55 protein-coding genes, 2 tRNA genes and 1 pseudogene (2 of these 58 only partly in view) are annotated in these 56,328 nt (G+C 63.7%); 39 read left to right on the forward strand and 19 right to left on the reverse strand.

Annotation, left to right across the window (positions count from 1 at the left end):
• The 6 genes from htpG to DYST_RS22210 all read left to right on the forward strand — a co-directional run.
• On the forward strand, positions 1–571 hold the end of the coding sequence (gene htpG, locus DYST_RS22185; protein ID WP_239948478.1) for a molecular chaperone HtpG. The gene continues 1,301 nt to the left of window position 1, outside the view; only the last 571 of its 1,872 coding nucleotides appear in the window; its start codon lies off the left edge, out of view; the stop codon is at positions 569–571.
• Positions 572–719: 148 nt separating this feature from the next.
• Positions 720–1,622: an AEC family transporter gene (locus DYST_RS22190; RefSeq protein WP_239948480.1), complete on the forward strand. Its 903-nt coding sequence runs from the start codon at positions 720–722 to the stop codon at positions 1,620–1,622.
• 10 nt (positions 1,623–1,632) lie between these two features.
• A complete protein-coding gene (locus DYST_RS22195) occupies positions 1,633–1,992 on the forward strand; it encodes a DUF4440 domain-containing protein (protein ID WP_239948482.1) in 360 nt (119 codons plus the stop codon).
• Positions 1,993–2,020: 28 nt separating this feature from the next.
• Positions 2,021–2,419, forward strand: coding sequence for an RNA-binding S4 domain-containing protein (locus DYST_RS22200; protein WP_239948483.1), 399 nt, complete (start codon positions 2,021–2,023; stop codon positions 2,417–2,419).
• A 101-nt stretch (positions 2,420–2,520) separates the two neighbouring features.
• Positions 2,521–3,105, forward strand: coding sequence for a response regulator (locus DYST_RS22205; protein ID WP_102303997.1), 585 nt, complete (start codon positions 2,521–2,523; stop codon positions 3,103–3,105).
• Positions 3,106–3,369: 264 nt separating this feature from the next.
• A complete protein-coding gene (locus DYST_RS22210; RefSeq protein ID WP_102303998.1) occupies positions 3,370–3,621 on the forward strand; it encodes a hypothetical protein in 252 nt (83 codons plus the stop codon).
• A 67-nt stretch (positions 3,622–3,688) separates the two neighbouring features.
• Here the strand turns inward: DYST_RS22210 and mutS are convergent, their stop codons facing one another.
• The gene (gene mutS / locus DYST_RS22215) at positions 3,689–6,265 is read right to left on the reverse strand and encodes a DNA mismatch repair protein MutS (protein WP_239948491.1); all 2,577 of its coding nucleotides are present in this window, start codon (positions 6,263–6,265) and stop codon (positions 3,689–3,691) included.
• A gap of 281 nt (positions 6,266–6,546) precedes the next feature.
• Here mutS and DYST_RS22220 point away from each other — a divergent pair, with 281 nt between their 5' ends.
• From DYST_RS22220 to DYST_RS22275, 12 genes are all read left to right on the forward strand, one after another.
• A complete protein-coding gene (locus tag DYST_RS22220; RefSeq protein ID WP_239948494.1) occupies positions 6,547–7,944 on the forward strand; it encodes an amidohydrolase family protein in 1,398 nt (465 codons plus the stop codon).
• Positions 7,931–9,073 carry a dipeptidase gene (locus DYST_RS22225; RefSeq protein ID WP_239948496.1) on the forward strand — a complete coding sequence of 381 codons (1,143 nt, stop codon included), beginning with the start codon at positions 7,931–7,933 and terminating at the stop codon, positions 9,071–9,073. Before DYST_RS22220 ends, DYST_RS22225 begins: the two co-directional genes overlap by 14 nt.
• A gap of 85 nt (positions 9,074–9,158) precedes the next feature.
• Positions 9,159–9,665 (forward strand): CinA family protein, encoded by a 507-nt coding sequence (locus tag DYST_RS22230; protein ID WP_102304001.1) that lies wholly within the window; start codon positions 9,159–9,161, stop codon positions 9,663–9,665.
• Between the two features lie 123 nt (positions 9,666–9,788).
• The gene (gene recA, locus DYST_RS22235) at positions 9,789–10,820 is read left to right on the forward strand and encodes a recombinase RecA (RefSeq protein WP_102304002.1); all 1,032 of its coding nucleotides are present in this window, start codon (positions 9,789–9,791) and stop codon (positions 10,818–10,820) included.
• Positions 10,821–10,953: 133 nt separating this feature from the next.
• Positions 10,954–11,397 (forward strand): beta-lactamase hydrolase domain-containing protein, encoded by a 444-nt coding sequence (locus DYST_RS22240; protein ID WP_239948504.1) that lies wholly within the window; start codon positions 10,954–10,956, stop codon positions 11,395–11,397.
• Between the two features lie 7 nt (positions 11,398–11,404).
• Positions 11,405–11,560 (forward strand): hypothetical protein, encoded by a 156-nt coding sequence (locus tag DYST_RS22245; RefSeq protein ID WP_239948506.1) that lies wholly within the window; start codon positions 11,405–11,407, stop codon positions 11,558–11,560.
• Between the two features lie 4 nt (positions 11,561–11,564).
• Positions 11,565–12,056, forward strand: a complete 492-nt coding sequence (locus DYST_RS22250; RefSeq protein WP_239948507.1) for a regulatory protein RecX — start codon at positions 11,565–11,567, stop codon at positions 12,054–12,056.
• A gap of 84 nt (positions 12,057–12,140) precedes the next feature.
• Entirely contained in the window at positions 12,141–14,777 is a 2,637-nt protein-coding gene (gene alaS / locus DYST_RS22255) for an alanine--tRNA ligase (RefSeq protein WP_239948509.1), read from the forward strand.
• Positions 14,778–15,038: 261 nt separating this feature from the next.
• Positions 15,039–15,245 (forward strand): carbon storage regulator CsrA, encoded by a 207-nt coding sequence (csrA, locus tag DYST_RS22260; protein ID WP_102304005.1) that lies wholly within the window; start codon positions 15,039–15,041, stop codon positions 15,243–15,245.
• A 75-nt stretch (positions 15,246–15,320) separates the two neighbouring features.
• Positions 15,321–15,413 (forward strand) — tRNA-Ser (locus tag DYST_RS22265).
• Between the two features lie 705 nt (positions 15,414–16,118).
• Positions 16,119–17,282, forward strand: a complete 1,164-nt coding sequence (locus tag DYST_RS22270) for a YXWGXW repeat-containing protein (RefSeq protein ID WP_239948518.1) — start codon at positions 16,119–16,121, stop codon at positions 17,280–17,282.
• Positions 17,283–17,453: 171 nt separating this feature from the next.
• A complete protein-coding gene (locus DYST_RS22275) occupies positions 17,454–18,041 on the forward strand; it encodes a YajG family lipoprotein (protein WP_102303497.1) in 588 nt (195 codons plus the stop codon).
• A gap of 48 nt (positions 18,042–18,089) precedes the next feature.
• Here the strand turns inward: DYST_RS22275 and DYST_RS22280 are convergent, their stop codons facing one another.
• The 7 genes from DYST_RS22280 to DYST_RS22310 all read right to left on the reverse strand — a co-directional run bounded on the left by DYST_RS22280 (position 18,090) and on the right by DYST_RS22310 (position 27,514).
• Positions 18,090–18,818 carry a UDP-2,3-diacylglucosamine diphosphatase gene (locus tag DYST_RS22280; protein WP_239948520.1) on the reverse strand — a complete coding sequence of 243 codons (729 nt, stop codon included), beginning with the start codon at positions 18,816–18,818 and terminating at the stop codon, positions 18,090–18,092.
• A 6-nt stretch (positions 18,819–18,824) separates the two neighbouring features.
• The gene (locus DYST_RS22285; RefSeq protein WP_239948522.1) at positions 18,825–19,517 is read right to left on the reverse strand and encodes a peptidylprolyl isomerase; all 693 of its coding nucleotides are present in this window, start codon (positions 19,515–19,517) and stop codon (positions 18,825–18,827) included.
• A gap of 88 nt (positions 19,518–19,605) precedes the next feature.
• Positions 19,606–21,123: a Ppx/GppA phosphatase family protein gene (locus DYST_RS22290; RefSeq protein WP_102303500.1), complete on the reverse strand. Its 1,518-nt coding sequence runs from the start codon at positions 21,121–21,123 to the stop codon at positions 19,606–19,608.
• A 66-nt stretch (positions 21,124–21,189) separates the two neighbouring features.
• A complete protein-coding gene (gene ppk1 / locus DYST_RS22295; protein WP_239948523.1) occupies positions 21,190–23,292 on the reverse strand; it encodes a polyphosphate kinase 1 in 2,103 nt (700 codons plus the stop codon).
• A 110-nt stretch (positions 23,293–23,402) separates the two neighbouring features.
• Entirely contained in the window at positions 23,403–24,671 is a 1,269-nt protein-coding gene (gene phoR, locus DYST_RS22300; RefSeq protein WP_428993936.1) for a phosphate regulon sensor histidine kinase PhoR, read from the reverse strand.
• Positions 24,672–25,013: 342 nt separating this feature from the next.
• Positions 25,014–25,703 (reverse strand): phosphate regulon transcriptional regulator PhoB, encoded by a 690-nt coding sequence (gene phoB, locus DYST_RS22305; protein ID WP_019465465.1) that lies wholly within the window; start codon positions 25,701–25,703, stop codon positions 25,014–25,016.
• Positions 25,704–25,825: 122 nt separating this feature from the next.
• Positions 25,826–27,514 carry a M48 family metalloprotease gene (locus DYST_RS22310; RefSeq protein WP_239948525.1) on the reverse strand — a complete coding sequence of 563 codons (1,689 nt, stop codon included), beginning with the start codon at positions 27,512–27,514 and terminating at the stop codon, positions 25,826–25,828.
• A 234-nt stretch (positions 27,515–27,748) separates the two neighbouring features.
• Between DYST_RS22310 and grxC the strand changes: the two genes are divergently transcribed.
• From grxC to DYST_RS22330, 4 genes are all read left to right on the forward strand, one after another.
• Positions 27,749–28,012: a glutaredoxin 3 gene (gene grxC, locus DYST_RS22315; RefSeq protein ID WP_102303503.1), complete on the forward strand. Its 264-nt coding sequence runs from the start codon at positions 27,749–27,751 to the stop codon at positions 28,010–28,012.
• The gene (locus tag DYST_RS22320) at positions 28,009–28,413 is read left to right on the forward strand and encodes a carboxymuconolactone decarboxylase family protein (RefSeq protein ID WP_102303504.1); all 405 of its coding nucleotides are present in this window, start codon (positions 28,009–28,011) and stop codon (positions 28,411–28,413) included. Before grxC ends, DYST_RS22320 begins: the two co-directional genes overlap by 4 nt.
• A 198-nt stretch (positions 28,414–28,611) precedes the next feature.
• Positions 28,612–29,625, forward strand: a complete 1,014-nt coding sequence (locus tag DYST_RS22325) for an isocitrate dehydrogenase (protein ID WP_102303505.1) — start codon at positions 28,612–28,614, stop codon at positions 29,623–29,625.
• A 154-nt stretch (positions 29,626–29,779) separates the two neighbouring features.
• Positions 29,780–30,874: a sterol desaturase family protein gene (locus tag DYST_RS22330; protein WP_239948539.1), complete on the forward strand. Its 1,095-nt coding sequence runs from the start codon at positions 29,780–29,782 to the stop codon at positions 30,872–30,874.
• 8 nt (positions 30,875–30,882) lie between these two features.
• Here the strand turns inward: DYST_RS22330 and DYST_RS22335 are convergent, their stop codons facing one another.
• The 7 genes from DYST_RS22335 to DYST_RS22365 form a co-directional block, all read right to left on the reverse strand.
• The gene (locus DYST_RS22335) at positions 30,883–31,347 is read right to left on the reverse strand and encodes a carboxymuconolactone decarboxylase family protein (RefSeq protein WP_239948541.1); all 465 of its coding nucleotides are present in this window, start codon (positions 31,345–31,347) and stop codon (positions 30,883–30,885) included.
• A gap of 34 nt (positions 31,348–31,381) precedes the next feature.
• Positions 31,382–32,281 carry an RNA polymerase sigma factor SigJ gene (gene sigJ, locus DYST_RS22340; RefSeq protein ID WP_239948543.1) on the reverse strand — a complete coding sequence of 300 codons (900 nt, stop codon included), beginning with the start codon at positions 32,279–32,281 and terminating at the stop codon, positions 31,382–31,384.
• A gap of 57 nt (positions 32,282–32,338) precedes the next feature.
• The gene (locus DYST_RS22345; protein ID WP_102303509.1) at positions 32,339–33,283 is read right to left on the reverse strand and encodes an aspartyl/asparaginyl beta-hydroxylase domain-containing protein; all 945 of its coding nucleotides are present in this window, start codon (positions 33,281–33,283) and stop codon (positions 32,339–32,341) included.
• Positions 33,284–33,377: 94 nt separating this feature from the next.
• Positions 33,378–34,163 carry a bifunctional hydroxymethylpyrimidine kinase/phosphomethylpyrimidine kinase gene (gene thiD / locus DYST_RS22350; protein ID WP_239948544.1) on the reverse strand — a complete coding sequence of 262 codons (786 nt, stop codon included), beginning with the start codon at positions 34,161–34,163 and terminating at the stop codon, positions 33,378–33,380.
• Positions 34,164–34,274: 111 nt separating this feature from the next.
• Complete coding sequence (locus DYST_RS22355) at positions 34,275–35,654, reverse strand: PhoH family protein (RefSeq protein ID WP_239948546.1); 1,380 nt, start codon at positions 35,652–35,654, stop codon at positions 34,275–34,277.
• Positions 35,655–35,805: 151 nt separating this feature from the next.
• Positions 35,806–36,267 carry a peroxiredoxin gene (locus tag DYST_RS22360; protein WP_239948548.1) on the reverse strand — a complete coding sequence of 154 codons (462 nt, stop codon included), beginning with the start codon at positions 36,265–36,267 and terminating at the stop codon, positions 35,806–35,808.
• A gap of 279 nt (positions 36,268–36,546) precedes the next feature.
• On the reverse strand, positions 36,547–37,149 hold the full coding sequence (locus tag DYST_RS22365; RefSeq protein WP_428993937.1) for a glycine cleavage system protein R: 603 nt from the start codon (positions 37,147–37,149) through the stop codon (positions 36,547–36,549).
• 232 nt (positions 37,150–37,381) lie between these two features.
• On the opposite strand from DYST_RS22365, the gene dapA reads away from it, so the two are divergent.
• Positions 37,382–38,275, forward strand: a complete 894-nt coding sequence (gene dapA / locus DYST_RS22370; protein WP_239948550.1) for a 4-hydroxy-tetrahydrodipicolinate synthase — start codon at positions 37,382–37,384, stop codon at positions 38,273–38,275.
• Positions 38,276–38,313: 38 nt separating this feature from the next.
• Positions 38,314–38,907 (forward strand): hypothetical protein, encoded by a 594-nt coding sequence (locus DYST_RS22375; protein WP_102303516.1) that lies wholly within the window; start codon positions 38,314–38,316, stop codon positions 38,905–38,907.
• A gap of 101 nt (positions 38,908–39,008) precedes the next feature.
• Here the strand turns inward: DYST_RS22375 and fdxA are convergent, their stop codons facing one another.
• Both fdxA and DYST_RS22385 read right to left on the reverse strand, forming a co-directional pair.
• Entirely contained in the window at positions 39,009–39,332 is a 324-nt protein-coding gene (gene fdxA, locus DYST_RS22380) for a ferredoxin FdxA (RefSeq protein WP_102303517.1), read from the reverse strand.
• A 50-nt stretch (positions 39,333–39,382) separates the two neighbouring features.
• A tRNA-Glu gene (locus DYST_RS22385) sits at positions 39,383–39,458 on the reverse strand.
• Between the two features lie 192 nt (positions 39,459–39,650).
• On the opposite strand from DYST_RS22385, the gene pcnB reads away from it, so the two are divergent.
• From pcnB to pgi, 6 genes are all read left to right on the forward strand, one after another.
• The gene (pcnB, locus tag DYST_RS22390; protein ID WP_239948551.1) at positions 39,651–41,012 is read left to right on the forward strand and encodes a polynucleotide adenylyltransferase PcnB; all 1,362 of its coding nucleotides are present in this window, start codon (positions 39,651–39,653) and stop codon (positions 41,010–41,012) included.
• The gene (gene folK, locus DYST_RS22395; protein WP_239948553.1) at positions 41,009–41,491 is read left to right on the forward strand and encodes a 2-amino-4-hydroxy-6-hydroxymethyldihydropteridine diphosphokinase; all 483 of its coding nucleotides are present in this window, start codon (positions 41,009–41,011) and stop codon (positions 41,489–41,491) included. The genes pcnB and folK overlap by 4 nt, the downstream gene beginning before the upstream one ends.
• Before the next feature lie 56 nt (positions 41,492–41,547).
• Positions 41,548–42,378 (forward strand): 3-methyl-2-oxobutanoate hydroxymethyltransferase, encoded by an 831-nt coding sequence (panB, locus tag DYST_RS22400; protein ID WP_275666890.1) that lies wholly within the window; start codon positions 41,548–41,550, stop codon positions 42,376–42,378.
• A 25-nt stretch (positions 42,379–42,403) separates the two neighbouring features.
• Positions 42,404–43,249: a pantoate--beta-alanine ligase gene (gene panC, locus DYST_RS22405; RefSeq protein ID WP_239948555.1), complete on the forward strand. Its 846-nt coding sequence runs from the start codon at positions 42,404–42,406 to the stop codon at positions 43,247–43,249.
• A gap of 100 nt (positions 43,250–43,349) precedes the next feature.
• Complete coding sequence (panD, locus tag DYST_RS22410; RefSeq protein ID WP_239948557.1) at positions 43,350–43,736, forward strand: aspartate 1-decarboxylase; 387 nt, start codon at positions 43,350–43,352, stop codon at positions 43,734–43,736.
• 112 nt (positions 43,737–43,848) lie between these two features.
• Positions 43,849–45,492, forward strand: coding sequence for a glucose-6-phosphate isomerase (gene pgi, locus DYST_RS22415; RefSeq protein WP_239948559.1), 1,644 nt, complete (start codon positions 43,849–43,851; stop codon positions 45,490–45,492).
• A gap of 41 nt (positions 45,493–45,533) precedes the next feature.
• Here pgi and queG read toward each other — a convergent pair whose 3' ends face one another.
• Positions 45,534–46,604: a tRNA epoxyqueuosine(34) reductase QueG gene (gene queG, locus DYST_RS22420; RefSeq protein ID WP_239948561.1), complete on the reverse strand. Its 1,071-nt coding sequence runs from the start codon at positions 46,602–46,604 to the stop codon at positions 45,534–45,536.
• A gap of 60 nt (positions 46,605–46,664) precedes the next feature.
• On the opposite strand from queG, the pseudogene DYST_RS22425 reads away from it, so the two are divergent.
• From DYST_RS22425 to DYST_RS22445, 5 genes and pseudogenes are all read left to right on the forward strand, one after another.
• A pseudogene (locus tag DYST_RS22425) lies at positions 46,665–48,150 on the forward strand (NAD(P)H-hydrate dehydratase).
• Positions 48,147–48,605 (forward strand): tRNA (adenosine(37)-N6)-threonylcarbamoyltransferase complex ATPase subunit type 1 TsaE, encoded by a 459-nt coding sequence (tsaE, locus tag DYST_RS22430; RefSeq protein ID WP_102303525.1) that lies wholly within the window; start codon positions 48,147–48,149, stop codon positions 48,603–48,605. The pseudogene DYST_RS22425 and the gene tsaE overlap by 4 nt, the downstream one beginning before the upstream one ends.
• Before the next feature lie 199 nt (positions 48,606–48,804).
• Positions 48,805–50,433, forward strand: coding sequence for an N-acetylmuramoyl-L-alanine amidase (locus DYST_RS22435; protein WP_239948563.1), 1,629 nt, complete (start codon positions 48,805–48,807; stop codon positions 50,431–50,433).
• A gap of 88 nt (positions 50,434–50,521) precedes the next feature.
• Positions 50,522–52,360: a DNA mismatch repair endonuclease MutL gene (mutL, locus tag DYST_RS22440; protein ID WP_239948570.1), complete on the forward strand. Its 1,839-nt coding sequence runs from the start codon at positions 50,522–50,524 to the stop codon at positions 52,358–52,360.
• Between the two features lie 80 nt (positions 52,361–52,440).
• Positions 52,441–53,352: a DUF1684 domain-containing protein gene (locus DYST_RS22445; RefSeq protein WP_239948572.1), complete on the forward strand. Its 912-nt coding sequence runs from the start codon at positions 52,441–52,443 to the stop codon at positions 53,350–53,352.
• A 61-nt stretch (positions 53,353–53,413) separates the two neighbouring features.
• Here the strand turns inward: DYST_RS22445 and DYST_RS22450 are convergent, their stop codons facing one another.
• Positions 53,414–54,196: an enoyl-CoA hydratase/isomerase family protein gene (locus tag DYST_RS22450; protein WP_239948574.1), complete on the reverse strand. Its 783-nt coding sequence runs from the start codon at positions 54,194–54,196 to the stop codon at positions 53,414–53,416.
• Positions 54,197–54,349: 153 nt separating this feature from the next.
• On the opposite strand from DYST_RS22450, the gene DYST_RS22455 reads away from it, so the two are divergent.
• The 4 genes from DYST_RS22455 to DYST_RS22470 form a co-directional block, all read left to right on the forward strand.
• Positions 54,350–55,066, forward strand: coding sequence for an FKBP-type peptidyl-prolyl cis-trans isomerase (locus DYST_RS22455; RefSeq protein WP_233202467.1), 717 nt, complete (start codon positions 54,350–54,352; stop codon positions 55,064–55,066).
• Positions 55,067–55,185: 119 nt separating this feature from the next.
• Positions 55,186–55,383: a DUF1289 domain-containing protein gene (locus tag DYST_RS22460; protein WP_102303531.1), complete on the forward strand. Its 198-nt coding sequence runs from the start codon at positions 55,186–55,188 to the stop codon at positions 55,381–55,383.
• Positions 55,380–55,985: a CoA pyrophosphatase gene (locus tag DYST_RS22465; RefSeq protein WP_233202469.1), complete on the forward strand. Its 606-nt coding sequence runs from the start codon at positions 55,380–55,382 to the stop codon at positions 55,983–55,985. The genes DYST_RS22460 and DYST_RS22465 overlap by 4 nt, the downstream gene beginning before the upstream one ends.
• On the forward strand, positions 55,982–56,328 hold the 5' portion of the coding sequence (locus DYST_RS22470; RefSeq protein ID WP_239948576.1) for a sulfurtransferase. Its footprint extends 535 nt past the window's final position; 347 of the gene's 882 nt are visible here — the first part of the coding sequence; its start codon is at positions 55,982–55,984; its stop codon lies off the right edge, out of view. The genes DYST_RS22465 and DYST_RS22470 overlap by 4 nt, the downstream gene beginning before the upstream one ends.

Consider the following 56,328-nt stretch of genomic DNA (forward strand, 5'->3'; position numbering starts at 1 on the left):
CATCACCGCCGACAGCTATGCAGCCGCAGCAGGCAGCCCGCAATTGGAAGCATTCAGGGCCAAGGACATCGAAGTACTGCTGATGTTCGACCGCATCGATGAGTGGATGCTCAATAGCCTTCACGAGTACGGTGGGAAGAAGCTGCGCAACGTCGCCAAGGGCGAACTGCCACTGGACGACGCCGGCAAGAAGCATCAGGAAGAAGTCAGTAAGGCGGCTGAGCCGCTCGTCCACAAGCTCAAGGAACTGCTGGGCGAACGCGTGGGCGACGTGCGCGTATCGGCGCGACTCACCGACTCCCCGTCGTGTCTGGCCCTGTCGGATCACGAGATGGCACCGCACCTTGCACGTCTGCTGCGCGAGGCCGGCCATGAGGTTCCCGACGCCAAGCCGACGCTGGAAGTGAACCCGCAGCATCCGCTGTTGAAGCGCGTGGAGAGCGAGGCCGATACCACCAAGGCCACCGATCTCGCCAATTTGCTGTTGGATCAAGCAGAGATCGCTGCGGGGGCGCAGTTGCCGGATCCGGCGGCGTTCGTCCAGCGCTTGAACCGTTTGATTGTGGGGTAACGCAGTCGTAGCCGGACTCCTCCACGCACATCATGGAGACACGGGCTGGAATGATGCTGGATGGGTGCCCGAAGCTAGCTAAGAGCGCTCACCCAGGTCACCCGGAAACGGCCGCTATACTGCGGCCGTTTCTTTCTCCGGGAAGCCGATGAGCGCGCTGTTGCTGCTATTCACCTGTCTGGTACTTGGTGCGCTCGTGGCACGCTTTGCGAAGCCGCCGGCCGGCATCGTCCACGGCATCAACTGGTGGGTGATCAATGTCGCGCTGCCTGCGTTGGTGCTCGCGCTCGTGCCCAAGGTGAAGGTGGATTCGCAGCTGTGGTTTCCCGTGGCGGCGATGTGGGTGGTGTTCTTCGGTGCGTGGCTGTTGTTCGCGACCCTGGGCAAAGTGTTGGGTTGGTCGCGCGAACGTATCGGTGCGCTGACGCTGGTGTGTGGGTTGGGCAATACATCGTTCATGGGGTATCCCATGATGCAGGCGCTGCACGGCAAGGAAGGGCTGGCACTGGCTGTGGTGGCCGACCAGTTGGGCTGCTTTCCTTTGTTGGCCTCCGCCGGCGTGGTTGTGGCGTCGTTGTATGCCGGACGCACGCCGCAACCGGCCGTGATCGTACGCCGCGTGCTTACTTTTCCCGCTTTTCTCTCGCTTGTGGTGGGCATGGTCGTGGGAGCGCTGGGTGGTTGGCCGGCGGCCTTGGATGACGTGTTCACACCCATCGGTGCCACGCTTACGCCGTTGGCGCTGTTTTCGGTGGGTCTGCAGTTCAAGTTCCACCTGGGTGAGCGGCAACTGCCTGCGTTGATGTTCGGGTTGGGTTGGAAGCTTGCGCTTGCGCCGCTTGCCGTGTGGCTGCTGGGCATCGCCGCTGGTGTGGGTGGCCTTACGCTTACGGTTGGGGTGTTGCAGGCGGCGATGGCGCCGATGATTTCCGCGGCGATCCTGGCCGATGAGTACAAGCTCGAGCCAGCCTTGGCGAATACGGTGTTGGGCGCCGGTATTGTGCTGTCGCTGATCACGATTCCACTAGGCAATCTGCTGCTAGGCGCTTGAGGAAAGGACAATGGATCTCGCCGCACATCTGTTTGATCTGGAAACCCGCCTGCACCGGCAGGATGTGCGCGCCGACGAGGCCGCACTGCGGGAGCTGATTGCCGAGGACTTTTTCGAGTTCGGCGTGTCGGGCGCGGTATGGACGCGCGAGGCCGTGATCGAGGCCCTGCGCGATGAATCGTTCTCGCTGCGCGAAGTCACCGACTTTCGCCTGACCTTGCTGGCCGATGACGTGGCGCTGGTGACGTACCGTGGCCATCGTTTCGCGACGTCGCAGCGTCCTGCTTCGGATTCGCTGCGTAGTTCCATCTGGCGGCAGCGGGACGGTCATTGGCAGATGAAGTTCCACCAAGGCACGCTGCTGTCGTAGCAGGGCGGTATTGCGCGAAAATAGGCCTATGGCCTCTCCCGAAACCGCTTCATCGACACCCGTGCGGGCCGACGTTTGGCTCTGGGCCGCGCGCTTCTTCAAAACCCGTGGCCTGGCCAAGCAGGCTATCGACGGCGGCAAGATCGACCTCAACGACGGCTCCTGCAAGCCCGCCAAGGCGGTGCATGTCGGTGACGTGTTCCGTATTGGTCGGGGCGCGGAACGCCTCGAAGTCGAGGTGCTGGCGGTGTCCGACAAACGTGGCCCGGCCAGCGTTGCGCAGGCGCTTTACCGCGAAAGCGAGGCCAGCATCGCGGCGCGTGATGCTGCGAAAGCCCAGCGCAAGCTTGTGGGCGCGATGGCGCCGCCGAAGCGTCCGGACAAGCAGGCACGTCGAGAATTGCGACGGCTTAAGGATTCCATGTGAGTCACCCATCTCAGAACGCATAGACGATCTGGGTAAGCATGTTCTCCACGGAAAGCCGCGCGGGCGCGTGGTTTTCCAGGGTCTAGCAGTGGGAGGACACAATGGCGAGCATGGGATTCCTGAAGCGGTTGCTTGGGGGTACGACGCCGGCGCGGGCGGATCAGACGTGGCGCAAGACCACGCAAGGGGCACGGATACTGGTGGTGGACGATTCAGCGACCATCCGCGCCGTGTTGGGCCGCATGCTGGAAGTGGACGGCTACGAAGTGGTGCGCGCCGTCGACGGCGAGAGCGCCCTGGAGATGGCCCGTGCCGAGCCGCCGGCGATGATCTTCCTGGACATCGTGCTGCCCGGCATGAACGGTTTTGCCGTATTGCGCGCGCTGCGCCACGATTCGGCGACGCAGCATGTGCCCATCGTGATGATCAGCGGTAATCAGCAGGCCACCGAGCAGTTCTACGTGCAGCGTTTCGGTGCCGATGATTTCATCAGCAAGCCCTTCGGACAGGCAGAAGTGGCACGGAGTATCGATCGCCTGGTCGGCTTCGGCCGGCTTTCTGTACGCGAGACCGCCAAGGTGGTGTCGTTGCCAGTGTCCGTCCCGGTCGAGACCATCCCGGCGATGCTGGCCAATGCGTCGAGCGATGAGCCGCCCGCTGTGGTGGTTCCTGTACTGGCTGCCTGACAGCTCCTACGCCCGAAGCAAAGGGCGGCGCTCCTGCGAGGCGCCGCCCTCCGTTTCGCCTAATCGGCCTGGCTGGCGATGGCTGGCTTGAAGTGAATCTAGTCCAGCTCCGCCATGGGGTGAATTCGATTGTTTCGATGCGTTTTATAGTTTTGGTCTATCGCGCAGCATCGTATCGGGCCTGAACGCACGGCCGGGGCTTTCACACACGCGCGACCAAACTTAGCCCAGCATGCCGTCTCTCTTATTCATCGGAGCGGCGTCGTGGCAGAGCGCATCGAAGAAGGCGACCTGGTCTTCGTGGTCGACGGCGAGGATGGCATTGGTTCCGTGCGGCGGATTCTTTCCGACGGAGAGACGCTCGTCGTCTATATCGAGAATGGCGGCGACTTCGAGATACCGGTGGGGGCCGTACGTGCTGTCCATTCCGGCAAGGTGGTACTCAACCTCGATCACCTGCCCACGCCCGTGCTGGAAGCCATCGGCAATGCGCGCAAGTCTGAATACCCGCATTGACCGCGACGGCATCCCCTCTCGCTGAAAGCACGCCCCGCCCGAAAGGCGGGGCGTTTGTATTTAGGGTTCAGCCCAGCGACTTGAGGCGATAAAGCGCTTCCAGCGCCTCGCGCGGGGTCATGGCATCGGGGTCGATGTCTTCCAGTGCGCGTTCCACCACCGAAGGCGCGGCGGCGAACAACCCCATCTGCGGTGACTCTTGCGCGGGCGCGTGGGAGCTTGCCGTCGAGGCGTGCTGGTACATGCCGCGTTCCAGTTCGGCCAGCGTGCGCCGCGCATCGGCAATCACCGACTTGGGCAAGCCAGCCAATGCGGCCACCTGCAGGCCAAAGCTGCGGTTGGCGGGGCCTTCCTTCACGGCGTGCATGAACACCAGTTGCTCGCCGTACTCGACGGCATCGAGGTGCACGTTGGCGATGGGCGGGTATTCGTTGGCCAGCTCGGTGAGTTCGAAGTAGTGCGTGGCGAACAACGTGTACGAGCGGCTGCTCGCCGCTAGATGCACGGCCGCAGCGCGTGCAAGTGCCAGGCCGTCGTAGGTGCTGGTGCCGCGTCCGACTTCGTCCATCAGCACCAGGCTGTGTTCGGTGGCGTTGTGCAGGATGTTGGCCGTTTCACTCATCTCCACCATGAAGGTGGACTGGCCGCGCGACAGGTCATCGCCTGCGCCAATGCGGGTGAATACGCGATCGATCGGGCCCATGACCGCACGCGATGCCGGCACGTAACTGCCGATGTGGGCGAGCAGTACGATCAACGCGTTCTGGCGCATGTAGGTGGATTTACCACCCATGTTCGGGCCGGTGATGACGAGCATGCGGCGGCTATCGTCCAGCGCTAGGTCGTTCGGTTCGAACGGCTCCTCGCGCACCTTTTCGACTACCGGATGGCGACCACGCTCGATAGCGATGCCGGGTTCGTCGGTGAGCTCGGGTGCGCTCCAGTCCAGCGTCACGGCCCTTTCGGTAAGGGTGGCCACCACGTCCAGCTCAGCCATCGCGGCAGCGGCGTTCTTCAGCGGTTCGAGCTGCTCAGTGAGCGTGTCGAGCAGAGCCTCGTACAGGGCGCGCTCGCGCATGAGCGAGCGTTCCTTGGCCGAAAGCACTTTGTCTTCGAAGGTTTTCAGTTCTTCGGTGATGTAGCGCTCGGCATTCTTGGTGGTCTGGCGGCGCGTGTAGTGCGTGGGTGCCTTGTCGGCTTGGCCCTTGCTGATCTCGATGTAGTAGCCGTGTACACGGTTGTAGCCGACCTTGAGCGTAGAGATGCCGCTGGCCGCTTTCTCGCGCTCTTCCAGTTCGACCAGATACTGATCCGCGTGGGTGGATAGGCGGCGCAGTTCATCGAGCTCGGCGTCGTAGCCGTCGGCGATGACGCCACCGTCGCGCTGCAGTACTGGCGGTTGCACGACCACGGCGCGGGCGAGCAGGGTCGCGGTGTCGGCGTGGTCGCCGATGCGTTCCACCAGCGCATGCAGCAACGGGCTGTCGAGCGAGGCGATCAGGGCGCGCAACAACGGCGCCGCAGCCAAGCCATCCCGCAGTGTGGACAGGTCGCGCGGGCGTGCGGAACGCAAAGCGACGCGCGCGAGGATACGTTCCAGATCGCCAATGCCCCGCAGCTGTTCGCGTAGCGGTTCGTACTGGCGGCTGTCGATCAAGGTGCCGATGGCCTGATGACGCGCACGCAGCAGATCGCGCGAGCGCAGCGGGCGGTTGAGCCAACGGCGCATGAGTCGTGCGCCCATCGGCGTGACGGTTTCGTCCAGCACACCGAGCAACGTGTGTTCGGTGCGTCCGCTGGGGTGCGTGTCCAGTTCCAGGTTACGGCGGGTGGCGGCATCGAGCGCGATGGTGTCGCCCGCGCTTTCGACGGCCATGCCGGACATGTGCGGCAGCGCGCTCTTCTGGGTTTCTTCCACATAGCCCAGGAGGCAGCCGGCTGCAGCGGTGGCGAGCGGCAGACGGTCGATGCCGAAGCCGCCGAGATCGCGCGTGCCGAAGAAGCGGTTGAGTTCGCGTTTTGCTGCGTCGCCGTCGAAATGCCACGGCGGGCGACGACGCAGGCCGGGTAGGGTGCTGACAAACTTGGGCCAAACCACGTCTTCACCCACCAGCGTCTCTGCGGGTTGCAGGCGCGCCAGTTCGGAGGCCAGCGCTTCGGCGCTGGGCACTTCGCTGAGCAGGAAGCGGCCACTGGCCAGATCTACCCATGCCAAGCCGTAGGCGCCGTGCGCGCCGGCGGCGATCGACATCAGCAGGTTGTCGCGGCGTTCTTCCAGCAGCGCGGCATCGGTCACCGTGCCGGGGGTGACGATGCGCACCACCTTGCGTTCCACCGGGCCCTTGGAGGTGGCCGGGTCGCCGATCTGCTCGCAGATGGCCACCGACTCACCCAGCCGCACCAGACGCGCCAGATAGTTTTCGGCGGCGTGATAGGGCACGCCGGCCATGGGGATCGGCTGGCCCGCCGACTGGCCGCGCTGGGTCAGGGTGATGTCGAGCAGGCGCGCGGCTTTGCGCGCGTCGTCATAGAACAGCTCGTAGAAGTCGCCCATGCGGAAGAACAGCAGCACGTCCGGGTGCTCGGCCTTGGCGCCAAGGTACTGGCGCATGAATGGGGTGTGTTCGGTGCTGTTGTCGGCCATTCCCGTACGGTGTCCTGATGCATGACGTCGGCGCTGTGTGCGCCGGTCAAAGACGCTCACTTTAACGGCTTGCTCTTGTCTTGTTGAGCGCGAAGCGCGGAGTTACCTGTCGTTGCGCCCCCCGAGCGCCCGGCGCCTTGGTTTGGGAGCTTTGCGTAAGCCGGCGTTTTGCGGGGACTCATGGCCTGTAGTCATGGACCTAAGCCGGCTCGCCGGTGCCTGGCATCCCAACCTCCGGCACGCTTGTGACGCCGCGAATCCGCTGTGTAGGATCGTTGGACATGCATACCTCCCGAATGGCTTCCCGCCTCGCGGCAGCGCTAGTCTTTGCGCTGGCTGCACCCGTCGCCGCTTCTGCTGGGAGTGAGGTATCCAAGACACCCGAAGGGGAGAGCGCGACGCTCTATGCCGGGGTGACGGTCATCGATGGCACGGGCGCCGCGCCGCGTGCCGATCAGGACATTCTGGTGCGCGGCGAACGCATCGAGGCCGTGGGGCCGCACGGCACGCTGGCCGGCGCGCAAGGTTCCGACGTGCGTACGGTCGACCTGCATGGCAGCTACGTGATCCCGGGTCTGATCGACAGCCATGTCCACATGGCTACGCCACCCAATGCCAAACGTGCGCAAGCCGTTCTCCGGCGCAACCTCTACGCCGGTGTTACGGCCGTGCGCGACATGGCGGACGACCTGCGTTCGGTCGGTGAGCTGGCACGAGAGGCGCGGGCGGGGGAAATCCCCGCACCCGATATCTACTACGCCGCCTTGATGGCCGGCCCTGAATTCTTCCGCGATCCGCGTGTGGCGGCGGCCAGCTATGGCGTGACGCCGGGGAAGAGCCCGTGGATGCAGGCGATCGACGAGAACACCGACCTACGCGAGGCGGTGACGCTGGCACGCGGTACTTCTGCAACGGCCCTCAAGGTCTATGCAGACCTGCCGCCCGACCTGGTGGCCAAGATCACCGCCGAGGCCCATCGGCAGCACATCCTGGTGTGGGCCCACAGTGCGGTGTTTCCGACACGGCCGGCCGATGTGATTGCGGCAGGCGTGGATGTGGTCAGCCATGCCTGCTACCTGGCCTATCAGCTGGAACCGGTGATGCTGACCTCCTACGAGGACCACACGCCGTTCCACGATGCCTTACTGGCACCCACGGGCGATGATCCGGTCATTGCAGGCCTTTACCGCGCCATGCTTCAGCACGGCACCATCCTCGACGCCACCGGCAGCCTGTTCGTGCGCTACGACGCCGAGCGCAAGGCGCATTCGGAGCGCAAGCCGCTGCGTTGCACCGGGCCGACCACCATCCGGCTGGTTCGCCAGGCATGGCAGGCGGGCGTGCCGATCTCCACCGGCACCGACAACGATGGCGGCGTGGACCAAGCGTGGCCCACCGTCTACGACGAGATCTTCTTCCTCGCGCATGACGTGGGTCTGCCGTCGTTGCAGGTGATCCGTTCGGCCACACTGATTGGCGCGCAGGCCGCCGGTCAGGCCAATGACATGGGGTCGATCGAAGCGGGCAAGCTGGCCAATTTCGCTGTGCTGTCCGCTGATCCAGTGAAGGACATCGGCAACCTGCGCAGCATTCGCATGACGGTGAAGCGCGGGCACGTGTATCCGCGCGCTGACTATCGACCAGTGACGAAACAGGAGATGGGCGATGACGACGATTGATCGGCGAACCTTCCTCACCGGCATGGCCTGGGCTGCGGCGGCGTCCGCGTTGCCATGGGATGTGTCTGGCGCATCGCCTGCCGTTGCCGGCGCGGCCGACACGGGCATCATCATCAACGCGTTGGGCGGTCTGAGCGACCCCAACCGTGATTCCGATACGTTGGTGCCCAACGTCACGCCGCGAGTGTTGGCCGAAGCCCGTGCATCCGGCCTGACGGCGGTGAACATCACCTTGGGCTACGTGTCTGGCGCGGACGATCCGTTCGAAGCCAGCGTGCGCGACATCGCCGCCACCGACGTGCTGGTGCGCGAGCACGCAGGTGATCTGGTGAAAGTGCTGACGGTTGCCGACATCCGCCGCGCCAAGGCCGATAACAAGATCGGCCTGATCTACGGTTTCCAGAACGGCGTCATGATGGGCAAAGACGCCAAACGCGTGGATATCTTCGCCGACCTCGGCGTGCGCGTGTTCCAGCTCACCTACAACCCCGCCAACTCGTTGGGCGACGGTTCCATGGCGCCGGAAAATCGCGGGTTGACACCGTTCGGTCGCGAGGTGGTCGCGCGACTCAACGAGCGTCGCGTGATGGTCGATCTTTCGCACAGTGGTGAGCGGACGTGCCTGGAGGCCGCGCGCATTTCAAAGGCGCCCATCTCGATCAACCATACCGGTTGCCGCGCTTTGACCGACTTGCCGCGCAACAAGACCGATGCTGAGCTCAAGCTGGTGGCAGAGCGTGGTGGTTTCGTCGGCATCTATTTCATGCCGTTCCTCAGTACGTCGGGCCATGCACATGCCGACGACGTGGTGGCTCATATCGACCATGCGGTCAATGTCTGCGGTGAGGATCACGTAGGCATCGGCACCGATGGTCCGGTGACGCAGATCGATGACATACGTGCCGCCCAGGCCATGCTAGCCAAGGAAATCGAAGAGCGCCGGGCGGCAGGCATCAGTGCCGCGGGCGAGCGGCCGGATACCTACCCGTTCGTGGTGGATTTGCGTGGCCCGCAGCAGTTCCACAAGCTGGCGCAACTGCTCGCGCAGAAGGGGTACTCCAGCGCACGGATCGACAAGGTCCTGGGACTGAACTTCCTGCGTTTCGCCGAAACGGTGTGGGGCGGCTGACCGGTCAGGTGGCGGTCGCCTCTTGGCGGAAGGGGACGGGCGAGGTAGAAGGGACGCCTTCCGCCCATTCCCCAGGGATATCCCCATGACGTTGTCCGTTCCCACCGACGCGGAGCTCAAGTCGCTGGCCGAGCAGGTGGCTGTCGCCACTCAACAGCGGCGCCTGATGATGGTGACCGCCGAGTCGTGTACCGGCGGCTGGATCGCCAAGGCATTGACTGACCTGCCAGGCAGCTCGGCCTGGTTCGATGCTGGCGTGGTGACCTACAGCTACGAAGCCAAGGAAGCGCTGTTAGGCGTCAATCCGCGAACGCTGGAGCGCACCGGCGCGGTCAGCGAGGAAACGGTGCTGGAAATGGTATCCGGCGCGTTGTCGCGGTTTGGCGCTGGCGTGGCTGTGGCCGTCACCGGCATCGCCGGGCCTAGCGGTGGCACGCCGGACAAGCCCGTCGGCACGGTCTGGATCGGTTGGAAGCGACGCGGCGGCTATGCCCATGCCCGGCTGTTCCACTTCGACGGTGACCGCGAGGCGGTGCGCCGGCAGACCGTGGCGGCCGCGCTCAGCGGCGTCATCAAGGCGTTGACGGACTGAGTCCTGCTCGTCCGCTGGCCGGCTTGACCGCTGTGGGATACTGGTCAGCCACAGATCGCAGTCCGTGAGATCAGCCACGGGCATGATGCCTCCCTATTCACTGCCACTCCGGGATTCAAGACGATGGATGACAACAAGCGCAAGGCGCTCACCTCCGCCCTCGGCCAGATCGAGAAGCAATTCGGCAAGGGCGCCGTCATGCGCCTGGGCGACCGTGCCGACGACGCCATCGAGACCGTGTCCACCGGTTCGTTGGGCCTGGATATCGCACTGGGCATCGGTGGTTTGCCGCGTGGCCGCGTCGTTGAGATCTACGGTCCGGAATCCTCGGGCAAGACCACGCTGACCCTGCAGGTCATCGCCAACTGCCAGAAGAACGGCGGCACCGCAGCCTTCGTCGACGCCGAGCACGCGCTCGATCCCACCTATGCCGCCAAGTTGGGCGTCAACGTGGACGACCTGCTGGTCTCCCAGCCCGACACCGGCGAACAGGCGCTGGAAATCGCCGACATGCTGGTGCGCTCGGGCGCCGTGGACGTGGTGGTGGTCGACTCCGTCGCCGCACTCACGCCCAAGGCCGAAATCGAAGGCGAAATGGGTGATTCCCACGTCGGCCTGCACGCTCGCTTGATGAGCCAGGCTCTGCGCAAACTCACCGCCAACATCAAGAAGTCGAACTGCCTGGTGGTCTTCATCAACCAGATCCGCATGAAGATCGGCGTGATGTTCGGCAGCCCGGAAACCACCACCGGCGGTAACGCGCTGAAGTTTTACGCCTCGGTGCGTCTGGACATCCGCCGCATCGGCGCGGTGAAGAAGGGCGAGGAAGTCATCGGCTCGGAAACCCGCGTCAAGGTGGTCAAGAACAAGGTGGCGCCGCCGTTCCGCCAGGCCGAGTTCGAGATCCTCTACGGCGAAGGCACCTCGCGCGAAGGCGAAATCATCGAGCTGGGTGTAGCGCAGAACTTGATCGACAAGTCCGGCGCCTGGTACAGCTACAAGGGTGACCGCATCGGCCAGGGCAAGGAGAACGTCCGCCAGTTCCTGCGCGACAACCCGGCCATCGCCAATGAAGTGGACACCGAGCTGCGCAAGCGCCTGCTGGTGAGCAACGGCACCTCGCCGCTGCCGGCAGTGGAAGCCGAAGAGGCCTGATCGACGCAACGGAGGCGCCATGCCAGGACTGAAGGGAAGCTTTTTCATCGCAGTTCTGGCGGGCGCCGCTGCCGTCATGGGGTGGGCGGCGTATGTGCGCTTTGCCCACCCGCCACTTCCCAGGGCTGTTTCGATGAAGCCGTTGGTTGAAGGGGTATGGGTTTCCCAGCAGATCGAGCCGGCACAGCTTGATCTGTTGCAACAGGACCATTTCAGCACCCTGGTGGACCTGCGTCCGGATGGCGAAGTAGCAGGGCAGCCTTCGTCCACCGAAATGTCAGATGCCGCCGCCCGGGCCGGCTTGGCCTTCATCTACGATCCCGTGCCGCACGGTGCGATTCCCGACGAAGCGGTGAGTGCTTTGCAGAAAGCGCTGGCGTCGCAGCGCAAGCCGGTGCTGCTCTATTGCCGCAGTGGCCGACGCGCCGCCCGCACCTGGGCCTTGGCGGAGGCCTCGCGCCCCGGTGGTCTGGATGCCCAAGCGATCAAGCAGATCGTGCAGGCCGTCGGTCAACCGGTGGATGATCTGGACCGTGACATCCAGGCCCGTATCACGGCCCGCCCAACTTCAGGTTGAAACCCTCATGGACCTTCACACCGCCGAAGCACAGCCGTCTTCTCAAGGATCGGGCTGGAAGATTGCGCTGAAGGTGATCGTTATTGCCGTGGGGCTCGTGCTGGGCGCCATCCTCGGCCTGTTTGGCGCGTTTTACTTCGGCTTGATCGACATTCGCTGTTAGGCACATGGCGCGAGACCGGGACGACAAGACAGACAAACCTAGCGCTTACAACAAAGCGCTGGGCCTGCTCGCGCGGCGTGAACATTCCCGCCGCGAGCTGCGGCTCAAGCTTCGGCAGAAGGGGTACGAGGGCGAGGAGGCTGGCGAAGCGCTCGACCGCCTCGGCGAGCAGCACTATCAGGACGACGACCGCTTCGCTGAGATGCTGGTGCGCAGCCGGGTTTCTCAAGGTTACGGCCCCATGCGCGTGCGGGCCGAATTGAAGAGCCATGGCCTTTCCGAAGCCCGCATCCGGGCCGTACTGGATGCGGCCGAGGTGGATTGGGATGCCAGCGCTCTGGCTCAGCTCAGGCGGCGTTTTGGCAGCGGATCGGCGTCAGATCGCGACGAAAAGGCCCGCCGGGCGCAATTTCTCTTGCGTCGGGGCTTTCCCGCCGCCACAGTACGGAGTGTTACCCACGCCGACGTGGACGACGCAGCCGACGACGACACCTGACCTCCCCGCTGTTGGGGCGGGTGGGCGTTGTTTCGGCAGTGCTCCCAGGGCGTGGCCTCATTCCGCCAGGTCCTCCCCAGCCGCATGAAAACCGCAGAAATCCGCTCGACCTTCCTCGACTATTTCCGCTCGAAAGGGCACACCATCGTGCCGTCCAGCTCGCTGGTACCGGCCAGTGACCCGACACTGTTGTTCACCAACTCGGGCATGGTGCAGTTCAAGAACGTGTTCCTGGGCAGCGAAAAGCTGTCGTACGTGCGTGCGGCCGATGTGCAGCGCTGCCTGCGTGCCGGCGGCAAGCACAACGACCTGGATTCGGTGGGCTACACCGCGCGTCATCACACCTTCTTCGAGATGCTCGGCAACTGGTCGTTCGGCGACTACTTCAAGCGTGACGCCATTGCCTTCGCATGGGAGCTGCTGACCGGCGTCTTCAAGCTGCCGAAGGACAAGCTCTGGGTCACCGTCTATCACACCGATGACGAAGCCTTCGACATCTGGAACAAGGAAGTGGGCGTGCCGGCCGAGCGCATCGTGCGCATCGGCGACAACAAGGGCGCACCCTACGCGTCGGACAACTTCTGGCAGATGGCCGATACCGGTCCATGCGGTCCGTGTACGGAAATCTTCTTTGACCACGGTGAAGATATTGCCGGTGGCCCGCCGGGTTCGCCCGATGAGGACGGCGATCGCTACATCGAAATCTGGAACCTCGTCTTCATGCAGTTCGACCGCGCGCCCGACGGCACCCTGTCGCCGCTACCGGCACCGTGCGTGGATACGGGCATGGGCCTGGAGCGCTTGGCGGCCGTGCTTCAGCACGTGCATTCCAACTACGAGATCGACCTGTTCCAGCACCTGATCCAGGTCGCCGCGGAACTGACCAGCACCAAGGATCTCGCCAACAAGTCGCTGCGCGTGATCGCCGACCATATCCGTGCGTGCTCCTTCCTCATCGTCGACGGCGTGTTGCCGTCCAATGAAGGCCGTGGCTATGTGCTTCGCCGCATCATCCGTCGAGCGTTGCGCCACGGCTGGATGCTCGGCGTGCGTGGCGATTTCTTCTGGAAGATGGTCAAGCCGCTGGTGGAAGAGATGGGCGAAGCCTATCCGGAGCTGGCGCAGAAGCAGTCGTTTGTCGAAGACGCGTTGAGTACGGAAGAGCGCCGTTTCGGCGAAACGCTGGAGAACGGTATGCGCCTGTTCGATGCCGTCGCGGCCAACGCGAGTGGCAGCATTCCCGGTGCCGATGCGTTCCGCTTGTACGACACCTACGGCTTCCCGATCGACCTGACCGCCGATATCGCGCGCGAGCGCGGCCTGACGGTGGACATGGATGGCTTCGAGCAGGCCATGGAAGAGCAGCAGGATCGCAGCCGCAAAGGAGGCAAGTTCGAGGCCAAGGGCCTGATGCCGGCGGAACTCGCCAGCCAGCTGCAGCCAACCGCGTTCCTCGGCTACGACGCATTGACCAGCCAGGGCAGCAAAGTGGTCGGCATCGTGCATGCGGGCAAGCAGCTCGATCAGTTGAGTGATGGCGACGAAGGTCTTGTCATCCTTGATCGCACGCCGTTCTACGCCGAATCCGGTGGACAGGTCGGCGATACCGGTGTGTTGGTGAGCGCCGCGGGCGCATTCGCTGTCGCCGACACGCTGAAAATGGGCGGCGTGTTCTTCGGACACGCGGGCCGCTGGCAGGGTAAGCAGGCCCTGCGCGTGGGCGACGTGGTCGAGGCCAACGTCGATGGTTCACGCCGTCAGGCCATCGTGCTCAATCACTCGGCCACGCACTTGTTGCATGCCGCGTTGCGCAAGGTGCTTGGCGAGCATGTGACACAGAAGGGCTCGCTGGTAGCACCGGAACGCCTGCGCTTCGACTTCTCTCATTTCAAGCCGATGAGTGCGGGCGAACTGCATGAGATTGAAGCCCTGGTGAACGCCGAGGTGCGCCGCAACGAGGCCGCCGAAGTGCATCACATGGGTTACAACGACGCGATCGAATTTGGCGCTATGGCGCTGTTCGGCGAGAAGTACGGCGACGAAGTGCGCGTGCTCAAGATGGGCGGGTTCTCCACCGAACTCTGTGGTGGCACCCACGTGGGCCGCACGGGTGATATCGGCTTGTTCAAGATCGTCAGCGAAGCCGGCGTGGCTTCGGGTGTGCGACGCATTGAGGCAGTGACCGGCGCTGGCGCGCTGGCTTATGTGGCCGATGAGGAACGTCGTCTGAGCGAATTCGCCCAGCTTCTGTCATCCAATGGTGACGAAGCTGTAGAGAAGCTTCGCCAGTTGTTCGACAAGCAGAAGAAGTTGGAGCGCGAGCTGGAATCGTTGCGCGCCAAGGCCGCCGGCTCCGCTACGGCCGATCTTGCGTCGACCGCGAAGGACATCGAGGGCATCAAGGTGGTCGTGGCCCGCCTGGAAGGTCTGGATGCCAAGGCGCTACGCGACAGCATGGATCAACTCAAGCAGCAGCTCGCCGATTGCGTTGTGCTGCTGGCTGGCGCGGCCGACGGGCGTGTTTCGCTGGTAGCGGGCGTCAACGGCAAGGCCTCGGGCCGCGTGAAGGCCGGTGACGTGGTGGCCCATGTCGCCAGCCAGATCGGCGGCAAAGGCGGCGGCCGTCCGGACATGGCTCAAGGCGGTGGTTCAGACACGCCGGAACTGCCCGGCATCCTGAATGGACTGGTGGGCTGGATCGGTCAACAATTGGCCTCCTGACTGAGTCAACCGCTCATAGTCCGTTCGCGTTTACGCATTGCACTGCCATCGGACGCTCGGCTGGTATCCAAACACTGCCGACACCGATGGTTGCGACGGTGTCGCTCGACATGGCATCACAGGGGATGCCATGTCTGTGAAACCGGGGAAGGCGGTAGGGCCTTCGGCGGTATAATCGTCGAAATGTGCAGGCGGTGAAGCTCAGGGGTGAGGCATAACCGTCTGGTGGCCTGTGACCAAAGTATTCATGGAGTGGCAAACATGTTGATTCTGACCCGCAGGGTCGGTGAAACCTTGATGATCGGTGACGAGGTGACCGTTACCGTTCTCGGCGTCAAAGGCAACCAGGTGCGCATTGGTATCAACGCGCCAAAGAACGTTGCCGTGCATCGCGAAGAGATCTATCAGCGGATCAAGAACGAGCACGAACCGGAAGGCGGCGCCTCCGGTGGCACTGGCGAACACTGACAGGCAATAAACGCTTTACCTAGAGCGCGCCGGTTAGTATCCTTGCCGGCTCCGCAGAGATGCGGACAAAAAAACGGAGAGATGCCCGAGTGGCCGAAGGGGCTCCCCTGCTAAGGGAGTATAGGGTCAAAAGCCTTATCGAGGGTTCGAATCCCTCTCTCTCCGCCAGATACGCAAAAAGCCCCCTCGTGGGGCTTTTTGCGTATCTGGCGGAGAGAAGAGTTGTGGACGAACGCTCCGGTTCGACGAAATTGCCTGGAGCAATTTCGGACAGCCGCAGGCTGGCCCCGAAGCGCGCAGCGCGTAGGGGTGAGGCCCAAGGATGGGCCGAACAATCCCGACCTCCACGCAAACGTTGCACTCAACGAAGCCCCTCGCGGGGCTTTTTGCGTATCTGGCGGAGAGAGGGTTGTGGACGAACGCTCCGGTTATTCGGCGCATCCTGCGCCTCACCCTTCGGGCCATCGGCTGCGCCGATGTTCGCTCCGGCATCCTGCCTCCGCAGTCGACAAATTTGCCTGGAGCAAATTTGGACAGCCGCAGGCTGGCCCCGTAGCGCGCAGCGCGTAGGGGTGAGGCCCATGGATGGGCCGAACAATCCCAACCTCCACGCAAACGCGGCATCCAGCGAAGCCAGCACGGGCTTTATTAGAAGCGTGCGCGAATTCTTCGTCCTCGTCCTGCAAAACGTTACTGCACGATACGGCCGGCACGTTCGATTTTGCGCACCCACCAGCAAGACCCGCGCAAGAAATCATTCATCCCTCAGATCAACTGCTGAACACCTGCGAACCCGCGGTCCGTGGTGACGTACGACCTTGCGCCACCTCCCGCGTTATTTGGCCCAAGACCCACCACCTGGGAGTCGGCGTCATGGGTAACCTCACATCGGATCGTCGCAGCGCCACGTCGTATCGCCGCCTGTTTCGTCCTCTCGTCGCCGCGTTGGCCTTGGCGACAGCGGCGGCATTACCCCTGAGCGCCAGCGCTGGCGTGTCCGTCGGCATCGGCATCTCCGTTGGTGTGGCGCCGCCGCCGCTGCCGATCTACGTGCAGCCGGCCATTCCCGCACCGGGCTATATCTGGGTGCCGGGTTATTGGGCCTGGGGTGGCGACGATTACTACTGGGTTCCCGGTACGTGGATCATGCCGCCGTATGTCGGTGCGCTGTGGACGCCGGGTTATTGGGGCTGGGGCGGAGGCGTTTACGTCTTCCACGGTGGTTACTGGGGGCCGCACGTGGGCTTCTATGGCGGCATTAACTACGGCTTCGGTTATACCGGTGTGGGGTATGGGGGCGGATATTGGCGCGGTAGTTCGTTCTACTACAACCGCTCGGTCAACCACATCGACAATGTGCACATCACCAATGTCTACAACCACACGGTGGTGAACAACGTGACCGTCAACCGCACCAGCTTCAACGGTGGTCAGGGCGGCATCGCGGCGCGCGCAACGCCGCAGGAAATGAACTTCGCGCACGAACAGCATGTGGGGCCGGTGGCTGCGCAAGAGCAGCAGCGCACGATGGCGAGCCAGAATCAGGCGATGCGCGCCTCGTTCAATCACGGTGCTCCGGCGATTGCCGCGACCCCGCGAGCGGGTGTGTTCAACGGGTCGGCCGCAGGTGGTTTTGCACATGGTGCAGCAGGGCAGGCGGCACCCGCTGCGATGAATGCGCAGCGCACCAATGCACCCGCGCAAGCGCCGGCCAACGCGATGGCGCTGCACTCGGCAGGTTTTGCCCCGCATAACAATGGGGCCGCGAACGTGCCGAATGCTTCGAATGCCGCGCATGCGAACAACTATTCGCCGGCGGCGAACCATGCGGCTTATACGCGCGGGCCGTCGAACCCCAGCGGTGGCTATCATGCGGCCACTCGTCCGCAGCAACCGTCCTATGCGCAGCACGCATCGCGGCCAGCCCCCGCGCCGGCGTACCACTACCATGCGCCTGCACCACATCCGGCGCCGCATCCGCAGTCGCAACCTCACGCCCAGGCGGCGCCGCATCGCGGTGGGTCTGAGCATCGCTGATCCAAGCGTTTAATCGTGGGCATCAGAACGCCGGCTGTGGTTGTCACAGCCGGCGTTCTTCGTCATGCGGTGCCGTGTCCTCCACTAGAATACGCGGCAGCCCGGTTCCGGGCTGTGCGGGCGCGGGAGCGTCCGTCCATATAACCATCGAAGCATGGAGAGGGGAAATCGATGTTGAAGCGTTTCGTGTTTGTGGCGTTGCTGGCCGCATCTGGCAGTGCCATGGCTTCAAAAGACTTGAGCAACATCCCGCTGGTGTGGTCGCCGACGCAGAGCTTCGCGGAGTTCGGTGCGGTCGATCTGAACGGCATCAGCAACGTGAAAGTGCAGATCAATGGGTTCACGGACGTCCGTAAGAACCCCGCGTTGATCGCTGAGAACCACGAGAAGAACCCGGTGCGGCAGGTGACCACGAAGGACAACGTGGCGGCCTTCTTGACCGATCATGTCAAGGAGACCTTCACCAAGGCAGGCCTCAATGTGGTCGATTCTGGTGGTGACGTCGTCGTGTCGGGTGAGATCCGCGACTTCTTCGTCAACGAGAATGACCAGTACGTAGGCAACGTCACGGTCTACGTGACGGTGACCAATACCGCGGGCAAGGTGCTGTGGCAGGGCGTGGCCGGTGGCGGTGCGACCAATTTCGGTCGCTCATACAAGGCGGACAACTACTACGAAACCTTGTCCAACTCGGTGTTGAAGCTGAGCAACAGCCTGCTCAACAGCCAGGGTTTTCACAGCGCGCTGCAATCGCACTGACGCCGTGAATGGAAGATCACTCGCCGCATGCGGCGAGTGATCTTCGGATCAGTGCAGGGCGAGTCCCTGCAGTTCCACGCCCTCAGGTGTCACGCGCAGCACCGACCCCTGTTCGTACCAATCGCCGAGCACGATGCGTTCGGCCGACTTGCCGTCGACGTCGAAGCGATGGATCGCCGGGCGGTGAGTGTGGCCGTGGATCAGGCGTGTAACGTCCGCCTTGCGCATGGTATCGGCCACGGCTTTTGCATTGACGTCCATGATGGTTTCCATGGTGCTGCTCGTGTGCGCCTTGCTGTCTGCACGCGCCTTAGCTGCGAGTGCGCGTCGCGCATCGAGCGGCATCGCCAGGATCTGCGCCATCCACTCCGGTGTGCGTACTTGCTTGCGCATCGTCTGATAAGCGATGTCGTCGGTGCACAGCACGTCGCCGTGCATCAGTAAGGTGGGGCGGCCATAGAGGTCATGCACGGTGCCATCGTCGAGCAGGGTGAAGCCGGCATGCTCGGCGAAATTCTTGCCGAGCAGAAAGTCCCGGTTGCCGACCATGAAGTAGACCGGCACACCCTTGTCGCTGAGTGATTTCGTGGCGCGTGCGATGCGGGCCGGAAGCTCGGCGTCGTCATCGTCGCCGACCCACGCTTCGACCAAGTCGCCGAGGATGTACAGCGCATCGGCGGAGCGTGCTTCGTCGCTGGCGAGAAACTCTTCGAACAGCCGCGTGATCTCGGGGCGACTGTCGTCCAGATGCAGATCGGAAATGAACAGCGTTGTCATCGTGCCTCAGCCCTTCTTGCCGCTGGGCTTCTTGGCCGGCTGGGTGGCAGGTGCGGCCTGTTGGGGCGTTGTAGCGGGGGTTGCCGCCGACTCCTCACCCACGACATTGGCGCTGTCGATCACTATCAGCGGGTTGGGCACGTCGCCCGCGAACGGACCGAGGCCGCGCGTGGGCAGGGCGGCCATCTTGTCGACCACGTCCATGCCCTTGATGACCTTGCCGAACACGGCATAGCCCCAAGTCAGTCCGCTCTGGTTGCCGACGAAATCGAGGCGGCGGTTGTCGACCAAGTTAAAGAAGAACTGCGCGGTGCCGGAATTCGGGTCCGCACCACGTGCTACTGCGACTGTGCCACGAACATTGGACACGCCGTTGTCGGCCTCACTGGGAATGGCCGAGCGCGTGCGCTTGGCCTGCAGGTCGCGCGTGTAGAGGCCGCCCTGGACCAGATAGCCGGGAATGGCGCGGTGAAACACCGTGCCGCTGTAGAAGCCGTCGCGGACGTACTGGAGGAAGTTTGCGACGCTCTTGGGCGACTTGTCCGGATACAGCTCCAGTGTGATGTCGCCCTGCGAGGTGTGCAGTACCACTTCCGGATGCGCCGTGGCGGCGGGTGCCGCTGGCGCCGGCTTGGCAGCCTGGGCGAACAGCGCGGACGACGGGAGCAGCAGGAGCGCGGCGAGCAAGAATCGGGTCATGGCGGGTCGGGCGGCGTTTGGCATCAGGACATCATACGCGGCGAAGCGGTTTCATGGCCGGGCTCGTGGGAGCCCGTACCGGCGGAGGTCAGGATGGATGGACTTCCAGCAGCAGTCCCAGTTCGTTCAACGGGGACTGTTCCTGCTCCAGGTCGGCCTCGCTGAGGGGGTGCTGGTCCAGCCAGGACGAGGGAATGGTCAGGCGCAGGCGCTGGCTGGTGGCGGCCAGTTGCATCTGCGGCAGCGATTCGGCGCGGCGCGCGCGGCGGAACAGTACCGCCAGGCGAAGTAGGGCGGTGATGTACCGGGCCAGTTGGCGATAGCGCTGCGGCAAGGCCAGGAACGTGGCCTTGTCCGGCTTGCGGCGGTGTGATTCCACGATGGCCGCCAGCAATTGCTGTTCCTGCCGCGAGAAGCCGGCCAAGTCCGCATGCCGCAGGATGTAAGCGCCATGATGGTGGTGCTGGCTGTGCGCGATGGCCAGGCCGATTTCATGCACGCGGGCGGACCAGGAGAGCCATTCGCGTGCCTCGGGGTCCAGCTTCCAGATGCGGGCGATCTGATCGAAGAACATCAGCGCGGTGGACTCCACGCGGCGTGCCTGGGCGCGATCCACGCCATAACGGTTGGCGAGTGCGTCGATGCTGGCGGTACGTGGATCGCTGCCGCCGGCGCGACCAAGCAGATCCCACAGCAGGCCTTCGCGCATGGAGCTTTCGCACACGCGCAGGCGCTCGATACCCAGCGCCTCGAAGGCCGCTTCGAAGATGACCACGCCGCCGGCAATGACTGGTGCACGGTCTTCGGCCAGCCCGGGTAGCTTCAGTGCGCCAATCTGGCCCTGTGTCAGCAGGACATCGCGCAGGGCCGCCAGCGAGGCCGGTGTGATGCCGTCATCGGAGAATCGCATGGCTTGGACGACCGAGCCGATGGCCTTGGCCGTGCCCGAGGAGCCGTAGGCTTCCATCCAGCCGGATTCGCGGTAGTCCTCGGCGAATTGTTGCAGCAGCACGCCGATTTCGTTGTTGGCGCGCTGCCAGCGTTTGCGGTTGAGCTTGCCGCCGGGGAAAAAGCGCAATGTCGAAGCGATACAGCCGGCTTGTACGCTTTCCGTGTGCATTGGTGCGAAACCGCGACCGATGATGAACTCGGTGCTGCCGCCACCGACATCGATGATCAGGCGGCTCTCACGCGAGGCGGACAGGTCGTGCGATGCGCCGAGGAAGATGAGTCGGCCTTCTTCGCGACCTGACACGATTTCCACCGGATGGCTCAGCGCGGCTTCGGCTGCCGTTAGGAAGGCCTGCGGCGAGGCGAGGCGACGAACGGTATTGGTGGCCACTGCGCGCACGCGGCTCGATGGAATGCCAGCGATGCGCTGGCCGAATCGCGCCAGGCAATTGAGCGCGCGAGCGCGATGCTCAGCGTCCAGCGTGCCGTCCGCGCGCAGACCAGCCGCCATGCGGACGGTTTCGCGCAGGCGATCAATCACGCGAGGCTCGCCGTGCTCCACGCGAGCCACCACCATGTGATAGCTGTTGGACCCCATGTCGACGGCAGCGATCAGTTCGCCGTCCTTGATCTGGATCTGATCGCCTTGGCTCATGCGGGGCTCATTCCGGGCTGCAAGGTGCAGATTCTCTCACGCGGAAACCGGGGCGAGTAGCGTGAATTACACGGTCCCTGGCGTCAGCTTGGCCAGCAACCACTGCTGCGCGCTGTGGGGTGGCTGATCGCCCGGTTCAGCGCGGGTGTAGCGGCCGCTGTCATCCAGCAGCCAGGACTCGGTGTTGTCGGCCAAGTAGTTCGCCAGCGTTTCTTCGTAGACGCGTGCGGCGAGTTCTGGATTGAGGATGGGGAAGGCTACTTCGATGCGGCGCTTGAGGTTGCGCTCCATCCAGTCGGCGCTGCCGCAGTAGATTTCGGGGGTGCCGTCGTTGCCAAACCAGTAGACCCGGCTGTGCTCGAGGAAACGCCCCACGATGGAACGCACACGGATGCGTTCGGATATTCCCGGCATGCCGGGCCGTAGCGTGCAGGCGCCGCGCACGATCAGGTCGATCTCCACACCCGCCTGCGAGGCGCGGTACAGCGCCTGGATAACCTGCTCCTCGTTGAGCGCATTGAGCTTGGCCACGATGCGTGCCGGGCGGCCGGCTTCCGCATGCGCCGTCTCGCGCTCGATCTTGTCGAGCACGTTGCGATAGAGGGTGAACGGCGAGTGCAGCAGATGTTTCAGTTCGATCACCGGGCCCAGGCCCGAGAGTTGCTGGAAGATTTTGTGCAGGTCCTCGCCCATGCCGGGGTGCGAGGTCATCAAGCCGATATCGGTGTAGCTGCGGCTGTTGGACTGGTGATAGTTGCCTGTGGATAGATGCACATAACGGCGCAGCACATCGTCTTCGCGGCGCACGATCAGCAGCATCTTCGCGTGAGTCTTGTAGCCCACCACGCCGTACACGACCTGCACGCCGGCTTCTTGCAGGCGCGTGGCGAGGCTGATGTTCGCCTCCTCGTCGAAACGTGCGCGCAGCTCGATCACTACGGTTACGTCCTTGCCGTTGCGGGCTGCTTCCACCAGCAGGTCCACCAGCGGCGTGTCGACGCCGGCGCGGTAGAGAGTCTGCTTGATGGCCAGCACGGACGGATCCTGCGACGCCTGGCGCAGCAGGTCGATCACCGCGGCGAAGGACTCGTAGGGATGGTGCAGCAGCACGTCGCGCTGGCGTAGCACGTCGAACTTGCAGCGGGCGCCGACGAAAGCCGGGGGTAGCTGCGGAATGAAACGAGGAAACTTCAGTTCCGGGCGATCCAGGCCGTCGTAGATGGTGCCGGCACGGATGATGTTCACCGGACCATCGCAGCGATAGACGTCCGTTTCCTCCAGTTCGAAGTTGGCGATGAGCATGGCCACGATGGCCTTGGGGCAGTCGTTACCGATCTCCAGCCGGACCGGACGCGCGTAGCCGCGGCCGATCAGCTCTTCGCTCAGCGCGCGGGCAAGGTTGTCCACCTCGGCTTCTTCCACCATCAGTTCGCTGTTGCGAGTGACGCGGAACTGGTACGAACCGGCCACCTTGAAGCCGGGGAACATCAGATCGACGAAGCCCTGCAGCAATTCGGCGAGGAAGATGTAGTGATCGCCGCCGTCGCAGACTTCAGTGGGCAGGCGGATGATGCGGGGCAGCGAGCGCGGCGCGCGCACCAGCGCCATGTGGCCTTCGCGCCCGAATGCATCGCGCCCCTTCAGCACCACGGCAATGTTCAGCGTCTTGTTGAGGATGCGCGGGAACGGGTGGGCCGGGTCCAATCCCAAGGGGGACAGCACCGGCAGGACTTCGTTCTCGAAATAGCCTTGCAACCAGCGGCGCTGGCGTGGCGTCCAGTGCTCACGCGTGAGGAAATGGATGTTCTCCGTATCCAATGCAGGGCGGAGCTCGTGCTGCCAGGTCTCGTACTGCTGGGCGACCAGGTCCAGTGCACGCTTGCGGATGCGCGTGAGCAGTTCACAGGAGGACAGACCATCCGGACCCGGCGCGGCCGAGCCGAACGCATGGTGGTGCTTGAGCATGGCCACGCGCACTTCGAAGAACTCATCGAGGTTGTTCGCCACGATGCTCAGGAAGCGCAGGCGTTCCAATAGAGGAATGCGTTCGTCGCGCGCTTGTGCCAGCACGCGGAAATTGAATTCGAGGGCGGCCAGCTCGCGGCTGAGGTAGAGCTCGGGGGCGGCACGATCGAGAATGGGCGATGGGGTGGCAGGCTTGCGACGCATCCCCGCATTCTGGCCCATACCGCGCTTTGTTACATGGCGCAGTGCCGCGTAATGTGATCGTCATTCAGCCCGCGCGCCGGAAAGGCGTCCGGCGCGCTTGTACGGCCCGATTACTCGGGGTCGCCGAACCCGGGCGCCAGCAGTCGCTCGGCGCTGAACCAGCAGGAGAAGGTGGAGCCTTGGCCCGGCTCGCTCTGAATGTCCAGGCGCGCCTGGTGCAGGTTGAGCACGTGCTTGACGATGGACAGCCCAAGGCCCGTGCCGCCGCTTTCGCGCGAACGGCTGGACGACACGCGGTAGAAGCGCTCGGTGAGGCGTGCCAGGTGCGAGGCCGGGATGCCGTAGCCGGTATCGGTGACGGAATAGACCGCGCCTTCCGACGTGCGGCGCCAACGGATGGTGATGCGACCGCCGGTAGGCGTGTAGCGCACGGCGTTGCTCACCAGATTGGAGAAGGCGCTGTGCAGGTCCTTCACCGAGCCCAGCAGGTCGGCCTCGGCCGTCGCTTCCACGGTGACCTGGTGGCGACCTTGGCTCAACGCCTCGGCCTCCTTGCGGATGGTGGCGAGCAGGGGCGTCATCTGCACGCGCTCGTCCTGCACGTGTTCCTGCGTTTCCAGGCGCGAGAGCGTAAGCAGATCCTCGACGATCTGGCCCATGCGCTTGGACTGTGCGCGCATCTCGCTGAGCACGGGGGCGAGTTCCGGCACGTCTTCCGGGTCGATCAGTTCGAGGTAGCCGTGGATGACGGTAAGCGGCGTGCGCAATTCGTGCGATACGTTCGCGACGAAGTCACGGCGGATCTGTTCCAGGCGCGTGAGATGGCTGATGTCGCGCGCCAGCAGCAGTCGCTGACGACGACCGAACGGCAGCAACGTCACATTGATGTGGCGGTTCGGATGGCCGGGTGCAGTGACATCATTGAGCGGCTCGCGCGCACCTTCTTTCAACCAGGTAGCGAGTTCCGTGGTGCTGAGGCGCTCGTCCAGATGCGCGCCGCGATCCTGCGGGCGACGCAGGCCCAGCAGGTCTTCGGCGGCGTGATTGAACCAACGCACGTGTTGCTCGTTGTCGAGCAGCACGACGGCATCCGGCAAACTGCCGGCGGCGCTGCGCAGGTCGCGCAAACTGGAGGCAATGCGGCGGGAGCGCGTCATGAAACGGTCATGCTGAAGAGAGGTCGGTGACGAAATCTGCGTCATCATGAGCTTTCCTTGATGACGGATTCGGGTCAGTAGAAAGACGATTTCAACGATGGCGACCAGCGCAAAAAACGCAGTCGCCAAGCCTCCCGCAAACCATCCGGCAAGCGCGCCCGCAAGCAGTCCGGCGGCGAGTGCGGCCGGCAGCTTCCAGGAGCGGTCGAAGGTGTTTGGCATGGGAGATCCGCTTGAAGTTGCCGAGCTGGCAACGCGCCAGCATCGGCAAAAGCACGCGTTACCGCAATAGGAACATAGAGCCTGCTCGGTGTCTCTGCATGGCCCGCGTTGAGTCAGTACGCCCGCCAGGGAGTGGAGCGTGGCGAAGCGCCTGACTGGCTGTCAGGTCGAGCCGCGCGCCGCTTCGTGGCGGGCGTACTGACTCAACCTTCGAGCCGGGTCTGTTTGCCCCCAGGCCCGCGTCATCACTCGGTTATGTATCGACATACACTCCCTCGTTCTTCCTTGGCCTGTGGACAAACAGCTTCCGGCGCGGGCCATGCAGAAACACCGAGCAGGCTCTTAGACGCTGGCGGAGAAGCGGTAACCCGCGCCGCGCACCGTCTGCACCATGTCGTCCAGTTTCCACGGCTCGAGCGTCTTGCGCAGTCGACGGATATGGACGTCCACTGTGCGTTCTTCGACGTACACGCTGCCGCCCCATACATGGTCGAGCAGCTGTGCGCGCGAGTACACGCGCTCCGGGTGCGTCATGAAGAAATACAGCAGGCGATATTCCGTGGGACCGATGGTCACCGGCTCTTCGCCGGCAAACACGCGGTGGGCGGGGCCATCGATGCGCAGGCCGCCGAGCTCCACCATGCCCGAACCGTCGTCACCCTGGCTGCGCCGAAGCACGGCCTTGATGCGGGCGACCAGCTCACGGGTGGAGAACGGCTTGACGACGTAGTCGTCCACGCCGGCTTCCAATCCGTTGACGCGGTCCATTTCTTCGCCGCGGGCGGTGAGCATGATGATGGGAACTTCGCGGCTGAGTTCTTCCTTGCGCAGGCGGCGCGCAAGGTCGAGACCGCTGGTACCCGGCAACATCCAGTCGAGCAGGATGAGGTCGGGCACTTGCTCAGCAATGGCCAACTGGGCCGCTCGCGCGTCGGCGGCATGGATGGCGTCCATGCCGGCCTTACGTAGGGCGAAGGCGACCATGTCGCGGATCGAAGCTTCGTCTTCGACAATCAGGATGCGCTTGTGCACGCGTTAAGTCCGCTGGGGGAGGGCTGTGACGCAAATATTGCAACTGGGTAATGTTACGCCCAGATGACATTTCACGTTGCCGCAACATGACAGCGGACTCGCCGTCTCACTATCTGATGAAATCAGTGCGCGGAATTCATGGCGCTGAAGCACAACCGCCCCTGGCAGTTTCCTTGGTTCTGCAGCTGCTGGCTGCGGCCGTCCGGGTTGTCGTCGGTCTGGATGCGGCGCTTGCGTAGCTCCATCACCAGCGGGGTCAGATCGTTGATACGAGCCTGAATGCGGGCCCGGGAGTAGTAGTCGAGATCAGGTCGCTGCTGCAGGCGCTTGAGCTGCTCCATGGCATCGAACGGGCGTCCGGAGAGGTAGGAGGCGTCCGCGTAGGCCTCGCCGGCACGTATCGGGTCGCCCGCCTTGTCGGCAGCGAGTGCGTAGGTTCGGTAGAGCTCGGGCTCGTCGTTGTTGTCCAGCATCGGCATGACCATGACCGCCGCCTGCCTGGCTTCTTCCTGGGTGCCACCGTCCGTCAGCGCCTTGGCATAGCCCATGCCGATGGCGCGGTTGCGGGGGGATTGCTGGTTGAGGTCGGCATAGATGGCCAATGCCTCGGCGCGTCGCCCGGCCTGCAGCTTGGCGTCGGCCATGGCCAGACGCACGACCTGGTTGTCCGGGTGTGTGGTGAGCAGCGGTTGCAGCTCGTCGATGGCCTTGGCTCCACGGTTGCTGCGCGTGAGGGCCAGCGCGTAGCCATAGTGGTTGGACGCGGTATCGAAGCCGCGCTCGTGCTGGAGATTGTTGGCGTAGTAGGTGGCCAATTGCCCGGCGTCTCCGGAGAGTACGCGCACGCGTTCGCGCATGAGTGAGTAGGTATCCAGCCCACCCTTGCTGTCCCGGCTGGCGATGGAGGTGGCGTCCTTCACGAAGGCAATGGGCGCCGTGCTCTTTTCCCACTGGCTCTTGTCCAGGGTCGAGCCGGATGGCCGCTGTTTCTGCCGATCGATAAGCGTGCCAGCACGTGCCTTGGCGTCGCTGATGCGGTCCAGGGTGACAGGATGGTCTTGCAGGAAGGCCGGGACATCGCCGATGTCGCCGCCGGAACCAACGCGCAGCGTGTCTTCCATGCGACCGAAAAACGAGGCCATGGCGCTGGGGTCGTAGCCGGCATTGGCGAGGGTCTGTATGCCGGCGCGGTCCGCTTCGATTTCGTCTTTGCGGGTGAAGTTGATCTGCCGCTGCAACAACAGGCCCTGACCGCCGGCCAGGATGGCGCCTGCAGCGTCGCCAGCGCCGGCACCTGCACCGGCAACGATGGCACCCAGCAGGACTAGCGCCATCAGCGGCGTGTCCTTCTTGGAGGCTTCGAAGGCGCGCTGCAGATGGTTCTGCGTGATGTGGCCAATTTCGTGGGCGATCACGCCGGCGAGTTCGCTCTCGCTGTTGGTGATGATGATCAGGCCGGAGTTCACCGCGATGTAGCCGCCAGGCGCCGCGAACGCATTGATCACGTTGTCTCTGACAATGAAGAAGGCGAAGTGGTCCTTGGGCTTCTCGCTGCCCGACACCAGGCGATAGCCAAGGTCGTTGATGTAGTCGTCCAGCATGGGATCGTCGACCACCATGTCCAGCGCGCGCATCTGGCGCAGCATGGCGGCGCCATAATCCTGGGCTTCTTGCGGCGAGATCAGTGCATTGGCTGAGCTACCCAGGTCGGGCAGGCGCACGTCCTTGTCCTGGGCGGCTGCACCGAAGGTAAGGCCGGCGCAGACCATGGCCGTCAGGAGGCGGGTGGGTGTGAAACGACGCTTGGGCATCCTGCCCGCGGGCTTTGCTTCGGTCATGTGCTCAGCTTTTTGTGTATCCGCCCCCACCTGGGACCGGGGAAACAGCTCGTTTCCGGGTGGGTTTGGTGCGGTTCGCCTAGGTGCGCGACAATACCATTACTGACATCGACTTAAGGTGTCGGTTCAGTTGCCTTCACAGTTGTTTACAGCGTCGGGGCCCCCATTTAAGGGCACCGTAGGGTTACCAGGTTTTCGGAGTGTGTCGTGCCCAAGATTGAGGTCTATTCCAGCGCGGTGTGTCCGTACTGCGTGTCTGCCAAGAACCTGCTCAAGTCCAAGGGGCTGGAGTGGAGCGAGGTGCGCATCGACACCGATCCGTCTCAGCGCGACGTGATGCTGGCGCGCAGCGGCGGGCGCCGCACCGTGCCGCAGATTTTTATCAACGACCACCACGTGGGTGGTTTTGACGACCTCGTCGCCGCCGATCGCAGCGGCAAGCTTGCCGAACTGCTGGAGACCCATGCATGAGCGCTCCTAAGGACCAGGCCGCCAAGGATCGCGTCGCCGAATTCACGGCGTTCCGGCAGCGCATGAACGAGCGCATTCTTTCGGAGGACAACCAAGTCGTCCGTCGCTTCTTCGCGCTGGATACACAGACCTACAAGCCTGGCGCGCTGGACGTGAAGACCAAGGAACTGCTGGGTCTGGTCGCTTCCATGGTGTTGCGCTGCGACGACTGCATCAGCTACCACGTGGCCCAGTGCAAGGAGGCGGGCGTCACCCGCGAAGAATTCTTCGAAACCTTTAGCGTCGGCCTGGTGGTGGGCGGCTCCATCGTCATCCCGCACCTGCGGCGTGCGGTGGACTTCCTTGACCAGTTGGAGTCGGGCGAAGGCGCTGAGGCGGCCGACTGCGCCAGCCACGCCTGATCAGCCGCGGGGCGGCTCACTCCTTGCCGCCCCGTTGACGCGTGCGAGTTTATTCAATGCAGCATGCGAGGATTTGCATCGGCGGCATGGCTTTCCGGTCTGGTCGCGTCGCGCCGCATCGGGGATAATTGGCGGGATTTATAACCCTGTCGTCCCCCACCACAGGGTTGCTCGATTCATATCCCAAGGAGTGTCCCCATGAGCAAGACCATTGCCGTGATTCCGGGCGACGGTATCGGCCCCGAGATCATGAACGCCACGCTGCGTGTGCTCGATGCGCTGGACTGCGGCCTGTCCTACGAGTTCGTCGATGCCGGCATGGTTGCGTTGGAAAAGAGCGGTGACCTGCTGCCCCAGCCGACGCTCGACGCCATCGCCAAGCACAAGGTGGCGCTGAAGGGCCCGCTGACCACTCCGGTGGGCGGTGGCTTCACCTCCATCAATGTCACGCTGCGTCGCCACTTTGATCTGTACGCCAACGTGCGTCCGGCGATCAGCTTTCCGGGTACCAAGGCGCGCTTCGACAACGTCGATATCATCACGGTGCGCGAGAACACCGAGGGTGCGTACCTGTCCGAAGGCCAGACCCTGTCGGAAGACGGCGAAACCGCCATCTCGATGATCCGCAACACGCGCAAGGGCTCCAGCCGCATCGTGCGCTATGCCTTCGAACTGGCCGTGAAGAAGGGCCGCAAGAAGGTCACGGCCGTGCACAAGGCCAACATCATCAAGACCGCGTCGGGCCTGTTCCTCAACGTGGCGCGCGAAATTGCCAAGGAATACCCGCAGATCGAGTTCAACGAGATGATCGTTGACAACGCCTGCATGCAGTTGGTGATGAAGCCGGAGCAGTTCGACGTCATCGTCACCACCAATCTGTTCGGCGACATCCTGTCGGATCTGTGCGCAGGCTTGGTGGGCGGCCTTGGCCTCGCCCCGGGCGACAACATCGGTACCGAGGCGGCCATCTTTGAAGCCGTGCATGGTTCGGCTCCGGACATTGCCGGCAAGGGCGTTGCCAACCCGTGCGCGCTGCTGCTCGCCGCCGCCGACATGCTCGACCATCTCGGCATGGTGGAGAAGGGCGACAAGGTGCGCAACGCCATCCGCGACACCATGGTCAACGACCGCGACAGCGTCACGCCGGACATCGGCGGCAAGGGCACCACGTCCAGCTTCGGCGACGCCATCGTCAAGCGCGTCAAAGCCTGAGTCTGAGCTGAGCTCAAAAGCCCCTCTCTTTGAGAGGGGCTTTTTTTGTGCGCGTGTGTCGCTAGCAGGGTGCATCTGAACGCAGTTTCGTGCGGCAAGATCGTGCTGCAGATGCGGACGTAGAATCGAGTCCCCGTGCTGGAAACCCGGTGCGATGAGCGCATTGGACTACCCGTGGACGGCGACGCTTGCCTGGACGACCGCGCACGTCATCCATCCGGCGCTGCTATCGCTGCATCTGTCGTGGCTGGACAGTCAGGCGTCCGATATCGCCCGCTACTTCCTGCTCACCATCGCGCAGGTGGCGCTCATCGCGCTGGTGTTGCGCCCGCTGGAAAACGTATGGCCCGCCGAGCGCTGGGAGCAGCGGCGTACCACCGCCATCGATGGCCGCTACACGCTGATCAAGCTGTTCGTCGTGCTTCCGTTGTTCACCTATCTGGTGTTGTTTCCCCTCAACCAATGGATGGGCGGTGACAGCGAGGGTGATGGCGCGGGCTTGGTGAGCATCCAGACGGACGTGCCCTGGCTGTCGGTGCATCCGCTGGTGTTGTTCCTGGTTTATTACGCTATCTACGACTTCGTGCTTTACGTGGTGCACCGACTGCAGCACAGCATTCCGTGGTGGTGGGCATTGCACAGCCTGCATCACAGCCAACGCCAGCTCAGTTGCTGGTCGAATGATCGCGATCACTACCTGGACGATCTGCTGGAAGCGCTCATCGTCGCGGCGGTGGGTGTGGTAATCGGCGTGGCGCCCACCGAGTACGCGTTGCTGGTGTTGCTGGGTGAGCTGCTGCAGAACCTCGGACACGCCAACATTCGCCTGCATTTTGGACCGGTGCTGGGGCGCGTGCTGGTGGATCCGCGCTATCACCGCTTGCACCACATGCGCGTGGACCCGGATCAGCCTACGCTGCATGCGTGCAATTACGCCTTTATTTTTCCGCTGTGGGACATCTTGTTCGGCACGGCGCTATACGGGCAAGCGCAGCGGCTGACCGGCGTGTGCGATCCGACGGTGGATGCGGATAACCGGTATGGCATCGTCATGCAGCAACTGACCACACTGCGTCGCTGGTGGGCGGCCATCCGCTGCAGGGCGGGATGGATGCCGGGAGACGTGGCGTTCGATGAGGATTACCGGCCGGTCTCCGTTCGACACGTCGACCTGCACGCGCTGGAAAGGGAAGGGCGACCTCTGCGGGCCGCCCCGGATGCCGAGGGCTCGGCATCCGCACCCACCTGATCGTGGTATCAGGCGGCCTGCTTTGCGGCGGGCTTGTAGTTGCCCGCAGGCGTCCGGAACGCCACATTGACGCGGTTCCAAGTGTTGATCATGCCGATGATCAGAGTGAGGTTGACCAGTTCTTCCTCGCTGAAGGCAGCGCGGGTACGGTCGTAGACCTCATCGGATACGCCGTGCTCGACCAATCGCGTGACGGCTTCCGCCCAGCCCAGCGCGGCGCATTCGCGCTCACTGTAGATCGAGGTTTCACGCCAGCCTGACAGCAGGTACAGACGCTGCTCGGTTTCGCCAGCGGCACGTGCGTCCTTGCTGTGCATGTCCATGCAGAACGCGCAACCGTTGATCTGCGAGACGCGCATCAGCACGAGGTCCACGAGCGGGCGCTCCAGACCACACTGGTGCGAGGCCTGGCTGAAGTCGAACAGCGGCTTCATGGCCTGGGGATACTTCATGAAAGAGAGACGCTTGGACATGATGGGTTCCTTGGCAGGCGGCCAGAGTGGCCGTTCAAGACAAGGACGCACCAATCTCTGGATTCGTGACAGCTTCCAGTCGCGCGAGTTTTTCCGGGTTGCGCAATGAGTGGATGCTGGTGATGCGCTCGCCGTCGGTTTCGATCCACGCGACGGTCGCGAGCTTCGCATCCACCCAAGTGAGCAGCGCTGGCGCGCCATTGAGCCACTGCAGGCGGTGCACGATGGGCAGGTGGCGGTAGCGCTGGGCGATGATGCTGTAAAGCCGTACGACGCGTTCGCCGCCGTGCAGCGGTCGCAACGTAGCCCTGACTAGGCCGCCGCCGTCGGCAAGATGGACAGCATCTTCCGCGAACAACGCCTGCAGCGATTCGACGCTGGCGCTTTCCAGCGCATCGCGAAATTTTTCCAGCAGGCGGCGCTGGGCATCCGGAGAGTGCGTGAAACGAGGACGACCCTCGCGCAGGCGTTGCCGTGCGCGGTGTACGCGCTGGCGGCACGCATCCTCGGCGATCTGCAGCATGGCAGCGGTTTCCGCATGGGTGTAATCGAATACCTGGACCAGCAGGAAGGCGGCACGCTCTTCGGGGCTCAGGCGCTCCAGCAGGGCGAGGAAAGAAAGGCTAAGGCTTTCGACACGCTCCAACTCGGCCTCGGGCTGCTCCGTTTCCCCCACCAGCGGCTCCGGGAGCCAGGGGCCGGTGTAGTGCTGGCGTTCTGTCTTGGCGCGGCGCAGGCGATCCAGCGACAGGCGCGTGGTGACGGTGACCAGCCACGCCTCGGCGTCGTCGAGTGCGTTGGTGTCCTGCTGATGCCAGCGCAGCCAGGCGTCATGCAGTACGTCCTCGGCATCGGCCTGGGTGCCGAGCATGCGATAAGCCAGGCCAAGCAGGCGAGGACGGTGTTGCTGAAAGATGGTGGTGGCGCGGTCCATGGTGTTCTCCTACGGCTGACACGTCATGGACGCGCGAACGTCACCGTTCGTGACAGCTCAACGGAAGAACGGCCAGGGCGCAAGGAAGATGATCCAGATCAGCACCAGCATGCCGACGTACTTCGCCGCGCGGAACAGCTTGGGGAACTTCTTCTTGAAGGCTCGATTGCGGTCGCGGCTGCGCTGGTTCATGGCGAACACACGGTTGACGAAGCCGGTCTTCTCTTCCGGGGATTCGGTATTGGGCGAGGCAGTGATTTTGCCCATGAAGGCGCCGACCCGCTTGTTGATCGAGTTCATGAAACGCGTGCGCAGTGGGCGCTCCACATCAGCGAACAGGATGACGCGGGTCTGGTCGGTGCGGTTTTCCGCCCAGTGCACATAGGTTTCGTCGAACACCACGTCCTTGCCATCACCCCAACTGTGGATCTCGCCGTCGACAAAGATGCGGCACTCCTCTGAGTTCGGCGTGATCAGGCCCAGGTGGTAGCGCAGCGAGCCGGCGAACGGATCGCGATGCGGATTGAGTTTGCTGCCCGGGGGCAGCAGCGCGAACATCGCGGCTTTCACGCTGGGAATCGAATTGAGCAGAGCTACTGTCTTCGGGCACAGCGTTTCGGCAGAGGCCAACGGCTCGCCGTACCACTTCAGGTAAAAGCGCTTCCAGCCCTGCTTGAAGAAGCTGTTGAAGCTCGCGTCGTTGTTCTTCTCTGCAGCGCGGATGTAACCCTCATCGAACAGGTGCAGCGCTTCCTCACGAATGGCCTGCCAGTTGGCTTGCAGCAGATCCAACTGGGGAAAGCCGCGGCGGTCGAGGATGGGGCGGGCGGGTACCGCGGAGAAGGCGTACATCAGCAGGTTGTACGGCGCGAACACGGCCGAATGATCCACCAGCTGGCGATCGAAGCGCAGCTTGAACCGTCCGCGCAGGTGCACCAGCAGCACGCACAGCACGAACAGCGCAAAAATGACCAGCAGCACGAGACGCGGAGCGAGGATCATGGACAAAATGAAGCCGGGAGCCTAAACCACCATTCTACCCCCTGAGCCCGTGGGCGCTCGGGCGACGGTTCAGCCTGCGTGCGGATTTGCCACATCAATGGCCGAGCACATGGACTGGCCCGCCGCCTGGGCGGTAACTGCGTTCAAGCGCACGCTGCACATAGGCAACGGCCCGGCGCACGGCCGAGCGCGGCGCCTGCCCCTTGGCCAGTTCCGCCGCGATGGCGGAGGCCAGCGTGCAGCCCGTGCCATGCCCCTCAATGGGCAGGCGGCGATGGCGTAGCTCCATGACACCGCGTTCGTCGTAGAAGCGATCCACGACCTCGCGTTCATCCGAATGGCCGCCCTTGAGCAGCACAGCGCGCGCGCCGAGGGCGAGCAGAGCCTCGCCGGCGCTGTCGAAATCCTGGGCCTTGCGCAGCTTGCGCCCCAGTAGCGCCTCAGCTTCCGGCAGGTTCGGCGTGAGGATGTCCGCCAGTGGAATCAGCTCGTCCACCATGGCCTGCACGGCGTCTTCATCGAGCAGTCGCGAGCCGCTGGTGGAGATCATCACGGGGTCGACCACCAACCACGCTGGCTTACGCGCACGCATCTCCTTCGCGACTAGCTTGGTCACCACAGCGCTGCCCAGCATGCCGGTCTTCACCGCACCGATCGGGAAGTCGTCGAAGACCGCGTCGAGCTGGCTGCGGATGTGTTTCGTGGGCACGGTGTGCACCGCCGTCACGCCACGCGTGTTCTGCGAGGTGATGGCGGCAATGACGGACAGCCCATGCACGCCGCGTGCGTGGAAGGTCTTCAGGTCAGCCTGGATGCCCGCACCGCCGCCCGAGTCGGAGCCGGCGATGGTGAGGGCGATAGGTGGGGAGGCGTGGGGCATGGTGCGTTCCGTGGGCTCCGGTTCCGGCCATTATCGCAGCTCGGACATCGATGGGCTCGCGGAAAGGAAGGGCAGCGTTCCGGCTTGGATCGCCGAAACGCTGCCGGGTTGTTACAAGGCTTCCGACGCAAAATCCGCCAATCGCGAGCGCTCGCCGCGACGCAGTGTGATGTGCGCCGAGTGCTCCCAGTGCTTGAAGCGGTCAACCGCGTAGGTAAGGCCGGAGGTCGTTTCCGTAAGGTAAGGCGTATCGATCTGCTCCACGTTGCCCAAGCAGACGATCTTGGTGCCGGGGCCCGCACGTGTGATCAGCGTTTTCATCTGCTTGGGCGTGAGGTTCTGCGCCTCGTCGATGATCAGGTAGCGCGACAGGAAGGTGCGTCCGCGCATGAAGTTCAGCGAACGGATCTTGATGCGCGAGGCAAGCAGATCGTTGGTGGCCTGGCGTCCCCAGCTGCCGCCTTCTTCCGGGTTGGCGAGCACTTCCAGGTTGTCGGTGAGGGCGCCCATCCAAGGCGTCATCTTCTCTTCCTCCGTGCCGGGCAGGAAGCCGATGTCTTCACCGACGGAGACCGTGGCGCGCGTCATGATGATTTCGCGATAACGCTGCTGATCCATCACCTGCGCAAGGCCGGCGGCCAGCGCCAGCAACGTCTTGCCCGTGCCTGCTGTGCCCAGCAAGGTGACGAAATCCACGTCCGGATCCATCAGCACGTTCAAAGCAAAGTTCTGCTCGCGGTTGCGCGCAGCAATGCCCCATACGCTGTGATTCGCGTGACTGTGGTCATCAAGCAGTACCAGTGTGGCCTTGGCGTCGTCGACGTGCAGCACGCGCAGTTCCACGCTGTTGTCGCCCGGCATGAACAAGCACTGGTTGGCGTACCAGTCTTCGTCGTCACGGCGGTCGAGTTTGTAGAAGGTGCGGCCGCGCTCATTCCACGACTGCACTTCAGGGTGCCTGTCCCAGAAGTCTTCCGGCAGCTGGGTGGAGCCTGTGTAGAGCAGGGTGAAGTCGTCGAGGGCGCGGTCGTTCTCGTAGTCTTCGGCGTCGATGCCGTAGATCTTCGCTTTGATGCGAAGGTTGATGTCCTTGGTGACCAGTACGACCGAGCGTTCGGGATTCTGGTCGCGCAGTTCGATCACCGCCGACAGGATCAGATTGTCCGCCTTACCATGGCCGTTGGTGGTGCGCTGCTGGAAATACAGCCTGCCCACCGCACCGCCACGTTTGAGATTGACGCCCTGTGGGTTGGACAACTCAAGGCCATTGCTAATGCCATGGCCGTTGCCGCGCACAATCAATTCATTGAGGAAGCGGCTGACTTGGCGACCGTTGCGTGAGACTTCCGAGGCGCCTTTCTTCTTTTCGTCCAGTTCCTCCAACACCGTCATGGGAATGAAGACATCGTGCTCTTCGAAGCGGAACAACGAGGTCGGATCGTGCAGCAACACATTGGTGTCGAGAGCGTAGATGCGCTTGCTTCCGGTCATACGGAAGAAACCTCTTGAGCGTGCGAGGGAAATGAACCGCGGCATGCGGTATGCCGCGGGGACCCGGCCCATCCGGCCGGTTTGCCATGCGCCGTGGCAAATGCCCATCCCCAAGGACGGGCGGCGACATGACGAAAGGAGCGATGCAGGATCACTTGGCGGGAATAGCTTCGAGCACAGCCAGAGCGTGTCCTGGGACTTTCACGTTGCGCCATTCCTGGGCCAGCCTGCCTTCGGGATCGATCAGGAAGGTACTTCGTACGACACCCATGTGACGTTTTCCATACAGCACCTTTTCGTGGATCACGTCGAAGGCGCTACACCAGGTTTCGTCGGGGTCGGAAACCAGCGGAAACGGCAGCTCCTGCTTGGTCGCGAAGTTCGCGTGGGACTTCACCGAATCGCGCGAGACGCCGATCACCTGCGCTTGGCGTTTCTGGAACTTGGGGTACAGGTCGCGGAAATCCTTGGCCTCGTTCGTACAACCGGGGGTGCTGTCCTTCGGATAGAAGTACACCACCACCCATTGACCTTTCAGGCTGTCAAGCTTCAGTTCGCTGCCGTCGCCGGTGTTGCCTTTGAGCTTGGGGACTTTCTTGCCAACGTCGGGCATGGGTTCTCCTGCGAGGCCGTGACCGGCCTCGACTGCATGTCGTTAATCAAGGGGAACGGGGCAGCGGAGGAGGGTGTAAGGGCGATCAGCGCGCGCCCTGTGGTCAGTGCGACTCGACCCTCGTGCTGCATGCATAACTCTCCAGTGCTGCCCTTGGGGAACAGACTAGCGCTTGCCGCGGCGAATGAAAGCCCTTGCGAGAGATCGCTGTGGGGAGCATGCTCAAAAACCCAGTCGACAGGCTGGAAAATCCGGTTTCTCAGCGCTCGCTTACGCCGCTCAGAACTTCACTGGATCCATGATGGCGTCGAGGTTCAGGCCATCGCAGAACTCTAAGAAGTCATCGCGTAGTGCGGCGATATGCGTCGCCGCGGGAATGCCGATGGTGATCTGTGCCTGGAACATATCCGCACCGGTCTGCATCGCCTGGTAGCGCAGTGAGCTGAGCTGTTCGATGACGATGTCGCGGCGGTCGAAGAAGTCGATGATCTTCACGAGGATGCCCGGCCGATCCGCCGAGATCACTTCGATGAGATAGGGCAGCAGGTGCGAGTGATGCTCGCGCGGCCCAGTGCGGTAGAACGACAGCCGAACGTCCTCATCGCGGGCGACCTTGGTCAGTGCGGTCTCCAGCTTGGCCACCGCGTCCCACGACCCGGTGGCGAGCAGGGTCAGTGAGGTGTCTGCGCCGATCGATGCCACGCGGGCGTCGGCCAGGTTGCAGCCGGCTTCGGCGATGCGTTTGGCCAGCGTCAGCAACGGCGCGCGCGGAGAAGGGGTCAGCGTCTGGATCAGCAGCTGGTTGTCGCTGCTGGTGCGCGCGGAAGAACGATTCAAGGAGTCCACCTGTGGCGGCCCCGCACGAAGCGGGTGAGAAAGCACATCCGCCGAGCTTACTGGCCGCCTGCGGAGCCCCGCAAGTAAGGCCCTGGGACGGCCGGTTGGCGGGTCAGGTGGATCGCGGCTACCGTTAGGTTTTCGGCGTCCTCCACAAGATGAACGATCGCCGCAGACAGGCATGATCTTACGTCCCGGCACATCCCCGGCCGTCTTGTATTGGCGTAAGAGGCTTTTCCAGTAACATGCGGGGTTTGAGTTTGAGCCGGAGCCGGTCTTGGATATTCGCGGAAGCATCTGCGCGCTGATAACGCCGTTCACGGCGGACGGCGGGCTTGATCTGGTGGCTTTCGGAAAGCTGCTGGACTACCAGATGGCCGGCGGAACCGAGGGCGTAGTGGTGGCCGGGTCCACCGGCGAGGCCCACATGCTCGAGCATGACGAGTACGACCGCCTGCTCGCCTTTGCGGTAGAGCGGGTGGCTGGACGTATTCCCGTGATCGCAGGCACCGGCGAGGCCGGCACCGCCAAGACCGTGGCGTTGACCCGCCGTGCGAAAGCCCTGGGCGCCCATGCGGCGCTGGTGGTGGCCCCGTATTACGTGCGCCCCACGCAGGAGGGGCTGCGTCGCCACTTCCTCGAGGTGGCCGATCACGGCGGCCTGCCGGTGTTGCTCTATAACGTTCCTACGCGCACGGCCTGCGACTTGCTGCCGGCGACGGTGGCCGCGCTGCGTGATCATCCGAGCATCGTGGGCATCAAGGAGGCCCAGGGTTCGGATGAGCGCATCAGCGCACTTGCGGAACTTGCGCGGCCGGATTTCGTCTATCTGTCCGGCGATGACGGCACGGCCTGCAAGGCCATGCTCGCCGGAGGGGCTGGAACGATCTCGGTGGTAGCCAATCTGGTGCCTCGTGCGTTCCGCATGCTGTGTGATGCGGCAACGGCCGGTGATCGGGGTGAGGCACAGCGTTGCGACGCCGTGCTGGCTTCACTGGTATCGGCGCTCAACTGCGCGCCGAACCCGATCGCGGTTAAGGCAGGGTTGCCCCCGCTGGGGCTGGGATCGGCGGCTCCGCGCCTGCCGTTGGTTGAATTGGAGGACGGCCCGGACCGTGCGCGACTTCGCGAAGCGCTGGCGGCTCTGGCATCCTTGGCGAATGCGGCCTGATTTTTCGGGCAACTGACACTTCTACGGAATCTGCTTACATGAAGAAATCCCCGCTTGTCGTGGCCCTGCCGGTACTGGCCCTGTCTGCCTTGCTGCTCTCCGGCTGCGGCATGTTCCGTTCGCAGAAGGCCTGGGAAACCGCCAAACAGGAAACGCCTCTCGAAATTCCGCCGGGCATGGACACCCCGTCCACCAGCGCAGCGCTGGTCATTCCTGAGACGGGTGCCAACAACCCGACGGCTAACGGTGCCACGGCCCGTGTTGGCAAGAGCAGTGCCCAGATTGCTGACGGCTTCGTGCTGAACGACAACGTCGACAACACCTATCGCCGCGTGGGTCAGTCCCTGGAGAACGGTGACATCGGCCAGGTGGTCGCGCATGACGACGCCGCCCACACCTACACGCTGAGCGTGGTGGCATCCGACGAGCCGGCGCAGAAGAAGGGTTTCTTCAGCAGCATGTTCAACGGCAAGTCCAAGCAGAGCGCGGACGCCCCGGGCGCCACGCCGCACCAGGTGACCCTGACCATTGGCACCAGCGGCGAGAAGGCCAGCGAAGTGCGTGCACAGGGCGATGCCTCCGCGGTGGCGAAGGTGATCGATACCCTCAAGGGCCGTATGGGCGGCGGTTGATCCGCTGCCTTCCGGCCACGAAAAACGCCGCCCCAGGGCGGCGTTTTTTTTGCGCGAGACCGGCGTAAAGCCTGGTTACGCGTCGCGAGCCTGGTGACGCCTTAGCGCTCGAGCAGGCCCAGCTTATCGGGCTTGTTTTCCCATTCCTTGGCGTCGGCCAGGGCATCCTTGCGCTCGGTGATCACGGGCCAGCCCTTGGCCAGTTCCGCGTTCAGCACCACAAACGATTCCTGGCCCGCGGGGACGTCGTCCTCGGGATAGATCGCATTGATCGGGCACTCGGGCTCGCAGAGAGTACAGTCGATGCACTCGTCCGGATCGATGACAAGGAAGTTGGGACCTTCGTGGAAGGCGTCGACGGGACAAACTTCGACGCAATCGGTGTATTTGCACTTGATGCAGTTGTCGGTAACGACAAAAGTCATGCTGTCGCGCGCCTGTTGGTGGAAGGACGCGGCCCGTGCCAGGCCGGAAGTGGCGCTCCCTACGAGGTTCGAACTCGTGTTCCCGCCTTGAGAGGGCGGTGTCCTAGGCCACTAGACGAAGGGAGCGAAATGCACCGGAGCGCGCTAGTATAGCGGAATTGTCTCGCCCAGCAATGCCCCGGAGGGGCCGGAATTGATAGGGTGGAACGACCGTCGGCTCTCTGGGGCAGATGGATATGCATGTGGATGCGGCGGAACGATGCCGCGAATGATCGCTTTGAATGGCGCACTGCGCCTGCAAGCAAGGATCCAAACCGCTTGAATCACGACGCAAGGACCAACGCCACGCCTGCATTGCGCATCATTCCGCGCGAGCAGCACGTGATTTCGCGCAAGAACATCAGCAAGGCAGCACTGCGCGTGCTCTACCGCCTTAATGAGGCAGGCTATCAGGCCTATCTCGTGGGGGGCGCCGTGCGCGATCTCCTGTTGGGCGGGCATCCCAAGGATTTCGACGTGGCCACCAGCGCCACGCCGGACGAGGTCAAGAAACTCTTCCGCAACTGTCGCCTGATCGGACGCCGCTTCCGTCTGGCCCATGTGGTGTATGGGCCGGAGATTATCGAGGTGGCGACGTTCCGCGGCACCGGCGAGGAAGAGGGCGAGGGTGACCGCCATATCGTAGACGGCCGCATCGTGCGCGATAACGTGTGGGGCACGATTGAAGAAGACGCGTTGCGTCGCGACTTCCGCGTCAACGCGCTTTACTACGACATCAGCGACTTCTCGGTGCGCGATTACGTGGGCGGCATGCAGGACGTGCAAGACCGCGTGTTGCATCTGATCGGCGATCCGGCCACCCGTTACCGCGAAGACCCGGTGCGCATGCTGCGCGCCGTTCGTCTCGCCGCCAAGCTCGATTTCCGCATCGATACTGCGGCGGCCGCGCCGTTCGCCGAGTTGGGCCCGCTGCTGGCCGATGCCGCGCCGGCGCGGCTGTTTGACGAATCGCTGAAGATGTTCCTTTCCGGCCACGGCCTCAAGAGCTTCCGCATGCTCGAACAGACGGGCCTGCTGAAGTTCATGTTCCCAGCCACGGCGCGCGCGCTCAAGCGCGGTGACGAGGCGCTGCGCGCACTGGTCGAACAGGGGCTGGCCAACACTGATGCCCGCGTGGCCGAAGGCAAGTCGGTGACGCCGGCCTTCCTGTTCGCCGTGCTGCTGTGGGGCGAAGTGCGCGATTTGGCCCACACCTGGATGACCAAGGATATGGAGCCAGTGGCCGCGTGGGAGCGTGCCGCGACGCACGTCATCGCTGAGCAGTGCCAGCGCGTGGCCATTCCACGCCGTTTTACGCTCACCATGGAAGAAATCTGGGGCATGCAGCCGCGCTTCGAGCAAGTGCAGCGCAAACGTGTGTTCCGCCTGATGACTCATCCTCGCTTCCGCGCTGCGTTCGATTTCCTGCTGTTGCGCGCGGCCGAATCGCCGGCGGTCCGGCAGTTGGGTGAATGGTGGGATCACGCCCAGCAGTTGCCGCCCGAAACGCTGGCGGCGGCTTTGGCGTCGGGTGGTGCCTCGGGTGGAGCGATTGAGAGCAACACCCCTGCGCCCAAGCCGCGCAAGCGGCGCAGGCGCAAACCGACCTCGAAGTCGGGTGGGAAATCGGATCAGGCGTGACCAAAGGATTCGTTGCGCTGGGCAGTAATCTCGGCGATGCGCGTGGCCAGGTGCTGAGTGCGTTGGACGCGCTGGCCCGCCTGCCGCAAACCCGGCTGCTCGGGCGTTCCTCCTTCTACGTAACGCCGCCGTGGGGCGTACTGGATCAGCCGGACTTCATCAACGCGGTGGCGCACATCGATACAGCGTTGTCGCCGCATGATTTGCTCGACGCCTTGCTGGACATCGAGCGTGCTGCCGGGCGCGTGCGTGACGGTGAGCGCTGGGGGCCGCGCACGCTCGACCTGGACGTGCTGTATCTGGATGGTGTGGCGATATCCGATGAGCGACTCACGTTACCGCACCCCCGCATAGCCGATCGAGCCTTTGTGCTGCTGCCGCTCCATGACCTGGCGCCGGACCTTGTGTTGCCGGGTCAAGGGCGTGTGGCCGACCTGCTTACCCATGTCGATACCGCTGGTTGCGAGCGCCTGCCTTGAGCCATTCACGTCCCACGCGGGATAATCCACGTCTACTTCCGTTCTAGGAAATCATCGTGTACGCGCAAAAAGCGAACGCACCCACGCGCAAGCCAGTCACCGTGCCGGCGCTGCGTGCGATGAAGGCGGAAGGCCGTCGCATCGTTATGCTGACCTGTTATGACGCGAGCTTCGCGGCGCAGTTGGAAATGGCCGGTATCGACGTGGCCTTGGTAGGCGACTCGCTGGGCATGGTGATCCAGGGGCACAAAAGCACTTTGCCGGTCACGTTGGATCACATGGTCTATCACACCGGCATCGTGGCGCGCGGGCTCGACGCGACGCTGCTCATTGCCGACCTGCCTTTCATGGCCGATCGCGATGTTCCGCATGCGCTCGAAGCCGGCGCGCAGTTGGTGGGCGAGGGCGGCGCGGCGATGGTGAAGATCGAGGGTGCGTCGCCGCATATCCTGGAAGTCATCACGGCACTGGTCGAGCGAGCTATTCCCGTCTGCGCGCACCTGGGGCTTACCCCGCAATCCGTACATAAGTTCGGTGGGTTCCGTATTCAGGGGCGTGCGCAGGATGCCGCCGACCGGCTCGTTGAAGAAGCCAAAGCGGTGGAAGCTGCTGGCGCCGACTTGCTGGTACTGGAAGGCATTCCCACGGTCCTGGGCGAACGCATCACGCGGGCTGTCTCCATTCCGACCATTGGTATCGGTGCCGGTCCGCATTGTGACGGGCAGGTGCTAGTCATCCATGACATGCTGGGTGTCACGCCGGGTAAGCGACCGAAATTCAGCAAGGATTTCCTCGCAGGACGCGACTCTGTGGCTGCGGCGATCGCGGCCTATGCCGAGGACGTGCGCAGTGGCACCTTCCCGGCACCGGAACATTGCTTCGACTGAAGCGACAGAGCAAAGCAGAACCGATATGCAAACAGTGCAAGATGCCGCGCAACTGCGCGCCGTCATCCGCGGCTGGCGCGGCCAGGGCCTTACCGTGGGCTTCGTGCCCACCATGGGCAATCTCCATGCCGGTCACCATTCGCTAATCAAGCTGGCCCGCGCCCGGGCAGAGCGCGTGGTCGCCAGCGTCTTCGTCAATCCGACGCAGTTCGGGCCGAACGAGGATTTTGAGCGCTACCCCCGTACCTTGGTGCAGGATCAGGTCGGCCTGGCCGAGCAGGATTGCGATCTGCTGTTCGCGCCGGAAGTCGCCACGCTGTATCCATTCGGTTCCCAGAACAGCGTAAGCCTCCACGTGCCCCAGCTCACCGAGACGCTGGAAGGGGCTCATCGCCCCGGCCACTTCGACGGCGTCGCCACCGTGGTGTGCAAGCTGTTCAACCTGGTTCAGCCGGACCTGGCGGTGTTCGGTCAAAAGGATTTCCAGCAGCTCAAGGTCATCGAGCGCATGGTCCGCGACATGTCGCTGCCAGTGAAGATCATGGGCGCGGCCACCCTGCGTGCCGAAGACGGCTTGGCGCTCAGTTCGCGCAATCAGTACCTCACCCCTGACCAGCGCGCCCTGGCGCCTCAGATCTACGCCACCCTGCAGCAGATGCGAGAGCTCATCGCCAAGGGCCATGCGTGGCATGTGGTGGAGCAGGCTGCTGCGTCCAAGCTGGCGCGGGCGGGTTTCGAGCCGGACTACGCGGCCATTCGCCGCGCCGAAGACCTGGCCGAGCCAGGCGAAGGCGAGACCGACGGCCTGGTCGCCCTGATCGCAGCGCGGCTAGGCTCCACCCGGCTGATCGACAACTTGCCTTTCGACTGAGCATCCCCATTTGTGGCTTGCCGGGACTGTTGTTGCGATGCGGCGCGTCCCGGCGGGATAATGGTGTGCTACGCGGACTGTACCTGCCGGAATTGAAGTCATGAACCTGAACATGCTCAAGTGCAAGATTCACCGTGCCACGGTGACCCATGCCGAGCTCCACTACGAAGGCTCCATCGCCATCGACGGCCTGTTGCTCGATGCCTCTGGCATGCGCGAGTACGAACAGATCCATGCGTGGAACATCAACAACGGCAAGCGTTTCGTCACGTACGCGCTGCGTGCGGAGGAAGGCTCCGGCATCATCTCGGTGAACGGTAGCGCCGCGCATCGTGCACAGCCGGGTGACCTGATCATCATCGCTGCGTTTGCCCAGCTGTCCGAAGCGGAGCTGGAGCAGTTCCAGCCGACGCTGGTGTACGTGGACGCCAACAACGCGATTTCGCACACCAATCGCTCGATTCCGAAGCAGATGGCTGCCGCCTGAAGCATGGGCTCCGCCTTCGGGCGGGGTGTAAGTGCGGTGCAACAAATCTGCTGGCGTGTGGCGCGGAAAGCTGCGTAAGATCGGGATCTCTCCAAGCCAAACATGAGATCCCATGTCGCCCGAGCGCCGTCCGTCCTTCCTGGCAGAACACGTCGACCGTCTGGCCGGCACGCATCTTCGCGAGCTGTTGAAGGACGCCGAGCGTGGCAAGCGACTGCGCCATCGTCTTGGCCCGATCCTGCTCGACCTCAGCCGACAGAAGCTCGACCTCAAGGCGTTGAACGCCTTGGGTGCGCATGTCGAAGCCTCCGGTTGGCAGGCGGCCCGCGACGCTATGTTTGCGGGTGCACCCATCAACACGTCCGAAAACCGCGCGGTGTTGCATACCGCGCTGCGTGCTAGCGGTTCGCAACTGCGGTCACCTGCGCCGCAAGATGCGCTCACGGAAATCGAGCAGACCCTGCAGCGCATTGATGCGCTGGTGAAAGCCATGGAGCTTGGCGATGCCAGCGCCTTCGGCGTCGCTCCAGGCATCACTGATGTAGTGAATATCGGCATCGGCGGCTCGGACCTCGGGCCGCGCCTGGCGGTGCGCGCATTGGCGCCGTATCACGTGCCGGGCCTGCGTAGCCACTTCCTTACCAATGTGGACGGCCAATCGGCCTACGAGTTGATGCACCAGCTCGATCCGAAGCGCACGCTGGTTATCTTGGTGTCCAAGACGTTCACCACGCAGGAAACGCTGCTCAATGGCACTGTTTTGCGCGACTGGATCAGTCGTGCCTACGGCGGCGACAAGCCGGCTGTGTCCCGCCATTTCCTGGCGGTCAGCGCCAACGTCGCTGAGGCGGAAAAGTGGGGTGTGCCGGCCGCGCAGGTTTACCCCATGTGGGATTTCGTCGGCGGCCGTTTCTCGCTTTGGTCAGCGGTGGGGTTGTCGCTGGCGATTGCGATCGGCTCGTACAACTTCCACGAATTGCTGCGTGGCGCGGCATTGGTCGACGATCACTTCCGTTCTGCCGCGTGGTCAGAGAACCTGCCGGTGCTGCTCAGCCTGGTGGAGTACTGGAACCGTAACGCTCAGGGGCGCGGCAGCCGCGCCGTGGTGCCGTACGCGGATCTGCTGACCGACCTTACGTCCTACCTCCAGCAATTGGAGATGGAAAGTCTGGGCAAACAGGTCACGCCGCAGGGGCAGCACGTGACGCAGTCCACCTCGGCGGTAGTGTGGGGCAGCGTGGGAACCAATGCACAGCATGCCTACTTCCAGTCGTTGCACCAGGGCACGGATGTCGTGCCGCTCGAGTTCATCGGTGTTGTAAAGCCCGCGCACGATCTCAACGCCAACCACGAGGCTTTGTTGTCGAACCTGCTCGCGCAGGCAGCGGCGTTGGCGCTAGGCAAAACGCTCGACGAAGCACTGGCCGAAGCGACATCCGGTACAGAAGAAGAGCGTCGTGTGCTTGCAGCCCAACGCACCTTCCCGGGCGACCGCCCGAGCACCGTGATGCTGCTGGATGCGTTGACGCCCGAAAGCCTAGGTGCATTGATCGCTTTGTACGAACACAAGGTGTTCATGCTCGGCCATCTGTGGGGCATCAACGCGTTCGATCAGTGGGGTGTGGAGCTCGGCAAGGCAATCGCGCGACAGATTCTTCCCGCATTGGGCGAAGACGGTGCCAAGCACGCAGGCGCCTTTGATTCGGCAACGCAGGCGTTGATCGAAGCGATCCACGAGCGCCGTACCGCTCAATAACCGTCGTGCCGTGCGGGAGCCCTGTGTGCTCCCGCACGGGGTTAGGCGGCCTGACGGGCGAGTGCCCAGGCCACGTGCTCGCGCACGACGTCCGAAGGATGATCGGCACGTGCAAGCAGCGCCTGTCGCACGTCTTCCGAATGCGGGGCATTGCCGAGGGCGACGGCGATGTTGCGCAGCCATCCTTCGTAACCCGTGCGACGGATCGCCATGCCTTCCGTCCGCTGCAGGAATTCTTGTTCGCTCCAGCCAAACAGTTCCACCAGCTTCGCGCCGTCCAGGCGATGGCGCGGTGCGAAATCCGGCTCTGTCGCGTCCTGCGCAAATTTGTTCCACGGACAGATCAGCTGGCAGTCGTCGCAACCGAAGATACGGTTGCCCATCGGTTCGCGTAGTTCTTCCGGAATACTTCCGCGCAATTCGATGGTGAGATACGAGATGCAGCGCCGCGCATCGAGCTTGTACGGAGCCACGATGGCCTGCGTTGGACAAATGTCGATACAGCGTCGGCAGCTTCCGCAATGCGCGCTGGCCGGCGCATCAAGGGGGAGCGGCAGATCCGTATAGAGCTCGCCAAGGAAGAAATATGAGCCGGCGCTGCGATTGATCAGCACGGTGTGCTTGCCGATCCATCCGAGCCCGGCATTGCGTGCCAGTGCCTTTTCGAGCACTGGTGCCGAGTCGACGAACGCGCGATAGCCGAAGTCGCCGATGGCACCGTGGATGCGTTCGGCCAGTTTCTGCAACCGGTTGCGCATCAGCTTGTGATAGTCGCGGCCCAGCGCGTAACGCGCAACGTAACCAGCCTCGGCATCGTGCAGTACGTTCCATGCGTTACGCGTGCCGGGTGGGATGTAATCCATGCGTACGGAGATCACACGCAATGTGCCCGGCTCCAGTTCGGCCGGGCGGCTGCGCTTGTCGCCATGGCGGGCCATGTATTCCATCTCGCCGTGATGGCCATCGTCGAGCCAGCGCTTGAGATGCAACTCGTCCTCGCCCAGATCGGTGCCGGCGATCCCACAATCGGCAAAACCGAGCTCACCCGCCCAGCGCTTGATGTCGAGCGCGAGCGCAGCGTAGTCGGCAGATGGGGTGGAAACGGAAGGCATGTGCGTATTGTAGGCGCTATGCGTGCCGGCCCCTTCTCGGGCATGCCTATAATTCCCGTCATGACCGCCTCCATCCATCGTCATGAGCTCTACACCGTTGAACAGGTGCGGGCGCTCGACCGCCGCGCCATCGACGTGCTCGGCATTCCAGGCTATGAACTGATGCAGCGTGCCGCCGCTGCTGCCTTGGTCTGCCTGCGCCAGCACTGGCCGCACGCGCGCCGCATCGCGGTGTATTGCGGGCCGGGCAACAACGGCGGGGACGGTTTTTTGCTCGCCGCGCTCGCTCGCGAGGTCGGTATCCATGCGGATGTCTTCGCGTATGGCGAAAGCCGCGGTGAGGATGCCATTCGTGCGCGTCGCGAGTTCGAGCACGGCGGTGGTGCAGTGCACGCATGGCGGGAGGACCTCGAACTTCCGCTGGCCGAAGTGCACGTGGATGCGCTCTACGGCACTGGTCTGCAGCGCGCACTGACACCGGATGTAGCCGCGCTGGTGAACCGCATTCATGCCACGGGGGCACCCGTGCTTGCGCTCGATGTGCCATCTGGCGTGAACGCTGACACGGGCGATGTGCCCGGCGATGCCGTGCAGGCGAGCGTCACCGTGACGTTTATCGCCGCCAAGCGTGGCCTCTGCACCGGGCTCGCACCGGGTTATGTGGGGAGCGTGCAATGGGAATCGCTGGGTTTGCCCGACACGCTGTGGCAGGGGGCTGAGGCGGATGCCGAACTCATGCAGCCCTGGACCCTGCCGCCGCGTCCGCGTCAGGCGCACAAGGGCAACAACGGACATGTGCTGGCGATCGGCGGCGATCACGGCACGGCCGGTGCGATCCGGTTGTGCGGTGAAGCGGCGTTACGCGGCGGTGCGGGACTGGTCAGCGTGGCCACGCGTGCCGAACATCTGATCGCGCTCAACAGCGCCCGGCCCGAACTGATGGCGCACGACGTCAACGGCCCGCAGGCACTGGAAGCTTTGCTGCCGCGCGCCACCGTGCTGGCAGTGGGGCCGGGGCTGGGGCAGGGTGCCTGGGGTCATGCCTTGTGGCTGACCGCGCTGGAGGCCGGCCTGCCGCTGGTGCTGGATGCCGATGGCTTGAACTTGCTGGCGCACGAGCCGCGCGAATTGCCCGGCACAGCTGTGATTACGCCCCATCCGGGAGAAGCGGCACGCCTGCTGGGTTGCGATACCGCGGATGTCGGCAAGGACCGTTTTGCGGCCGTGCGCGAGCTGGCTCGTCGCTATCGTGTGGTGGCAGTGCTCAAGGGGGGCCGGTAGCCTGGTGGCCGATCCCGCAGGCCGCGTGGCGGTATGTCCGTGGGGCAACCCGGGCATGGCCACGGGTGGCATGGGCGATCTGCTGACCGGCATCATTGCCGCGCTGATCGCACAGGGCTGCGATGCCTGGCAGGCGGCCTGCCTTGGCGTGGCGCTCCATGCCCGGGCCGGGGATCTCGCCGCGCGGCAAGGTGGCGAGCGCGGTCTGATGGCTAGCGATCTGCTGGAGCCTCTACGGCGGCTGCTCAATGGACAGGAAGCATGACGGATCCAACCTGGAATCTACCCGACGAGGCGGCCACCGCCGAGCTAGCCACCCGCATGGCCGGTGCCCTGGACGGTGGACTGGTGGTCTATCTGCACGGCGACTTGGGCGCCGGCAAGACGAGCTTTGCCCGCGCCCTGCTCCGGGCGCTGGGTGTGGGGGAGCGGGTCAAAAGCCCAACCTACAGTCTGGTCGAGTCCTATCGTGCCAACGGGCGCGCCGCGTGGCACCTGGACCTTTATCGCATCGCTGATCCGGGGGAGTTGGAGTGGCTGGGGCTGGACGCCTTGTCCGACCCGGCCGCCCTTGTCCTGGTCGAATGGCCGGAGCGTGGCGCTGGGGCGCTTCCTGCGCCCGACCTGATCGTGCATCTGGGTTATGCGGGCACCGGGCGCAAAGCCCGAATGGAAGTGCGCACAGAGCGTGGCGCGGCCATCACCTCACACCTGGGCTGAACTCGTGTTCGGCTGTCGATGCGCCTAAGTATCGGTACTTGCTGAGATTTTTGTCATGGCTTGAGCTGGCAGCTAAGCCTTCAGTTTGCGTGGCTTGCAGCCGATAGCTGGATGCCGACTGACGAAAGCTGTGCAGGTTATGGAAATTCAAGGGAAAACCTCTTGCAATCGTGAGGCCGCTGGGCTTCAATTCCGCTCCATGAAGGGATTAAGGACGCATCCTGTTTTGCTTGGCGCCGTGGCCTTGCTCGCCGTGGTGCCTTTTTGCGTCGCCCGCGCGGCCGACGTGAAGTCCGCCCGTGTCTGGGCAGGCCCCGAATACACCCGTGTCGTGCTGGACGTGTCCGGCCCGGTGACCTACAAGCTCAACCAGGACGGTGACGAGCTGACGGTTGACGTCAACGCCAGCACCATCGCCAGTGGCTTCAGCTCGCCGGGTGCCACGGGCCTATACAAGGGCCTGAGCGGGGCAAAGCAGGGCAATAACGTCCGCCTGACTGCGAAAATCGACCCCTCCAGCAGCGTCAAGAGCTTCCTGCTCAAGCCGCAGGCCGATTACGGCTACCGGCTGGTGGTCGACCTGTACCCGGGCAATGGCAGTGTGGCCAAGTCGGCGCCGGTGAAGTCATCCGTATCCACATCGGCCCCATCAGACAGCAGCGATGGGGACAGCGACAGCGCCACGACCGCCGCGAACGTGGTCCCGCCGACTGCCGTCGTTCAGGCGCCGACCCCTGCGCCTGATCCGGTGCGCAGCACGGGCAAATCCTCGATCAAGCCGACCCAGAGCGGTATGGCCTCCACGCGCGCCGCTGCCGCATTGCTCAACGGCGAGCGCAAAGTGGTCATCGCCATCGATGCCGGCCATGGCGGCGAAGATCCCGGCGCACACGGCCCCGGCGGCACGCTGGAAAAGAACGTCACCCTGGCGGTGGCTCGCCAGTTGGCCGACCAGATCAACCAGCAGCCCGGCATGCGTGCCGTGCTGACGCGCAGCGCCGACTTTTTCATCCCGCTGGCGCAGCGCTACCAGATCGCCCGCAACAACTCCGCCGACCTGTTCGTGTCGATCCACGCCGACGCCTTCATCAACGGCGACGCCAAGGGTTCCTCCGTGTGGGTGCTATCGCCGCGCGGCAAGACCAGCATGGCAGCCCGCTGGCTGGCTGACGGCCAGAACCGTGCCGACCTGATCGGCGGTGTCACGCTGGACGACAAGAACGACGGCTTGGCCGCCGTGCTGCTGGACTTGCAGCAGGGCTATTCCATGCAGGCGAGCGAATCGGTTGCCGGCAATGTGCTCAAGGCGTTGGGCAATATGGGTCCGACGCACCGCGGCTACGTGGAGCGCGCGAACTTCGTGGTGCTGCGCTCGCCGGACGTACCGTCGATCCTGGTCGAGACGGCCTTCATCAGTAACCCGGACGAAGAGCGCAAGCTGCGCGACCCTTCGCACCAGGCGCGCCTCGCCACCGCGGTGATGGGTGGTATCCGAGGCTATTTCGAATCCACGCCGCCGCCGGGTAGTTGGTTCGCCGCCCAGGCATCCCGTCGCAACGGCATGGCGAATGTCGCCACCTCGCAGGGCGACTATGAGACCTCGGCCAAGGCGACCCGCGCCGTGGCCCAAGCCATGGCTTCCACGCCCAGCGCTTCCTCCCGCGCCGATGACGGCGTGCAAGACTTGCATCGTGTGGAGCGCGGTGAAGACCTGCGCAGCATCGCCAAGCAGTATGGTGTGAGCATCAGCGCGATCAAGAACGCCAACAAGCTCGACAGCGACAGCAGCGTACATGTCGGCATGATGCTGGCCATCCCGGCCAGTTGAGTCGGGTTTACCAAGGTTTGAACGAAGCGCCGCCCCTGGGGCGGCGCTTTTGCTTTCGCCCCGGGGCGACAGGCTCTAAGCTTTGGTAATGCCAGTCATTCGTCCCCTCCCACCCGAACTCATCAATCAGATCGCTGCCGGTGAAGTGATCGAGCGACCCTCTTCCGTCGTGAAGGAACTGGTCGAAAACAGTCTCGATGCGGGTGCCACGCGCATTGAAGTAGATATCGAGCAGGGCGGTGCCCGGCTGATCCGTGTGCGCGATGACGGTTGCGGCATCGTTCCCGACGAATTGCAGCTGGCGGTCGCCTCGCATGCCACCAGCAAGATCGGCAGCTTTGACGATCTTGAGCATGTCGCGAGCATGGGCTTTCGCGGCGAAGCGCTGGCCTCTGTGTCCTCAGTGGCGCGGTTCGCGCTGACGTCGCGCGCGCAGGGCATGGATACGGCATTCCGCATCGAAGTGGATGGCGGCAAGATGCAGGCCGCCCGCCCAGCGCAGCACCCGCAGGGCAGCAGCGTGGAAGTGCGCGACCTGTTCTACAACGTGCCGGCGCGACGCAAATTTCTCCGTGCCGAGCGTACCGAGTTCGCGCATATCGATGATCTGCTGAAGTCGTTGGCATTGGCGCGTAGCTCGGTGGAATTCCGCTTGAGTCACAACGGCAAGCCAGTCCGCATCCTCAAGGCGGCACGCGACGAAAGCGCGGCGTTGCTACGCGTGGCGGAAGTGATGGGCGAGGATTTCCCGGCCCAGTGCCTGCGCATCGACCACGCTGCGGCCGGCCTGCATTTGTCGGGCTGGGTGGGTTTGCCGACGGCGTCGCGCTCGCAGGCGGACTCGCAATACTTCTACGTCAACGGACGATTGGTGCGCGATCGAATCGTTGCGCACGCCGTGCGCCAGGCTTATGCCGATGTGCTTTTCCACGGGCGTCATTCGGCGTTCGTGCTGTACCTCGAACTGGATCCTGTCGGTGTGGATGTGAACGTGCATCCGGCCAAGCACGAAGTCCGTTTCCGCGAGCAGCGGTTGGTACACGATTTTCTGTTCCGTACCCTGCACGAAGTACTTGCGCAGACGCGCGCCGGCAACACGGGTTTGCCCGCGAGCGAACCGTTGTCACCCGTCATGGCATCGTCTTACGGCATGGCGCCACCGTCGGCGCAGCCAATGTCCGCACCGGCATGGCCGAACGCTTTCAGCCAGAGCCGCTTGAGTCTGGGTGTGAGGGACCAGCCGCTGGCCGGTTACGCCGCGTTGCTGGGCGAACCGGCTAACGCACCCACGGCGCTGGCCTTCGCCACCCATGCACCGCTGCCCGAAGCCAGCGAGGAAGAGGCGCCGCCGCTGGGCTTTGCGCTCGCCCAGCTCAAGGGCATCTACATCCTCGCGGAAAATGCGTTTGGGTTGATCCTCGTGGATATGCACGCGGCGCACGAACGCATCACCTACGAAAAGCTCAAGACTGGCCGTGCGTGCAGCAACCTGCGCTCGCAGATGCTGCTGGTGCCGTTGAACGTATCGGTGAGTGCGAAAGAAGCCGCCGCTGCGGAAGAACATGCGGACGCTTTGGCGGAGTGGGGCCTGGAACTGTCGCGCAGTGGTCCGTCCGGCGTCGTGGTTCGGCGGATTCCCGCCTTGCTGGAAGGGGCTGACGTCGCCCAGCTGTGTCGCGACGTACTTGGCGAGCTGGCGCAGCACGGCAGTTCGCGCCGCCTGCAGGAGTTGGAAAACGAACTGCTCGCCACCATGGCTTGTCATGGCTCGGTGCGCGCCGGTCGGCGTCTCACCCTTCCTGAAATGAATGCTTTGTTGCGAGAGATGGAGGCGACCGAACGTTCCGGGCAATGCAATCATGGACGCCCGACCTGGACCCAGCTCAGCCTGCCGGAACTGGACAAGCTGTTCCTGCGCGGACGCTGACCGTTTTCCGGGAAGGTGTGTGCTTGCCACGTCGCCAAATGGACGGCCATACTCGGAACCTCGTTTCGACGGACCTCATCATGTTGCGTACCGCCGTACTCGCTTTGGCCCTGACCCTTGGAGTTGCCACCGTGCAAGCCCAGACCAGCGACGCCGCCGCGTCGACCGATTTCTCCCAGCAGAACACCCACTGGCGGAACAAGCGCCTGGCCAGCCTCACGGCCCCGAACGGCTGGTTGAGCCTGATCGGCCTGGACTGGCTCAAGGATGGCGCCAATCGTGTAGGCAGCGCGTCCGACAATGACGTCGTGCTCAAGGCCGGCCCCGCGCATCTTGGCATGGTGACGGTGGCGAAGGACGGCAGCCTCCATATCGTCCTGGATAAGCACAGCGCTGCCACCGTCAACGGTCAGTCCGTTACCGAGGCGGCGCTGATCGATGACGCCCACGCCGGCGACGGCAGTCCTTCCGTGGTGGCGTTTGGTTCGGTGAGCTTCCTTGTCATCGAGCGCGACGGCCGTAAGGCGTTGCGCGTGAAGGACAGCAACGCCGAAACGCGCTCGCATTTCCAGGGGCTGGACTATTACCCGGCCGATCCCTCGTGGCGCATCGTGGCCGACTGGGTGCCGTTCAATCCACCGCACGAGCTGGAGATTGGCTCGGTGCTGGGGACGATCAACAAGGAAAAGGTGCCGGGCAAGGCCGTGTTCCATCGCGATGGCCACACCTACGAGCTGATGCCGATTCAGGAAGAGCCCGATTCGCTGTTCTTCGTGATCGCGGATCGCACGTCTGGCAAGGAAACCTACGGTGCGGCGCGTTTCATGTATGCGGATCTGCCGAAGGACGGCAAGGTCGTGCTGGACTTCAATCGCGCCTACAACCCGCCGTGCGCGTTCACGCCGTACGCGACATGTCCACTGGCACCGCCGGAAAACCGCATGGACCTCGCGGTGACCGCGGGCGAGAAGAAGTACAAGGGCGGTCACTGACCGCAGCGCCCACGGAGTCGCCACGACGGCCAGCCCTTGCGCTGGCCGTCGTGCTTTTGGATCAGCGGCCCTTGAACTCTGCCTTGCGCTTTTCCAGGAACGCCGTGGTGCCTTCGCGCATATCCTCGGTGGCGAAGGCCAGAGCGAACGCCTGTGTTTCAAACTCCAGGCCCTGGTCGATGCTGGTTTCACCGCCTTGCAGGACTGCGTCCAGAATGCCGGCCGCAGCCAGCGGGGCGGCTGCCGCCAACTGGTCAGCTATGGCGTTCACGGTGTCGTCCAGCGCCTCAGGCGCTACCACGCGCGTGACCACGCCCAGTTCGTAGGCGCGCTGGGCGCCGATCGGGGTGCCCAGCAGGCACAGCTCCAGCGCTGCGCCGCGGCCGGCCAGGCGCAACAGGCGCTGCGTGCCGCCGAAGCCGGGGATCAGGCCGAGGTTGATCTCGGGTTGGCCGAACTTGGCTTTCTCGCTCGCCACGCGCAGGTGGCAGCACATGGCCAGTTCCATGCCGCCGCCGAGGGCGAAGCCCTGGATACGGGCGATGACCGGTTTGCCCAGGCGTTCGACCAGGCTCATCAGGCGCTGGCCGGCACGCGAGAAGCCCTGCGCCTGGACCGGCGTGTAACCATTCATTTCCGAGATGTCCGCGCCGGCCACGAAAGCCTTCTCACCGGCGCCGGTCAGCACCACCACGCGCACGGCGTCGTCCTGGGCGGCCTGGGAGAACGCCAGGGTCAGCTCGTTGAGCGTCTCGCGGTTGAGCGCATTGAGCTTGTCCGGGCGGTTGACGGTGATGGTGCGCACCGCGCCGCGGTTGGCGATTTCCAGGTTGCGATAGGCCATGATTCCACTCCGGCAGGAAAAGCGACGATGGTACCAGCGGGAACCTTTGGCGCCCCGGATGTTCTCAGCAGGGACGCCGGATCGTCCGGTTCCGCTGCATGAATCGCCCGGACGGCTTAGGATGGGCGAATTGCGGCTGCAATGGAGGAAGGCATGGCACAACTGCGTTGGCTCGCGCTGGGCATCCTGATGTGGGGTGTCGTGGCGCATGCCCAGGACAGTGGGGCCCCGCAGGACCAGTCCCAGGTCAAGCTCGACAAGAACAAACTGTCCTACGCCATTGGCTACCAGATCGGCAGTCAGTTCGCCAACGGCGATCCGGACGTGGACATTCCCACCTTGGTGCGTGCCATCCAGGACGCATACACCAAGAAGCGCCCGACCGTGCCCATGCGGGACATGCACGATCAGCTGCGCGAGCTCGACGAGCAAATGCATACGCAGGCGTTGGCGCAGTTCAAACAGGCTGCAGAAAACAATGCGCGCAAGAGCGCCGACTACATGGAGCGCAACAAGGCGAAGCCCGGTGTCATCCAGCTTCCCTCAGGCATCCAGTACGAAATAGTGAAGAAGGGCACAGGCACCAAGCCCGTGCCGGAAGGCTCGGTGGTGACCGTGAACTTCCGTGCCATGCTGATCGACGGTACCGAATTCGATAGCTCGTGGGCGCATGGTTCGCCAGTCAGTTTCGTGGTCAACAACAAGGTGATCCCGGGCTGGCAGGAAGTGATCCAACGCATGCACGTGGGTGACTTGTGGAAGGTCACGGTGCCGCCCAGCCTTGCCTACGGTGTGAAGGGTGACCCGCCGCGCATCGGTCCCAACGAAGCACTCGTCTTCGAAATCGAGTTGCTCGAAATCAAGCCCTGATGCCTCGCGGTCGCGGGCCTGGCGCACGTCGCCAGGCCTCGGCTGAGTGGCCGCCGTGATAATATGTGCGCTTCCTAGGCACGCTCTGGTGCCGCACCTCACCGGTAGTTTCCCGCGGCATGACGGCAGCTGACAGCTCCCCTGTTTCTCCCAGTAATCCACTCAGTCCGTGCATCGGCATTTGCCGTCTGGATGAGCGCGGTTACTGTGAGGGCTGCCTGCGCACCGGCGACGAAATTGCCCGCTGGCGTGGCATGGGCGAGCAGGAACGGCTCCACTACATGCGTGACGTGCTTCCCGCGCGGAAGCAGCCGTGACGGCGGAGTGGCTGGCCGACCTGAATCAGGCCGTGCTGCCGTTGTCGACACCGCCGAGCGGGCCGGGTTGGAACCATACGGACATGGCCGAGCTGATCGGCGACAAGCCGCGTCGGCCTGCAGCGGTGTTGGTGGGCGTACGTGAAGGCGTGCAGCCACGCTTGGTGCTGACCGTACGAACCGACCACCTGCAGGACCATGCCGGTCAAGTCGCGTTTCCCGGTGGTCGCACGGATCCCGAAGACACTGACGCCATCGCCACTGCCTTGCGCGAAAGCGAGGAAGAGATCGGTCTGGCGCGCCGTCTGGTGACGCCGCTAGGCTTTTTGGACCGCTTTGAAACCATCAGCGGCTACACCATTACGCCGGTGGTGGCGCGCATCGATCCCGAAGCGCGTCTGTATCCGGCGCCGGCCGAAGTGGCCGAAGTATTCGAAGTGCCGTTGTCGTTCTTCCTTGAACCGCGCAATCTCAAGCGATACACCATGGACTTCCGCGGCCATCGTCGCGACATGGTGGAGTTCGTGCACGGCGGCCACCGCATCTGGGGTGCCACGGCTGCCATGGTGTTCAACCTCCTGCAGAGGATGGGACGCATATGACATTCAAGACCACGCTGATCAACGTCGAAGAACTGGCCGTACTCGCGCCCGACGATGTGCTGATCGTGGACTGCCGTTTCGACCTCATGGCGCCCGGTAGCGGCGAGCGTGACGTCGGTAAGGGTGAACGTGATTACCGCGAAGGGCACATTCCTGGTGCGGTCTACGCCAGCCTTGATACCGACCTGTCCGATCTCTCGCGCAAAGCAGAGGGACTGGGGCGTCACCCGCTGCCTCTGGAGAAAACCTTCTCTGATGTGCTGTCCCGATGGGGCTGGCGCGACGGCACGCAGATCGTGTGCTACGACGCTGCGAATGGTTCGCTGGCCGCGGCGCGGTTGTG

It is taken from the genome of Dyella terrae (assembly GCF_022394535.1).
GTDB lineage: Bacteria > Pseudomonadota > Gammaproteobacteria > Xanthomonadales > Rhodanobacteraceae > Dyella.

Coding starts and splice junctions, on each gene's coding strand:
- tsaE (WP_102303525.1), top strand. CDS start 48,147: ATGACGGATCCAACCTGGAATCTACCCGACGAGGCGGCCACCGCCGAG.
- DYST_RS22345 (WP_102303509.1), bottom strand. CDS start 33,283: ATGATCCTCGCTCCGCGTCTCGTGCTGCTGGTCATTTTTGCGCTGTTC.
- DYST_RS22460 (WP_102303531.1), top strand. CDS start 55,186: ATGACGGCAGCTGACAGCTCCCCTGTTTCTCCCAGTAATCCACTCAGT.
- DYST_RS22280 (WP_239948520.1), bottom strand. CDS start 18,818: ATGACAACGCTGTTCATTTCCGATCTGCATCTGGACGACAGTCGCCCC.
- DYST_RS22205 (WP_102303997.1), top strand. CDS start 2,521: ATGGCGAGCATGGGATTCCTGAAGCGGTTGCTTGGGGGTACGACGCCG.
- DYST_RS22435 (WP_239948563.1), top strand. CDS start 48,805: ATGAAGGGATTAAGGACGCATCCTGTTTTGCTTGGCGCCGTGGCCTTG.
- panC (WP_239948555.1), top strand. CDS start 42,404: ATGCAAACAGTGCAAGATGCCGCGCAACTGCGCGCCGTCATCCGCGGC.
- thiD (WP_239948544.1), bottom strand. CDS start 34,163: ATGCCCCACGCCTCCCCACCTATCGCCCTCACCATCGCCGGCTCCGAC.
- DYST_RS22200 (WP_239948483.1), top strand. CDS start 2,021: ATGGCCTCTCCCGAAACCGCTTCATCGACACCCGTGCGGGCCGACGTT.
- DYST_RS22375 (WP_102303516.1), top strand. CDS start 38,314: ATGAAGAAATCCCCGCTTGTCGTGGCCCTGCCGGTACTGGCCCTGTCT.
- DYST_RS22230 (WP_102304001.1), top strand. CDS start 9,159: ATGACGTTGTCCGTTCCCACCGACGCGGAGCTCAAGTCGCTGGCCGAG.
- DYST_RS22285 (WP_239948522.1), bottom strand. CDS start 19,517: ATGACCCGATTCTTGCTCGCCGCGCTCCTGCTGCTCCCGTCGTCCGCG.
- DYST_RS22335 (WP_239948541.1), bottom strand. CDS start 31,347: ATGTCCAAGCGTCTCTCTTTCATGAAGTATCCCCAGGCCATGAAGCCG.
- DYST_RS22275 (WP_102303497.1), top strand. CDS start 17,454: ATGTTGAAGCGTTTCGTGTTTGTGGCGTTGCTGGCCGCATCTGGCAGT.
- DYST_RS22195 (WP_239948482.1), top strand. CDS start 1,633: ATGGATCTCGCCGCACATCTGTTTGATCTGGAAACCCGCCTGCACCGG.
- panD (WP_239948557.1), top strand. CDS start 43,350: ATGAACCTGAACATGCTCAAGTGCAAGATTCACCGTGCCACGGTGACC.
- csrA (WP_102304005.1), top strand. CDS start 15,039: ATGTTGATTCTGACCCGCAGGGTCGGTGAAACCTTGATGATCGGTGAC.
- DYST_RS22355 (WP_239948546.1), bottom strand. CDS start 35,654: ATGACCGGAAGCAAGCGCATCTACGCTCTCGACACCAATGTGTTGCTG.
- alaS (WP_239948509.1), top strand. CDS start 12,141: ATGAAAACCGCAGAAATCCGCTCGACCTTCCTCGACTATTTCCGCTCG.
- queG (WP_239948561.1), bottom strand. CDS start 46,604: ATGCCTTCCGTTTCCACCCCATCTGCCGACTACGCTGCGCTCGCGCTC.
- sigJ (WP_239948543.1), bottom strand. CDS start 32,281: ATGGACCGCGCCACCACCATCTTTCAGCAACACCGTCCTCGCCTGCTT.
- DYST_RS22270 (WP_239948518.1), top strand. CDS start 16,119: ATGGGTAACCTCACATCGGATCGTCGCAGCGCCACGTCGTATCGCCGC.
- DYST_RS22450 (WP_239948574.1), bottom strand. CDS start 54,196: ATGGCCTATCGCAACCTGGAAATCGCCAACCGCGGCGCGGTGCGCACC.
- phoR (WP_428993936.1), bottom strand. CDS start 24,671: ATGCCAAACACCTTCGACCGCTCCTGGAAGCTGCCGGCCGCACTCGCC.
- DYST_RS22290 (WP_102303500.1), bottom strand. CDS start 21,123: ATGAGCCAAGGCGATCAGATCCAGATCAAGGACGGCGAACTGATCGCT.
- DYST_RS22325 (WP_102303505.1), top strand. CDS start 28,612: ATGAGCAAGACCATTGCCGTGATTCCGGGCGACGGTATCGGCCCCGAG.
- pgi (WP_239948559.1), top strand. CDS start 43,849: ATGTCGCCCGAGCGCCGTCCGTCCTTCCTGGCAGAACACGTCGACCGT.
- fdxA (WP_102303517.1), bottom strand. CDS start 39,332: ATGACTTTTGTCGTTACCGACAACTGCATCAAGTGCAAATACACCGAT.
- DYST_RS22310 (WP_239948525.1), bottom strand. CDS start 27,514: ATGCCCAAGCGTCGTTTCACACCCACCCGCCTCCTGACGGCCATGGTC.
- DYST_RS22250 (WP_239948507.1), top strand. CDS start 11,565: ATGGCGCGAGACCGGGACGACAAGACAGACAAACCTAGCGCTTACAAC.
- mutS (WP_239948491.1), bottom strand. CDS start 6,265: ATGGCCGACAACAGCACCGAACACACCCCATTCATGCGCCAGTACCTT.
- DYST_RS22220 (WP_239948494.1), top strand. CDS start 6,547: ATGCATACCTCCCGAATGGCTTCCCGCCTCGCGGCAGCGCTAGTCTTT.
- DYST_RS22245 (WP_239948506.1), top strand. CDS start 11,405: ATGGACCTTCACACCGCCGAAGCACAGCCGTCTTCTCAAGGATCGGGC.
- DYST_RS22360 (WP_239948548.1), bottom strand. CDS start 36,267: ATGCCCGACGTTGGCAAGAAAGTCCCCAAGCTCAAAGGCAACACCGGC.
- DYST_RS22455 (WP_233202467.1), top strand. CDS start 54,350: ATGGCACAACTGCGTTGGCTCGCGCTGGGCATCCTGATGTGGGGTGTC.
- mutL (WP_239948570.1), top strand. CDS start 50,522: ATGCCAGTCATTCGTCCCCTCCCACCCGAACTCATCAATCAGATCGCT.
- DYST_RS22330 (WP_239948539.1), top strand. CDS start 29,780: ATGAGCGCATTGGACTACCCGTGGACGGCGACGCTTGCCTGGACGACC.
- DYST_RS22190 (WP_239948480.1), top strand. CDS start 720: ATGAGCGCGCTGTTGCTGCTATTCACCTGTCTGGTACTTGGTGCGCTC.
- ppk1 (WP_239948523.1), bottom strand. CDS start 23,292: ATGCGTCGCAAGCCTGCCACCCCATCGCCCATTCTCGATCGTGCCGCC.
- DYST_RS22240 (WP_239948504.1), top strand. CDS start 10,954: ATGAAGCCGTTGGTTGAAGGGGTATGGGTTTCCCAGCAGATCGAGCCG.
- DYST_RS22445 (WP_239948572.1), top strand. CDS start 52,441: ATGTTGCGTACCGCCGTACTCGCTTTGGCCCTGACCCTTGGAGTTGCC.
- DYST_RS22320 (WP_102303504.1), top strand. CDS start 28,009: ATGAGCGCTCCTAAGGACCAGGCCGCCAAGGATCGCGTCGCCGAATTC.
- recA (WP_102304002.1), top strand. CDS start 9,789: ATGGATGACAACAAGCGCAAGGCGCTCACCTCCGCCCTCGGCCAGATC.
- DYST_RS22225 (WP_239948496.1), top strand. CDS start 7,931: ATGACGACGATTGATCGGCGAACCTTCCTCACCGGCATGGCCTGGGCT.